This window comes from Desulfovibrio diazotrophicus (genome assembly GCF_902498985.2).
In the GTDB taxonomy this organism is placed as follows: domain Bacteria; phylum Desulfobacterota; class Desulfovibrionia; order Desulfovibrionales; family Desulfovibrionaceae; genus Desulfovibrio; species Desulfovibrio legallii.
In genome coordinates, this window is record NZ_OX346397.1 from 1,816,374 (window position 1) to 1,874,044 (window position 57,671).

Here is a 57,671-nt window from a genome sequence, read left to right on the forward strand (position 1 = left end):
CAAAGGCGGCAGACACAGCCCCGCCCCGTGCCCGCACACGCACATCCTGGCGATTCTGCCGCTGCCTACTACGCGCACTATGAGAATATCCGCCAGCACCTTGCCCTGGAGGACTTGTCACGGGTGGATGCCATGATCGCCCTGCGCTTGCGGGCCACTGGCCACAGCCAGCAGACCGTGGCTGAAGCCATGCGCCAATGCGCTCCTACCATCCGAGAGAAAAACGAGGGCCGGAACTGGCAACGCTACGCCGAACGCACGGCTGCCTATGCTTTCAGCGCGGCGGGTGACCTGGCTCTGGCGAAGAATGGGCGGTATATGGAGCATTGGCTGAAGATTGAGGGAGGTGTGGAACGCAAGGCTAAGCAGGATGCCCCAAATCTGAGGATGCGCTGAACTGGCCTAATTAGCGCACAAAAACGGATGTGGTCACGGGGGAAGCAAAGATTTCCTATGGCAATATGGGGGCAAGTATGGTAGCTAATAAGGGTAGTTGTGCTACGGCTCAGTCTTTCTGCTAAAGTGAATACCCCATGAATATCCAGCGTGTTGACGCGCTTCTTGCCTACATCCTTATAGAGGCTCAAAAATCTGATGATTTTGGAGAGCGCTCTCTAGGGCCTATCCATTTTATTAAATATATATATTTGGCAGACTTGGCCTATGCCGAAAACCATAAGGGTGAAACTTTTACTGGCATTCATTGGCGGTTTCACCATTTTGGCCCTTGGGATACGACACTGTGGCAAAGGATTGAACCCAGCTTAACGGCCTCTGGTGCGCAGGCTATCAATTTTCCTTCTGAGTTCGCTGATACCGGGTATACACGCTGGAATATTAACTCCCTTGAGCGTCTTCGAGAAGCTTCGCAGTCCTTAACTATCGATATGCAGGGGTTTATCTCATGGGCGGTAAGAAAATTTGCGAATCACACTTCTGATATTTTACACTTTGTATACAATACACCACCAATGCTGCGTGCTGCTCCGCAAGAATCACTCGATTTTACACCATCTGGTTGGATTTTTGAACCTAACGCTTTCACAAAGAACAAAAAGATTACATTGACTGCTAGACAGGAAAAAAAGATTAAAGAGTGGCAGGCAAGTGCATCAAAAACACTGCAAGCAAAAATAGCAGAGCAAATAGCGAAAAGAAAAAAATGCACTACAACACAGCCAATGGCTGTTTATGATACTGTTTATTTTGAAGGGGTTGCTACGCTTGATGCGGACATAAATGCCCCTTTACCTGAAGGTAAGGTAAGCGTTTCTATCGTAGAGGATGTTTGGAAATCAAAGGCGCGTTATGACCCCTGACTATCCACTGGATTGTGTCCAGCCGCTATGTACCGCTTGGTGGGAAAAACTGGATAAGCCTAAAAGAGCCGCGTGGTGTTTGGCTGAAGCGCATGTTCGTCATGTTGCTGAAACTCCCTATATATTGGAGCCTGTTGGACGCGGCGGTTCCCATGCAGGAGATCATTCCGTTGCTCATTTTACCCTGACAACACTTAATCGTGCTACATCCGCGCCTGAAATCACCAATCTTCCCATTGCGGCTGTTCCGCATTATCCTGGTGAAATCCTCACAGTGGGCAGGGGGAAACGCCGCCCAGTTCTTATTTTGGCTGACCCAGGAACTGCTGTGGAAGAAAGCCTCAGGCAGGGAGCGTCAAGGGCAAAGTTTGCTCCAGTATACTTGGTTGCTCCTTATTATTCTGCCGACTCTGGCGGTATCAGGGAAGGATTTAAACCTGAATTTGTTCGGAGAGTGCGCTCATTGCAGTATACTCAATTTTTTTGGGATAATTTGCCACACGAACGTGGACATCATTCCATTTTACGTCTTGACCATATTCAACCGATAGAGCCAAATGTTTCCAGCCTTAGACCTCTGCCGTGGATTCTCTCAGAAGAAGCGCAAGCTGTTTTGACAGACGCTATACGTCTGCACTTGAGTGGCCTACCCCCTGAGCCTGACAGCATCTGGAATATAGCGAGGCAAGAACTTGCAAAATTTCCTATCGTTACAGAGTAGCACATCCGCTGCAAAGAACTCTTTGTTAAAGTGCTTTGTAATGTGATTTTACATTATTTAGACGCCATCAATGCTTTTGTAAGATGCCACTGTCTGCAAAAATGAGAAATGCTATTAAGTGGCAGCCAGTCCCTTCAATCTTGCGCAGGAGTGCCATAAATATTGTTTTGGCTCTCATGAGCGTGCCAATACAGCCGCTGTGCTCATGCTTTCCTCTCTGGCTTGGGTCAGCTTTGCCACCGCGCTGTATTTTGCGTTGTGGCGTATGAACAGCGCAACCTGAGCGACAACACGAGACACCCCTCCACCGCACCACTCAAGCCTCTTCGGGGAGATTGTCAAGGGCTATGGCCCGCACAGCCCGGCGCACAATCTCCTGCATCAATTCATCCGTTGTGCAGTCGGTGGGAGGACAGCGCACCACTACCGGGGCGTTCCACTCAAGCATGGGCACGGTGCATTCTGATGGCTGCAACATCCGCGCCCCTTGGCCGGTCAGAACCCAAGTGGGATTGATCCACTTCTTGCACAACAGCGTGAGCAGCCAGTCCGCAGGAACAGAGCCGCGCTTTTTTGCATCAGAAATTGACGATTGCCGGACGCCCAAGAAATCCGCGAGTTCGGACTGAGTGCGGCAGTCAGCCGCTTCAAAAACGCGGGAAAGAGCCGAAGAATCGCGCAAAGCGGTTCTTCCATAGGGGGCAGGTACTTCGGTCATGACAAGCTCTCCGGTGTATTGCCAGACTGGCAATCACCGAAAAGCGATTGCCGGGAGCTGAATACCGTCCTAGCGGCGGCGGAGTTATTTCCCCGAAGGGTATTGTATTCCTCGCACTCCCGGCAGACCATACGACAAGAGAATGTCGCCAACCAGCGAGTGCGGGAAAGCGACCCCGTGGATGGCCACGGACCGCTAGGAGTAAAGGTGTATTCAGCACCTGTCTTTTCTATGCCCGATGGCAGCACGAAAAGCAACGGCGTAGAAACCTCATTCAACGGCTAAGCAGGGGAAGGCCCCGAAGGCAATGTTCGGAAATTTCGAAGAGTTCAAGCGGAAGGGCAGCACCAAATGAAGTTTCAGATTGGTACAAACACCATACTCAGCTTGTATGTCTTCACACCAGCTTCTCATTGACATCGTTATTAATTACTGCATATTGTGATTTAACAACTAGCAGTTGGTCTGGTGTTGCTTTTTGGAGCTTATGTACTTTCTCAGCTCAACTCACCGTGACAGCCCATTTTTCTATGATGATTTATGTGGAGGTCATTATGGTAGTAGCTATCTTTTTGATATGCCTGGCTTTTGTAAAGGCGCTTGTGGGGTGTCTGGTGAGGAATCAAGAGCTGGGAGAGGAGATATATGCTTACGGAAGCACACTGTTAAGCCAATGACAGCGCCCGGAGGAGGTTCGATTCCTCCTCCACCCCCCCCCACTATTGAAAAAGGTTGGCACCCCCCATCCTTGCGTACATAAAGATTGGCGTCATGATGTTTTTCCTTGGCAGCGGCCCAAATCTATGCACGCACAGATCAGAGGATACATGATGCATGATTTTCTTGCACAAAAATGGCAACAGCAAACGAAAAACAAGCAGATTATTGGCAACCAAGGATTGCACTTTGTATCATTTGTCCTAGCAAGAAAAGGTTTTAATGTAGCTATTACATCTCGAAATGCAAAAGGCGCCGACATTCTCATATACAATGAAGGTTGTTCTATTGTGAAAACAATACAAATCAAAAGTATTACCATCAAGCAGTATATTAATGTTGGGCAGACAAGCGAAAAGTTTGGGCCTGAGCCTAAGTTGATGTGTGATTATTGGGTATTTGTAAACTTAAGCTATGCTTACCCGCGTTGCTCTGTGTATACAAAAGAAGAACTGCAACCACTTGTCACGGTAGATAACAACCCCGGAAAAGCTGGTAAATGGAGTTGGTGGCTTCCTTCAAATGTATCAGATAACTGCCTGGATGAATGGGATAAAATTCAACTGTAAGCAGCAATATTTATTTGGATTACATTTTTAGTGTGATATGTCTCTGGACATCCTTTAGATGGGGGCTGCCCTCTACGAATCTAACGCCTTCTTGGCTTTCATTTAAAGCACTCTTCGGCTCCCACTCACTCACATAGCCCGGCTCATCCTGCATGCGCTTCAGCTCTCGCATGACGGCACTGTGGTTCTCACGCACCAAGGCCAGCTCGTCCTTTTGCGGAAACTCCTGCCCCAGAGCGGCCTTGACCGTATCCATTTCGGCCATTTCCTGGCGCACGTTGGCCTGGTAGTTCTGGAAAGCCTGCTCGATGCCCTTTTCCAGAAAGTTATCCAGCCGCTGAAACATGCCGGACAGACTGAATTTCTCGTCAAAGCCGTAGACCAGATTGTCCGGCTGGAACTCCTGATCGCCCATGCCTTTGAGAGCCAGGCGGAATCCGTCACCGCCCGGAGCTTGTGACGTGCGCAGCATGGACACCTCAAAGCCCCGGTACTTGCCCAAGGTCGGCCTTGCTTTGGATTCCCGCGTGATATCCTTCACGCCGTCTCGCAGAATGTTCTGAATCTGCTCACTGTGCTTTTCGGTCAGTAGCTTGCCGTCTTTGAACCACTCCAGTCGGATGCGCTCCTTACCCTTTTCTGTGAAGGTACGGGTGTTGCCTTCCCGTAGGCCACAGTTGGCAGCATAATCTGCTTGTGCCTTGGCAAGGCGACCTTCCGCAGCGCAAAGCCATTTCAGCCGATCCCGCAGCCGGTGTTGCGATCGCTGATGCTGTGAATGCAGGGCTTCGAGCTTGCGCAAGTCACTGGCCAGCTTCACCTGCATAAGAATGAGTGGATTGCCGGAGGCCGCAGCCTTCATATCTGCCGCATTGGCGGCTTCGGACTGCACATCGTCGATGACACGCTGAAGCAAATCCCCTTTGCGGAATTGCTCAATGGCGGCAGCCTTGTATTCTATGGTCTGCCACATGCGGGCATCGTAGGTTTGTTTTGTGGCGTAATAGTAGACGCCTACGGCAAACTTGTCCGGGTCGCGCTCATAGAGCATATTGCCCTGGCGGATGATGCGCCCGTTGCGCTGTTCCAAATCGCTCGGCCTCCAGGGCGCGTCCAGATGATGCGCGGCCACCAGCCGCTTTTGCACGTTCATGCCTGCGCCCATCTTGGCTGTGGAGCCAAGCAGGACGCGCACCCGGCCAGCCTGCATGTCGCTGAACAGCTTACCCTTGCGAATATCCGTGTTGGCATCGTGGATGAAGGCGATCTCGTCAGCGGGAATGCCACGCTCCATAAGCTTTTGCCGCATGTCATCATAGACGGAAAAACGGGAGCCAGCGGCCACACAGGCGTCCATGTCGGCTGCAACTGTGTTGTCTGCGCCGTCATCGTCACCTGCTTCCACGCTGTCTGCATCTTCTTCATCGGAGCCAGCGGCGGGGGCTGTGCCTTCTGAATCTGCACCCCGGAAGAAGTCTTCTTCCTCAAACTCCAAGCCAGGCGTGGGAGCAGGGGCTGCCGCTCCGGCCCCACCCTTGGGGGTGGACAAATCGCAAAACACGAGCTGCGTTCCCTTGTCCGCCGCTGTGTCCTGCCAAATCTGAAAAATGCGCTCCACCGCCGCGTTGCTCTTGGAGCCGTCGTAATCACCGGCTTCAGGGTCGGCAAGGCGATAGTCGAGGCCTGCCTTGCGGGCGTCATTGGTGATTTTCAGCGGGTTGTCGATGCGCGGGTCTTTGGGCAAATGCTCCATGCGCTCGATAATCTTCTCCATGTAGAACGCCTGGCCAGACGACCGCTCCACCACATGATTGAAGGGCTTGCCGCCGTCCACCGGTGGGGTCAGCGGACGCATACCGGCCTTTGCCGCTTGCTCGTCCAGATCGCCCTTCGTCACCACATCCGCAAAGGAGCGGTACATGGAGAGCAGCTCCGGCACGTTCTGAAAGCTGGCAAAGCGCGACTTCAGCTTGTAATTCACCCCCGTGGCGTCCAGCTCCCAACCGTTGGTTATCTGGCCGAAGGTGGAAGCCCAGGCGTCAAAATACTCAATGTTCTTGGCTTTCAGCTCGTCAAACTGCAAATAGCGTTGCAGCGTATAGACCTCGGCAATTGTATTGCTGATGGGCGTTCCGGTCATGAAGTACACGCCCCGGCCCTCGTGCTTTTTTTGCAGATACCGGCACTTGATGAACATATCCAGCGCCTTGGCTGACCCCGTAATATTGCCGAGGCCGGATACATTCATGGTGGTGGTATAGCTCAGGTTTTTGAACTCGTGGCTCTCGTCCACAAAGAGCGCGTCCACGCCCAGGTCGGCAAAATCCACAGCACGATCCTTGGCCCCTGTTCCGGCCATGAGCTTTTCATAGCGGGTTTCCATCTTTTCCCGTTGTTTTTCGAGTTGCTTGATGGTTGCGCGGCCCCCATCATTTTGCTTGGATTCCTCAATGGCCGTAATCACCGCGTCGATCTGCTCTTGCAGGATTTCCTCCTGCATGTCGCGGGGCATGTCGATTTTTTTGAAGCTGGAATGCGCCACCACCACAGCGTCCCAATCGCCGGTGGCCACACGGCTGAACAGGCGTTCGCGGTTCTGCTTGGTGAAATCGTTCTTGTCGGCCACAAGGATGTTGGCCCCCGGATAAAGCCTGTAAAACTCATCGCGCCATTGATACAGCAGGTGATTGGGCACCACTACCATCGGCTTATTCAGAAAGCCCATGCGCTTGGATTCCATGATGGTGGCGATGCAGGCCATCGTCTTGCCCGCACCCACCACATGATCGAACAGCACCGTGCCCTCCTGGATGGAGCGCCAGACCACATCCTTTTGGTGCGGTCGCAGCGAAACATCTGAAGACGCGCCCACAAGTTGGATGTGCGAACCGTCATAACGCGGCGGCACATGGGTGTTGAACCGCTCATTGTACAACGTGGTGAGCATGGTACGGCGCTCATCGTCCGTCCACACCCAATCCAGAAAAGCCTGCTTCACCTCGTCAGCCTTCTGCATGGCAGCGGCTGTGAGTTCTTGATCTACTACCATGATGGGGCGGTCGTTGTCGTCGTACTGGCCGCTTTCCTTCTCCACCTTGATGGGCCGATTGGTGAGCAGGGATTCCAGAATCTTGGAGGCCGGGTATTCGGGGATGCCCCACACTTCCGTATTGGCGGCATGGTCGTAGATACTGACCTTGGCTTCCCAACGTCCCAAGATGGGCACATAATTGATGGTCTGATGTCCCCGGCCACCATGAATGCGCTCTTCGATGAAGTCAGAAAGCACGTTGCCGGGCACCCAGGTGGAGCCGAACTTAACGCCGATGTCCACGGCTTCAATGTCGGGAGGAATGGCGGCGGCAAGGGCTTCCACATTGGCGTGGTACTGCGGGTCTTCCGCTGCCGCTGCCAGCGCCGCCTTGTGCTTTTCGCGGACATTGCCGGTGAGATATTTGTCGCTGATTTCCCATTCCGCACTGGCCGGATTGCGGAAAATCAGGCCCTCGTCTTGCAATTCCTTCTGAATGGTCTCCGCTGGCCGGTGCAGCAACTGATTCATGCGGGCAAAGTCCACCTTGCCCGATTCTCGCAGGGAGATGACCAGGGCATCCTTGGTGGTTTCGGCCTTTTCCGCAGCCTGGGTGGGCTTGAGCACCCGTTGCCGAAAGATTGCCGCTTTCCGCGCTGACGCGGGCCTAAACTCCCGGCCTTGACGCTTGGCCAGGTCTTTGGAAAGCCCCTTGTCGTACTCCAGCTCCAGCGATTCCAAAAGCGAATGCTCCGGGTCGTCGCGCATCAGCCCCCGGTTGGTCTGGGAATTGAGGTGGCCGTGTCGGCGTACAAAAGCGTCATACTGCACATTGAGCTGTCGCCGGGCACCTTCAATAAACTTTTCTTCAGCATCGTTCTTTTCCAGATTGAGAAGGTCACGCAGACTGTCCCGAATCTGGATCATGGAGGCCAGCCGCTGCCGCGCCCCGTCATTTTTGACCGGCAGCTCTTCATAGCTGGCCTCGCCAAAACCTCCGGCCACTTTGAAGACGATTTTGCGGCTCTGCGGCTCCACACAATACGCGCCCATTTTCAGGGACTGGAAGTAGTCGGACGCGATGAAGGCTTCATTGCGCTTTTCGCTGTCCAGTTCCTCTGATGTTTCGGTTCTGGGCACATACTGCATGGGCGGCAGGCATTGGAGGCGCTTTTCAATCTCCTGCCCAAGGTCAATGTCCGCCGACGCCACACAGTTGAGCGCATCCTGAAACATGCCGCCGGAATACACCATGTTGCCGATGATCTGGCCGGGCAGTGCGGCAAAATACTTATTGATGACAGCCGGGCGAGTGCCGCCCTCTTTCAGGTCTTCTGCTTCCACCGTGGCCGTATGCACCCAATCGGTGCTGCGAATGCGCGGGCCGTCATGCTTGCGGAAAAAAAGAATGTCCGTGGTCACGTCCGTGAGCGCATTCTGCCGAAATGCCGTTTCCGGCAGGCGCACGGCCCCCAGAAGGTCGGCTGATTCCGCAATGTGTGCCCGTGCGGTGGGGTCAGCCGCATCCATGAAGAAGCGGCTGACCACAAAGGCCCCGATGCCGCCGGGGCGTAGCAGGCTCAGGGATTTTGCCAGAAAGTAATTGTGGATGGAGAAGTTGCGCAGCTCTGGGAAGTTGGGATCGTAGAGGGTCTGCTTGCCGAAAGGCGGATTGCCGACAACCAGGTCGAAACGCGCCCCCTGAAGCTCGACATTCTGAAAGCCGTTATTGAGATGCCGGGCCTTGGGGTAGAGATAGTTGGAGATTGCCGCCGTGGTGGGATCAAGCTCCACAGCAAGAAATTGGGCGTTGTAGCCTTCCGGCATCAGTCCCATAAAATTGCCGATGCCCGCCGAAGGTTCCAAAACACGCAGAGGCCCGCCTTCGCGCAAGCCCAGAGTGTTCAGCCCCTGATAAATGCCTCGAATGACGGTTTCAGAGGTGAAGTGGGCATCCTGCGTAGAACGGCGGGCCTTGGCGTATTCGTCTGGGGCAAGTAGGCTTTGTAGTATCTGATATTCCGCAGCCCACTTTTCGTTGCGGGCGTCAAAGGCTTGAGGCAGACCGCCCCAGCCCACATAACGCACCAGAATTTTCTTTTCGTCAGGCCCGGCCACCTCAACCTTGCGCTCCTGCAAATCCTTGAGCAGGCGGATAGCGGCAATATTGTCAGCAAACTTTGTTTTTGCCCCACCGTGGCCAAGCCGGTCATCCGGGTCTATATGGTAATTTGCAGGCTCGTATCTATCCCGGCGTTCTGCAAAATCTCCCAGTCGCTCATCCCCTGCTGGCGAGCTTCCCAGGCCGAATCGCTGTTCAGCACGTTCGCTTCCCGCGTCGCTTGCTGATCCAGCGTCACCATGAACGATATTTCCCCCCGTTCCTCCAGGCGGCGCAGGTCGTCCGGCTGGTTCAACGCCCATCTGTCCAAAATCAAATAGGCTGAATTGGTGAACGCCGCGCTGCGTACCTCGCGGATGGTTTCCGCTCGCAACACTGTGCGGGCTATTTCCAACGGAGCTGTTTGTCTGTCGAGCATTATGGGCCTCCTTTGTGTCAGCGTGAGCGTTCTCACGCCGCAGTTCTTCGATTTGATCTGCCGTCACGTCAAAATTGAATGAGAGCTGCCTGGGGTCGTAGGCTTTTTTGCGTGGCCGGGCCATAGGATTTACCTTTTATCGGCCACAGCCTCCCCTCCCTGATTAAAGGTCAAAGCCGCAGCATTGAGGATACGGACGCCCCCACTTGGGTGATCGTCTTCAATAAAGACAACCTTGTCGCCCTGTTCCAGCTTGAGTTGTTTACGAACCGCCACGGGGATGGTGATTTGCCCCTTGGAGGTCATGGTGGCCACTTCCATTTTCATGCAGTGCTCCTTATTTCTTGTTCCTTACTTTCCTTGTATTCCTTACTAAAGAAAAAGCAAGTAGAAAAAGCGAGCACCACCAAGTCAGAGCATTTTTTCGTCAAGCTGCCCATTGGTGATAATGGTGACGATCTTCTCCTGAGCCGCTTGGTCACCAGCACGGGCCTGCTTGGCTATGGCAAGAGCCTCACGCAGTTGCGTGGCCGTGAAATCGCAGGACGGGAAACGAATTCCGGCAAGAATATAGGTGGGCGTTGATGGGATGCGCCCATAGCCCGCCAGAATGTCTTCATTGACGACATCAGCAGCGCCCTTGCTCAAGGCTTCACCAAAGGCTTCTGGTGTAATGGCCGCTTCCTGAAAAGCCAGCAGGAGCGAGGCCTCATAGGGCGTGGGAATACCCAGGGCGGTTTGGGGCAACACCTTGTCCCAGAAAAGGTTGGCCGCGTTGGGCGAGAATTTTTTGAGAGCCTCATAGCTCAGAGCCTTTTTCAGCGACTCGCCATACTGGTCGGTCGGAATATGGCGCACCACGATGCACATATCCGGCGCGGCCCGTTGGGCTTGCAGCGGTTCACGGATGCCGCAGTAAGAGGTAGAGTAGGGGCGCGTTATCCGGTCTGGATGCACTACCCCTCTCTCCGAACCGTGCTTGCACCTTTCGATGCACACGGCTCTCACGGATGCCTCCTTGCTTTGGCTCGCCAATAGGGAAGGTCACGGCGGTGAAGCTCATTGTGGCAATCAACACAGAGAACCATGGTCTTTCGACGCATGGCGCACATCATTTGTTGCCACAGTTGCTTCTTTCCCTGTACATCCTTCAGAGCTTTAATGTGATGAACCTCCATATATCCCCCTGTTTTCCCACAATATTCGCAGGTGTTTGCATTTAATCGCTGCACCAATTCTGAACGAGTCATTGTGAATCGTGTAGTATCCCAAGGAGTATCCACATTAGAATTGTGGATTTTTGGAGGTTCATGGTCTTTCAACCTGAAAAGCCTGTAGGATTTTGGAATTCCGTTGATATTTACCTTCAGTTCATATCCAGATTGAGCAGATAGTTTCATTTTACGAGCTACTTTTCCTATGGAACTCTTGTGCTTATGAGAGAGTGTTGCAAAGAAACTCCATTGGGCTAGACCAATAACTCTTTGCAGAGCTGTTTTGTATCCTTGAGCAAGGGAATAATAATTTGCTAATCCTCTCATTTCCGCATTATATGTCATCAATATTTCCACATCGCTACGCCGTAACAATGCAGGACGACTTTTTGGGCGGAATATTGCCATATCTCCATAGCCATTTTTACTCGCGTATTGGAACATCTTTTCAGATGGAATGTGGAGCTGCATTTTTTCTGAAATTGTCCTTCGATTACAAGTTCCCTTTCCCCATGCAATTTTTGTCGTCTTTGTGCTTGTGTATGTCTTTATATCATACCCAAGAAATCTAACTCCATCATTTGCATCTGCGATACAAGTTTTCTCTTCAGACACTTCAAGCAGAAGAACATTATTTATATATTCCTTCACTTGTAGCATTACTGATTCAGCTTCTTTGCGTGTACCAATGACTCCAATGATGAAATCATCAGCATACCTAACGTAACGAAGCCTCCTATATTTAGAGTCAACGTGTAATCTGGAATTGATAACTCGCATTTTTTTCTGTATCTCTCGGCGTTCGCGTAGTATCTCCTTGCGGGCATCATTCAAAGGTTTGCCTTCTTTGAATTTCTGCCTAAGCTCTCTAAGCTCACGATTGATTATAATCATCTGCCTACACAGCTTTTTGTAATCGGGATTATCCTTTCGTCTTTCACCTTTGTTGAATTGGCAAATCATATCTTCCATAAACGTATCAAGTTCATGAAGGTATATGTTAGCTAATATTGGTGAAATGACGCCACCTTGTGGTGTCCCACTCCATGTAGCATTGTATTTCCAATCTTGAGCGTATCCAGCTTTGAGCATTTGACGAATAATATGAATTATGCGCTTGTCATCAATCTTCTTCTCCAGAAATTCAATCATCTTATTATGATTGATATTGTCAAAGAATCCTTTGATATCAAACTCAATAATCCACTTCGTTCCGTTCCAGACGTTTTTTACCTGTCGCAAAGCAGAATGACAGGATTTTCCCGGTCTGAATCCATGAGAATTTTCAGAGAAAATAGGCTCATAGATTTGCTCAAGAAGGATTCTGACCACTTCTTGCACCAGTTTGTCGTCTCCGGTTGGAATACCGAGAGGACGCAACTTTCCATTCTTTTTGGGAATGTATGTGCGCCGTACAGGTTTCGGACAATATTCACGCCTTGCCAACAGCCCAATCAAATGGTTCACCCTTTCTTCGGAGAACCCATCAAGCGTATTTCTATCTACGCCCTTTGTTATGGCTCCCTTGTTAGAGTATATGTTGGCATAGGCTTGCTTCCACAGAACTTCAGGGTTGGTCGCCAGCCTGAACAGGCCATTGACCCTTCTTCCACTCATGGAAACCTTTGCAATGGAATTCATAGCCTTTATCGTAGTTTCTGTTCGCATTAGCGCAACCTACTTATGACTTGTAATTCCGACATCCATAGCTCCCTTCCCCCACATATTTCCGGCTTTCGTCGCATTCCTGCTTTACTTATACCGTAATTGCGGACCGATTGGATACGTTCTGCCATTGTCATTACAACATGACTTTGGGTACTACGGAGCCTCCGTTGCCATACAGGTTGTCTTTTATAACAAACCAGCTTAGGCAATCCTGTGTTTATCTGTAAGTAAAGATACGTCATGGTTAGGTGCCCTTTTCGTCTTTTCATCCCTATTGGGAAGTGCCATGAGGCAGCAAATTATGACAGATAGAATGCCAGTCCATCATATACCTCATTACAACGTCTCAATCACCTTTTCTTCGTTGTTATAGAAACCAAATATTGCTCAGACTAGGGTTCAGGCAATTCAGCTTTCACCATACATGACTTGCACTTGCATAAGACTATGACCGGTGATTGTCATTCTTTGTGCCTTTTCCAGAGATGCTATGTTCACGTTCCGCTTTCGCAGTTTCAGCTTTTACAAGCACCGCTAACTCTGGCGTGCATGGAATCTATTTGCAATTCCAGGGTATTCAACCCACTTCCCTTACAAACTTACACAGCGCACCATTCAAGGTTGACCCAGTACTCCACCAGATCGCCCTGGAAGTCTTTGGCAGGCCGCCCGTCCAGGCATTGCCGGTCGGCCAATGCCTCGCCGGGAGTATAGGGCAGAGCCAGGTCTTTGTTGACCTGAGCCCTTACGCCTACTTCCACGGCCACCCGATCCGACATAGGGGTTCCGGCATGGGCCACATGCAAAGAGAAAAGCACCAGGGCCGCCGCTATCATTGAAAGAGCACTATGCCGCTGCATCATAAGAAACCTCCTGCCCCAACTGGAGCAATTGCGGCACACGAAGCTGTGCCCTTTTGAGTGAAGGATTGGCGTAGAACATATCGCCGCGCACCACCTGCCCGGAAAAGATGAAATGGGCTTCGCCTTCAATTTGTTCCTGAAGATCGCGCAAATCCACGCGATCTTCTTTTTCTACGGTGGTGTTCATGGTGTCTGCGTAGGTGGAGCCAGACTTGTCAGTGACCGAGAAGCCAGAACTGCGCACTACTGTGACTTGTCCAGCTAGGCCGCGTATCAATTCCCATGTTTTTTCCGCGTCTTGCATCTTCATGAAAATTTTGATTGATGTGTTGGCCACCATTTGTTGGCCACCTTTTTTGTCTGCCTCGATGATACCCGCGTAATCCTGGCTGGCCACAATGGCCGCAATGCCAAGCCCCCGCCCTTGAGTGAGCACCACTTCAAAGCCTGGCGTCACAATGGCCGCGTATTCATCCACGATGCACAGATAGGGGCCAATGCCGATGGCGTCCGTGGGCAGAGATTCCAGCACGTCAGCGGCATCACCCTCTGTTCGCGATCCAAGGCCGACAGCGCAGGCGTTGCGGATTGCGCTCAGACTGATCTTGCCAAGGTTGGCAAGTTCAGTGGGAGCTTTTTCCAGGGATGGCAAGGTGACAACCAAGACACGCCGTTGAAGAATCGCATCCGCGAAATCCACTTCGCTATCTTCCACGCCGTAAATATGGGCGTAGGTGTCTGTCAGGCTGGAGAGCGTTCTGCCGAAATAGCTTTGGGCATAGCCGTATTGCTCTGCAAACGATGGCGGCTGGTCTTTCATTTCCCGTCCTGCTATCCAGCCGGTATTAGCCAGGGCATTCTGAATGGCTTCACGGCTCGACTGAGTAAGTTCTGGTCGCAAAGCCAGTGCCACACTTTTTTCAAGGTTCAGCGAATCTCTGATCACATTGGCGGACAGCTTGATCAGGCCTTTATCCCGCAAATCTACCAGGGCATACATAACGCCGGTGATCAGTGTTTCAGCCTTGCTGGCAAAAATACTGTTCCCGCTGTCCGAGGCAGGCATCAGCGCCATGAGGAGCTGCGTAAGCCCTTCGGCGTTGCCCACGGTAAACGGATTATTGGTATTTGAGCGTCGCTCCGGCGTCTTGGTCTTTGAAGGTCGAACTGGCGCATCATCTTGATCTGTCTCGGCAGTGCTGTAGTTCAGCACCCGAAAATCATCATCCCGGCCAAGAAAACGAGCCATTTGCCATATCTGGTAAGACAACTTTGGGGAGGCCTTGGGATCGATATAAAAAAGTCCGCTGCCGGTAGCCAGGGAGTTGAAGGAAAGCGACACCAATGTTTCCGTTTTGCCAGAGCCGGTAGTGCCGAAAAGCAATGTGTGGGTCAGGATGTCCTTGGCTTTTAACCACAGCTCCTTGCCGTCCTGTAAACGGTTGCCCAAAAAGAAAATTCCTTCGGGCTTGGCAAAGGCTCGCCGTCCTGGCAGGGGGTCGCCTTTGTCCGTACCGGAAAGGCCCAGAGGCATACGGAAAGGAAGACGTTCATTTCTCACACAAAGACAGCGCAACAGGAAAAAGAACAGTCCAAGTCCGAAAAGCGGCGTTGCGGCCACAGGGAAGGCAAACAGACACACCCCCGCCCCGAACACGCCGCAAGTCTGCACCGTACCATTTTTGAGGGCGTCTATCGCCTGATGCACGGGGGAGCGCACATCACGCAGCAATGTTTTACGCTCCTGCGCCTCTCTATCTTCCAGGCCACGTATTTTTCTGTCACTCACACGTCACCTCAACAAAGCTCGTTTTGCAACGCCGCATCAGTATTGGCGTCATACTCGCTATTCTCTTCTGCCACGGCAAAGACAACATCCTCATCCAAACTGAGGCCCGCTGATTCGAACAGGCGCGGCATATCGGTAAGCCAGCCTTGTGCGGTCAAAGAATCCTTGATTCGCGCCACAGCATGGGCCATATGAGCTTCCCGCAATGCCCTGCCTGCCCGTTCTTCCGCTGCATAATGTGCCCAGGCTGCAAATCCCTCTGCCCATGCCGCCCGGCCTCCGCACTGATTGAGCGCGTACCAGAGCGGACGATCCAAAGGCCGCAGCCAAAGAAACTGCGATGAAGCCAGCACACCCTTTTTTCGTGCCAGGGTGAGCATCGCCATGAAGAGGGGAAGTTCAAACGCCGTATGGCGTTTGAGAAATGATTCTGTCAGCAGTGTTTTATGGGCATTCCAAAATCCCACTACTGTTTTTTGAAAGGTGGCATCCTCCAAAACAAGACAGGCTGGGGGCTGCTTTTCTCCTTCAATATACGAGGTGGACATGGCATCCAGCAGTTCTATACAGTCTTGCTTGTTCCCGACAGCGTAAGAGAGTAAAGCACTGGCCAGGGTTTTGCGTTCAAGGCTCATGGCCCCAAAACCGCTGAACTTTCTGCCAAGCTGGTCTTGAAGCACACTGACGGCTTTTGCTTCGTCCAGATGGGCGTGTCCATATGCCGGGAGATTCACATCAGGCATTCCCCGCCGAAGAGCTTGATCCGGCGTAAAGGCTTGTCCATCGCCGTCCAGCAGCAGGCCATGTTCCAGGGCAAATTGCACAGGGGTGCGGGCAATGCGCCAGGGGCCGTTGTCGTAAGACTCCCTCGACAGAAGGTACTTGCCGCGCCCCACTACTGGACGCAGGCATGGGAAGGATTCCGCATTGTTTTTGAGCAGGCCCTCCATGTTAAAGCGCCGGGTGAGGTCTTTTGTTCTGCTCATGAAGATGGAAGCAGCGCCGAGCGCCCCCAGCATCAGGACATAGGGCCAGCGAATCCACTTTCCGCTGTAGCTGAGTACATTCATTACCTGATCCCAGGTAAGCGCTGCAGGGTCTGCCTCGGCAATGCGGCTCCAAGCTGTGTGCGCTTCGTCGGAAAAAGGCGTAAACGCCAAAAGCTGCGCGTTGGCCAGTTCAAGCAATGAGCCATTGATACTGCCCGCCCGCCTGGCGTACCAGGCAGGCACCAGCAACAGAACCGTCACCATCAGGCAAATCAGCAGAAACATCGTGTTACCGCTGTCTTCATGCTGATTTTTCATTGTGCGCCTCCTGTTCTGAGCAGAAGGCTTTCCAGACCGGTGCGCTCCAGCTTGGCCAAGTGTTTTTTGACCCGGCCAAGATAGGCATCACGCAAATGCGGGGTTCGGGAATGATACGCGCCCACGGCGTCCCAGATATTACGGGTACGGTCGTATTCCTTGCGTAAAACCCAGGCGGCAGCGTAGGCGTTGGTGCAGCCGTCACGCAACACCATGTCCGGCGAAAAGCCTGCCCGCAGTAGCTCCTTGACGTGACAGGTGTTCACCTGAAATGCGCCCAAATCCCACGTTCCGTTGGTATTGCTCAAAGCCTGACCAGTTTTGCCGCCTTCGGTGGCCAAAATGCCCACCAAGGCAGCCAGGGGCAGATTGTAGGCCTCGGCAGCGCCCACCACACATTCCCAGGAGAGCGGACGAGCTTCCGGCAGCATGGCCTTTGTCCGAGCAGCGGCATGTACCGGCGGAGCCAGAAAGCAGAGCGCCATAGCAATATATAAATATATTTTTCTATGAAACATATGTTTATATTTTGCTATCACTTGAGTTTGCGGATAAGCGCCCCAGCCACAGAACTGCCAGAACCGGAAACCTGAAAGGGGTTGTTTTGGCCAATACCATTGATGCTGGAACGCGCCTCGCTCAAAACTTCATTCATCTTGCTCTGAATCATGGAGTCCACCTGACGGCACATGCCGTTGACAATGGAATCCATGCTGGGAATGCTCACCCCCAGAGAAAAGGCATCGCCAATGCTGGCAATACTGCCCAGGCAATTGGACAGAGGCCCGCGATCCTCTTCAGGGTCGGGCATGGTGGTGTTGTGGGTTTCCTTCACACGGGTGTTGCGTTCCTTGATGGCGTTCATGGCCGCGTTTTGAGTGTCGTCGCACGAGCCAGCAAAACAAGGAGTGGCACAAAGCACGAACATAAGTGTCAGAAACAGTGACCTCATTTTTTGACCTCCTTCTTGCTGCCAAAATCGGGTTTACCGTCTTCACCCACCTGATAGAGCTGCTTGCAGCCGGGATAGCCGGAGCAGCCGAAGAACGGGCCTTTGGCACTCTCACGGCGCACCAGTGCCTTGCCACAGGCTTTACATTTGAACTTGGAGAGTTCGGCTTTTTTGCGAGCTTCACCGGGCTTGCCGTCCACATTGGCGTAGCTGGCATTGCAGGCGCGGTCGGAGCAAGAGAAGAAATCATAGGTGCCGGAACCGTCGCGGCGCTGGCCCTTCATGTGGACGAGGGCTTTGCCGCAGGCATCACAGGTGAAATTGGTGGGTTCCGGGGTCTTGCGCTCCTGCCCAGGATACTTTGAAGTGAAGGCGGTCACTTCAGATACAAGCCGGGCATGGGCTTTGTTCATTACTTCCTTATAGGCCGCCTTGCCCCCGGCTATGGCGTCCAGAGAATCTTCCATCTGGCTGGTGAACTCAAAATCAAGAAAAGAAAAAACCCCAGTGAGCAAATCCACCACCTGTTCACCAAGCGGCGTAGGCACAAGAAAACGTTTCTCCACCCGCACATATTCACGGCTCATGATGGTATCTACAATGGCCGCGAAGGTTGCCGGACGACCGATTCCTTTATTCTCCAGCTCTCGCACAAGGCTGGCTTCGGAAAAACGCGTGGGGGCTTTGGTTTTCTTATTCACCAGCTTGCCGCCAGAGGCGGTGATATTTGCCCCTTGGGGTAACATGGGCAAAGGATTAGGGGGCATATCCACTTCCCCTTCTTCATCCTGCATGGCCGCGTCGGAAGCAGTGAGCGCCCTCCAGCCCTGATCCCGCAAAACACGGCCCTTGGCTTCAAAAACCGCTTCTTTGCCGTCCAGTTCTGCTCCCATACGCACAGTACGCACAGCATACACGGCGTCAGCCAGTTGTGAAGCCAACGTTCGCAAGCGGATGAGACGATACAGGGCCTGTTCGTCCGGGGTGTCTCCGGCCTCTTCAATTTCAATGTGCGTGGGGCGAATGGCTTCATGAGCCTCTTGCGCCCCTTCTCTCGACTTCCATACGCGGGGCTTGTCCACCAGGGGCCAGCCCCGGCTTTCACAGAAGGCTCGTATTTCCGTAACAGCTTCCGCAGACAAATTGGGTGAATCCGTGCGCATATAGGTTATGTGGCCACCCTCATAAATCTTCTGCGCCAGTTGCATGGTTTGCTTGGGCGTAAACTTGAGGGCATTGGAAGCGGCCTGTTGCAGACTGGACGTGGTAAAAGGCGCGGGCGGAGCTGTGCGGCTCTCCGATTCCTTGCATTCAAGCACCGTCAGCGAGCGCACAGCAGCGGCCTTTTCAGCCAACGCCTTGTCCAACAGGTATTCCTGCCCATTCTCCAGCCAGGGTTTGCTGAGCCATGTTGCGTCCCAGCCGTCCGCAAAAGAGACTTCCGCACCAAAATGGCTTACGGCTACAAAGCTCTGAATGGCCCGCTCACGTTCCACCACCAGTCGTACAGCCGGACTTTGTACCCGTCCGGCAGACAGGCGTGTTCCAGCCGCACGGGAAAGCGGCCCGCTGACCAGATAGCCGCAGAAACGATCCAGAACGCGCCGGGCTTCCTGGGCCGACACCAGCGCCATATCCAGCGAGCGAGGATTCTTGATAGCCGCCTGAATGGCGGCAGCCGTGATTTCTCCGTAAGTGATACGCTTTGCCGCTTTTAGCCGCAGGGCGTCAGCAAGATGCCAGGCGATGGCCTCGCCTTCCCGGTCTGGGTCTGTAGCCAGATAAACGGCAGAGGCCGAGGCCGCCAGCCCCTTCAAGCGGCTGAGCACTTCCTTGCCACGTTCCGTGGGCAGGTACGCCGGGGTGAAATCCGGCAAGGCAATGCCCAGCTCTCGTTCCGGCAGATCACGCACATGGCCCACAGAGGCAACGACCTTCCAGTCATTGCCGAGGAATGATTGCACCTTCTTGATCTTACCGGGTGATTCCAAAATGAGCAGGTTCATATCACATCCTCATCCGTGATGCTGAGGTTTCGGTTCCTGTGGGAGCAAGGGCCGTCCGGTTTTTCTCGTCCAGTTCCATGCTCAGGGTCTGGGCAAAGGAATCACAGAGCGAAGCCAGAGACCGGGCAGCTTCGGCATCCTGTTTGAGAGCCATGTTCAGAAACTCTGGATTTTGCAGAATGATCCGCGCTTTGCTCACCGGGTCGTCCGCAGCTTCAAAGGCCGCTGCCGATTGAGCAAAGGTAGGAGACGCAGGCCGGACTTGCGGTTCTTCCGTGCTTCTGGCCGCAAGATGCGCAGGCTCGTGCAAATGAACGCCGGTGGTCGCATCTCGCTGTTTCTGCGTGGCCACAAGTTCCGGCCAGACTTCACTACGCGGAAACCATTGGGCCTTGGGTTGTTCGCCCATTTCAAACTGGTGCATGATGGTCAGTACCTTGGCCGCTTCCGCTGCCGCCTGAAATACGGCCTTGGCGTCGCCTCCGGAGAAAGTCTGATTCCATTTGCTGATGTAGGCCGAGGAATTGCTTTCGGGCATGGGCAAATCGAACCTGGCCCCGGCCAGCATGGAGAACATTTCGGCCCGCATTTCTTCAAAAGCGTAGTTCTTGAGGTTATGAGTCTGCTTTTCCTTACGATTTTCCCGCTTGGAGTGGCCTGTGGCATGATATGTCTCATGCAGTTTGGAGGCGTAGTATTCTTCAGTACTGATGAAGCGTTCAGGAAAAGGCATTTTCACCATATCGGCCTGCGGTTCGTAGTAGGCATCACCCGTGTGATGTTCCACCGGGATGCCCGTGCAGGCGATAAAGCGTTCAACAAAGTCATTGCGCTCCACAGCGGTCATGGCGTGGGCCTGGCTTTCCTTGGGCGGAAAACCTTCGATCTGCGCAGCGTTGAACACAGTGAACGGATAGAACAGCGTCATACGCTGCACGTCTGGAACTTCCAGTCCTTGGTCTTTTTGGGCAGTAAATTCCTTGATCTGCTTGTCGGTGAGATATTCCCATTTGCCGTCTTCCTTGACGATGAAGGCAATTTCTTCAGGACGAAGAAGTTTGGTGCCCTTGGCCCCCTTTTTGATCTTCATATCGCGAGCCGGATGGTCGGCCTGAACTTGCTGGAATTGTTTGAACGTCATCCACCTGTCGTCCTGGTAGCCGTTGACGATGCTGGTGAGCATGAGCTTGACCATGTTGGCCCCGCCGTATTCGCGCCCCGTTGTGGCGCAAAAGGGCATCCCCAGCGGGGCATCAGCCGTCCAGGGTTTTTGCCACTTGCCCGCTGTTTCGGCCAAGACAAGCATGTTTTCCGCCACACTGTTGACGAACTCTTCCTGCACTTCGCGGCTGATCTGGAAGCGGTTTTTCTTTTCCGCCGCTTGTTCCTGGCTCATATAGCCTCCTGCACGTCAACGATCACCGTGTCCGGTTCGTCATGTGGGCTGAGAAAACCAGCTGCAATGGCGTCTTCCCGGCTCATGACAAAAGCTCCGGCGTCCAACTGCCGTTCAATGTCCGCAGGGGTAAGGGGGACTCGCTCCTTTTCCGGCAGGCGCACAGGAGCGTCAAAAAGGCCGTAACTGTTGGGTTTTGATGAACTCATGATGTCTCCATAGAAATATATTTTTATATTTTGCATAGAAAAATATGCTGCATGAGATGAATTTTGTGTTCTGCCGAGGAAAACGAGCTTTGCCCGAAAGGAGTGTACTCTTCTGGTACATGAATGAAGGGCAAAGCGATGTTTGACAAAGGCAGAACGCAAAAGGCGCCCATGCACTACCAGCGGCAACGTTGCCGCCAGTGTGCTTCGTTGTGTTTGGTCTCCCTCCGCTTGCCCATAAAGGCCACGCGCAGAGCGCGGGCACAGGCCAGCGGCGTCATGCCCGTGCGCTGCACCAGATAGAGAGCGACAATGCCGATCACCGCCACACAGGCCGTCCAGTAGGCCCAATGAAAGAGCCACAGCGCCAGGGGAAAGACGGCACGAGCGTCCAGAATGAAAATCTTGGGTGTGAGAGCGGTGTCCCGCCAGAGCAATTCACGTTTCATTCGGCCTCCGTATTGATGGGTTGCGTCGCTTTGCGCTCCGCCATGATGGACAGGTAGTGTTCCTTGGCGATGCTGCCGGCAGCATTGGCTTTCATCGCCGCGTCCTGCATCCGCTGACCGTGCCTGGTGAGCAGGTCTTCACACTTGGGAATGAGTCGCTCCAGCGGCGTTTCCAGCAGCGCCTCGCGTATTTCCGGTGTGAAGGGCAGATATTCGCGCAACGCGATGCGTCCATTGCCGCTCGCCCTTGGCAGAAGGCGCTGATTGACCACCAGCCGCAGACTGGAAAGCAGCGTCACCGAAATTTGCAATCGCTCTTCCACGGGAAAAACATTGATGATGCGTGAAAGGGTTTCCGGCACCGAGCGGGTATGCACGGTGGAATAGGCGGCAACCCCAGTTTCCGCACTTTCGATCATCCCACGCAGGGTTTCTGCGTCACGGCTTTCACCGATGAGCACCACATTGGGCGCGGTGCGGGTGGAGTTGCGTACCGCACGAATGAAGGATTGCAGATGTTCAGGGATGGTGGTTTGAGAGACTGGGCCGCCTTGCTCAGGCAGGTGCAAAAAGTCAAACTCAATGGGGGACTCATAGGTGGCCACGTTACGCCCACCTTTTTCGATGATATGACGTAAAATGGCTGCCAGCAGCGTGCTCTTGCCCGATCCCATAACGCCGGTGACCAGCACAAGGCCGTTTTCCGGCATAGCATGATCCAGAATACTCTGTTCAACGCCCAGATCTTCCAGCAGAGGCGGCGTTGATGGAATAGTACGGAAAACGATTTTGACTCCGGTGGAGTATCCGTCCGCCACTGCGCCCGCATTGCCGCGATAGCGACGGCGCACCCCGCGTGTTTCCTCAATCTGATGGGCAAAGTCGTAATCGTCCTGGCTCGATTTGATAAAGGCCGCGACGGAATTGTTGCGGGTCAGGCGTTCCAGCCCGGCCAACAGCTCGTCCGTGGTGATGGGGCGCGTGGTGATGCGCCGCCATACCCCGTCTTTGCGCACCCAAACTGGCTGACCGGAGCACAACTGGATGTCCGACATCCCGCAGCCGCTTGCCCAGAGCAGCATATCGTTAATATTGTCGGTCTCCCAACGAATGCGCGGTTCACGCGGGTACATTTCAAGAGCTTCAGACACGGGTCACTTCCGGGGAGCTGTTGTAACGGCGGTAAAGGCAGACGGCGCGGTGATGCGATAGACCTTCTGCCCAATGTGCAGCTTGTTGCCGTTGTCTGTGGCCTTGGTGCCCAATTCAGCAGAAGCCGTACTGACCTTGCTCAAAAGATGCTGCGCCGTAAGCAGGTGATAGAGCATCACGCCCCGGTACTGCCGCGCCATACGGGACACGTTGTCGGCAAAAAGCTGATCCGCTTCCATGAGGCCCTGCGCCCAGGCTTCGCGTACAGCAGCCCGCCAGATGACGCGTTCCTTGTCGTTTTTGGGCATGACTGCGGGATTGGGCTTTTCCGGCTCAGGAAAAGCATCCACCATGAGAAACTCGCGCCAGTTGGGTACGGTGGAGATGTACCGGGCGGGTTCGAGCAACTCATATGAAGTCGCTGCCGCTGTGGCTGTTTCGCCGGATTCAATCCGCATGGATGCCCCGGAGCGCGTGAGCACTGGTGGCAGAATCAAGGCCTCGCCCTGAGTCATGAGGAGCGGCCCAAAGTTGAAGGCTGTGTCCATGATGGAGCTGTGGGCCTCGGTTGCGGCCACCAGTTGTTTGTAACGCCAGGCAATGGCCGTCTGAAACGTGACGAGCTGCGCCGCCTCTTTTATGGCCGTGGGCCGCATGAGGCTGACGGCGGTTTCTTTCTCAGACGCGCCCTTCATTTCCAGCAGCGCCGCCAGTTCTTCCGGCTCGCCCCGGCGTGGGCCTTGGCTCACATCAACAGGGGCAGACACCGTAAGTACTTGCCCTTCCTCGTGCGCCTGAGCAGGCGTGGACGTAGCCGCAAGCGTGGCCTGTGGTGGAAGCGGCAAAGGAGGTGATGGCTCCTGCACTCTGGAAGCGCAGCCACCGAGACAAATCAGGAACACAGTCAGCAACAGGCAGAAATGACGGTTCATGACAACCCCCCGGTACTCACGGTGCGGGCCAGAGTGATACTGCGGCCAATGGGATCAACTCGCACCACCGCCTGCGGCTGTACCTGCCAGGCAATGTCTTCCAGCAGCACATGGGCCGGACGATTCAAACCGCGCACCACCACGGTCAGCATTTGCGCCGTGGGCTTGCCCGTTTCCTGATAGCGGTAGCCAAGTTGCAGGCAGATTTCTTTAAGCGCACCTTCTGCCGGGCCAGTCCAAGAAATGGACACCGGTTGGCTGAGAACGGGATCGGCAGGCGGCAAAAGCGGCTGCAAGCCCTGGCCCCGCAGCTTGGCCAGCATGGCAAGCTCGCTGTGAGCGACCTCAGCCGCATCGCCCAAGGTCACGGCCACAAAGTCTCCAGGGCTTGCCGGGGCAACCACCTCTCCCTTTTTTGCACAGCCCGCAAGCAACAGGATGCACAAGCAAAACGCGCATTGTTTCATGATAATTCGCTCCATTACAGGGTTTTCATAGTAATATATTTTTATATATCACTATGCGTTCTATTGATAATATGTTTATATAGTGCTATGGATGCTATGAAATTTGCACCCAAGGAGCCTGTATGCGCACCATTGTCATCGCCAACAAAAAAGGGGGCGTGGGAAAAACCACCACAGCTCAAAATCTGGCTGCGGCCTTGTCCGCCCACGGCAAAAAAGTGCTGGCCGTGGACATGGACGCCCAAGCCAACCTCACCCGTGCTTGGGCGGTGACTCCTGCGGATAAGACCATTCTGGATGTTCTGCGCGGTAAGGCCACATGGCCGGAAATAGCCGTGCCCGTGGAGCAGGGGCAAAATGGCGGCTGTGTTCTGCTGGCCCCGGCCAATCGGCAGCTTGCGGCCATGCCGGAAGTGTTCGCGCAGGAACTCGGCAAAGAGCTTCTGTTGAAAGAGGCGTTGGAGCACGTCCAAGGCATGTTTGACGTGGTGCTCATCGACAGTCCGCCGTCTCTGGATTTGCTGGCCATCAATACCTATGCGGCAGCGGACGCTGTGCTCATTCCGGTGCAGACGGAGTTCCACTCGCTGGAGGGCCTCGCCCTCATGCAAGATGATTTGGAGCGGGTACGCCGCCGCCTCAACCCCCATTTGACAGTGCTTGGCATTGTTCCAACCTTTGTCGACCGCAGAAAACGCTTGTGCCGTGATGTGCTGGACGTGCTGGCCAATCAACATGCGGCAGACCTCATGCAGGCCGCTATCCGCGACAACGTGACCCTGGCCGAAGCGCCCAGTCACGGGCAGAGCATTTTTGGCTATGATCCCAAATCCTACGGGGCGCAGGATTATGCGGCTCTTGGAATTGAAACCGTCACCAGACTGGAGGCCCGTTATGGCGCGTAAGAAAGGTGGGCTTGGACAGGCCGCAGCCGTGGAAGTGAAGGAAGACTTGCTGGACAGCGTGTTTGGAGCGCCCAAAGCCGCGCCAAAACCGGAAGCAGACACCCCCCCGCCCGCCCCACAAGCAGCGGCGGGCAAAGGCAAGGAAGCCCCAAGAGGCAAAGAAAATCGCGTGGGCAAATACTTTCTCATCGACCGCGACCTGGCCAAGGCCATGAAACTCTTTGCCGTGCAGAATGACATGAAGGAAATTGCCGTCATTGAAGCCTCCCTACGCGCCTTTCTTGGAAAGCATGAGGAGTGAGCAAAGCCAGCATCCCAACCAACGACTAAAGGGCTGAAAGCAACGGCAGGTCAGCACAGATATGCGCCAGTGTGTGCTGGCGATGCCCAAAAGGCAGGGAGGCACAATCAGGGCCAAGGCCAGCCAAAGCGTTGTCTGGCCTGTGACCAGGGCCGTGAGCAGGCATACGGCCACCGGCAGGACGAATACCCAACGCCGCAGCCGCAGTTCCCGCAACACGGCGGGAATATCTTGTTCACCGATGCCCCAGGCCAGGAGCACCTGGGCAAAGTCTTCTTCCAAGGGCTTTTGCTGTTCTTGAGTGCGTTCCGCTTTGAAGTGACGCAAACGATTCTGCAAATCTCCGCGCAAGGCGGTCAGATGGGTGCTGCTGGGCCGTATCCTTGCCCGTAAGGCTTCTTTCACATTCTCAAACATGCCTTAACTCCTGAAATTGTGTTCAGAGAGATCAGTTTTCGGTGTACTGCCGAGCACCGTATTACGCAGCCCCCGCGCCCCATCCGCCCCGGACGACACCGCATTGGTAGAACCCACAAACACGCCCTTGACCCCGCTCTGATCTTCCTTTTCGCCCAGTGAATGGAATTGCTGGCCAATCCAGTTGGTCACATGCTCCGGCAGGTAGTGAATGAGGCTGAAGAACTTGTTAGCCGTCATGATCACCACGATGCCAAGGATCACCAGCATGGAAATGGTGCCGGTAAGACCGATGACCTTGGCCTGTGAAGTTCCGGCAATGAACATTTCAAAGCTGGCCCCGATGAGCCGTCCCAGCACGTTCATGAGAATGACTGCGCAGAAAAACCCGGCCACCATGAGCGGAGGACGAATGATGATGCCGAGCAGCAAGAGATAGCCGCGTCTGCCGTGCTGCCCGGCTGCCCCGTCTCCTTCGGGCAGTGCGTGGGCGCACAGCCACAGCGGCGCGGCCACAAGCGATTCCACAATGAGGATCACCCAGCCCACCAGGGCGGAAATCCAGCGGATAAAGGGAATGGCCGGAAGATAGTAGGCAAGCGCAAGGCCATAGAGCAGCAGCGGCAGAAAGACGGAAAACAGAACAAAGGCGATATACTTGTCCAGATTGGGCACGGCGTTGCCGATGAAGGGAATGGCCTTGCCCATCGCGTGGGCAACGTCGAGTGCGCCGAGGGCCGCAGCCAGGCCCCAGGCCGTGCCGATGAGGTAATCCCCCACGTTGGAAATGGCCATGATGGGGTCATTGCTGGAGAGTTTTTCCACGGCAATGGGCAGGATGTTGGCACTCACCAGATTGTTCAACGTGGCCCGCAGCCAGTTGCCTATTTCACTCAATGTCCGGTTTTCATCCGTCACTGCTGGGTGCGCCGTGGTATCGGAAATACCACGGCGTGTGGCATAGGCCGTCTTGATGTAATTGGCCACGCGCTCTTTGACGGCTTCATAGTCCTGCAAACCGTAAGTCATACCGAAGAGTTCCGAACTGGTGTATTCTCGCGGAGCATAGGAAATGCCGGAATACATGGCTTCGCGCACTTCCTGATTGATCCAGGCGATAGACCAGTAGGACGATCCAGCGATAAACCAGCCATACTGCTTGGAAATGTCTTCAAAATCTTGCAGCTTGTTTTTAAGCTGCCCCTGCTTGGCGTAGTTTTGCAGGGAGGAAAGAATGGCGGCGTTGATACTGTTGGCGGCGTTGTATAAGGCCAAAGGGTCTATGGCATCGGCAGGAGTATTGGGATTGGCGAGCTGGCTTGCCACAGCGGAAAGCGACGATACCGCCGTGCCCACGGCATTGACCTTGCCCCGGCACAGCGCGTCAGATTCATCCACGCACTCCACCATGATGGTGCCGTTGTTGCCATTGAAGCTAAAACGATACTCCCCGCCCGATCTGATCCAGTTGCCGCTGTACTTCCACTCCCCACCAGGGCTGACGCCCAGGCCCCGGCGTTCGTTCAAGTAGTATTGCAAGGTCAGAGATTCCAATGAGCCGTTGGCAATGGCCGCATAGTGAGTCACATTCTGATCAGGAGCCTGCACGGTGATCTGCCCGCCGTGCTCCACAAAATAGTTGGTGCCCAATTCCCAAACGAAGTTACCAAGATTGATGGAAAAGCCGATGCAGGCCAGAATCGCCACCTGAAAAAAGCTCAAGCCCTTGAAAATGGGAGCCAGCGCCCCCATTGCCCCCACAAAGCGCAGCGGCATCCACAACGAACTGTAGCGTTTGCCGAAGGGCGTACCCTCATGGGCCGTACCAGCCACAGCCATTGCCAGCACCCAGAGAAAGAGCGCCGAAATGGTTGCCAGCGCCACAATGTTGAAGGCGCTGAACAGTTGCAGCATGAGTTCCGCACCCTGAGAGCCGCCCAACCCCTGGCCCCAAGTGTCCCAACCTTGGCCCAGGAGGGTGTCCAGAAACTGTTTGCTGGCGTCGCTTTTGAGCAACACTTCGGAAGTTGCCGGTATGTCAGAGGATGCGGCCATAGAGGTATCCTTAAATTATATTTTTGATAGAAATATATTTTTATATATTTCTATTGCTGTGCTCCAACCATGCGCACATACAAGTCATTCAGCTCTTTGCCGGTGCTGCCGTCCATCCGGGTCAGATAATCTAGGGCAACGACCACATTCAGCCGGTCAAGCAGCGTATTGTTCTGGCGGGTGAGTTCAAGCTGGATGGCCTGCATCATCACCATTTCCCTCAACAGTCCGGCTTCCGTGGCGCTTGTCACTTGATTGAACCAGTTGGGATTGCCGAGGCGCATCTGACTGAGCAGCTTGAACAATCCGGCCTCGGACATTTTGCCGTTCACCAGGCCCGGAGGGGTGCCGCTGCCGCCTGCCTCCTGCCACTGATTCCGCGCCCAGGCGGCCACGTCATCAGGCAATGTGGGAGCATGGGCAGCCACATGGTTGTTCAGACTCTCCATGACCACGGCCAGTCGCCCTTCATGAATTTTGCGGGCAGCAGCATACGTCTGGCCGGAGGGTGTGTCTTTCTGCGCATCCGCGACCACCGGCAGAGGCCGGGGATTGGCCAATGTCTTGATTGATTCGTGAGCTTGCGAGAGCTGTTCGTCTGTGATGGTGTCTTCAAGGGGAAAGAGCGCATCCACCATTTCCTGTTCCGTGGGATGCCCTTCTTCCAAAACACGGTTCAAATATTCCACGGGGCGGGCGTCCGACCTGCTCGAATACTCCAACTGCTTGCTGCGCATGGCCCCCTGCACCTGGCGGGACGCCTGCGCCCCAAGCTGAACTCCAGCGCCCAGAGAAGTGGCCCCGCACAGCCCGGAAGGTTGAGCGGCCTTGCCGTACAAATCCTCGGTGCGCGTTGCCTGCCCAGCTGTTGCCTGCCCCTTGATCATGGCAGCATTGCTTTCTTTCAGGCTGATGATGGCCCGCACAATGGTGGCGCTTTCCGTCTTGATGGTGCCGATGATGTTCTGCGCCGCCAGCAAAATTTCCGAACGAATGGCAGCGGCCTCCGCAGAGGTGTTGGCATTGACGGATTGGATGGTCTCCATCTTGGCCCTGGTGACAATGACGTTGATGGAGCCGCAGTCGCATCCCGCCGCCAGGGCCTGGGCAGGGAAGACAAGCAGCAGAAAAGCCAGACACAATCTTTTCATGATGTCCTCACAGTCTGGGGGGTGTTGGCTATTTCATTGACGATTTCCTGAATCACGTTGACCAGCACGTCACCGACTTCGCTTTGATCCGTAACCCGGCGACGACGACGCTCCACCTCGGCCTTGGCCGATCCGCCCGGAAAGCGAGCCGCAAGCCGCCGTAAGGCCTCGGAAGGCTCCATGCGTTTGTAGAGATGGTTGCGTATGGCCACGTCTTCCGTGGTGGTGGAAAAGGCCCAGAGCGCCTGCCCGCCGATGGTCAGGCTGAGCACCAGTTGCGACATGCCCGCGCCTGTGCGAAAGAGCGCCACCAGATTGGAACCAGCCGGGCCGGGCTTGCCCAGATGCCCCAGGGCATAGCGGCAGGCTCCGTTCAAGGAGAAACGCTTTGTCAGGTTGGCAATGCTGTGCTCTGTTCCGGCTCCCAGAATGAGCATGGTACTGGCAAGCTCAATGATGATGTCGGGGATGTCGTCAATGGATTGTGTGTACAGGCCGATGGAAAGATTCCACTTGCGCGATTCTCGCGCCATAGTGGTCATATCTGCCAAGAGCTGCCCGGATACCGAACTATTTTTAGTCACGCGGTGAGCTTCATCGTAACAAAGCCGTTTGGGGTCTTCCCGAATGGCTTCAATACGTTCTGCATGATAGTCTTGATAGCGTTCCGGCATGAGTTTCACATCATCCGGCATCAGGAAGAAACGTGCCCCCAGCACATGCCGCGCCAGCATATACATGACGGCAGACTGACGATTCGCCCCAGGCCCGCCGTGTGTGGCCACTTCGTCCAGGTCAAGGCTGACAATCTGCGCATCGCCAAGATCAAAGCGCGTAGGTTCCTTCAACACCGCATAGGCGCTGATGGCGGCAATGATGGAACGCCAGGCTTCGCTCCTGGTCTTCTTTTCATAGCCATTGATGATGCCCTGATTCTGGTTGATCTGCGTGGTGATGTCGCCCAGGAGCGGCACGGCATAGCGTTGCGCCTGAATGGCCTCATGCACGAAGCCACGATCAAAAAGCGCATCCACCACTTCCCACCAAGTGGGAGATGTGTTCAGGGGAATGGCTTCACGCAATAGCAGAGCATGGAGTTCCGGCAGCACATTGGAATGGTACAGCCGGGGATTATGCTTGTCGGACAACTCTTCATACGCCAGCTCAATGGCCTGCCGCACAAGAGCTGGCACATCCTTGTCAAAGGGCGTGCTGTCCAAAGGCGTACACAAAAGGGTCAACAGGTTGGCCAGAAAAGTTTGATGCGAGGGCAAGGGATACCGACAACCCAGCGGAGTATCAAAGGGATTGACGCAATACTCTTCCGTCATGCGCAGGCGGTGGTAAGCGGCCAGGTGCTTTTTGCCTTCGGGCAGATTCTCTTTAAGCAACGTGATGAGACCGGAACTGGACGGCCCCACGTCGATGATGGACACCCACGGCAAGCGCGAAAGCCCGGCCTGCGTCACAAAGGCGAAGTTCAGCGCATTGAGGAACACCGACTTGCCGCCGCCCATCGGGGCCACACCAAGATCAATCCACGATGCCTGCTCCGATGAGTTGGGAGCGAAGGGAAAGAGTTTGCCATCCTGAGTGCGCAGAAGAAGCGAACCTTCCTTCCAGGGCGAAGCCGAACGCAAGGGCAACATACCGATAGCGTCCTGCAAGGGTGCCGCCGCCACCGGAGCCGGGCTTGAGGGCATCATGGCGGGCACCGTGGCCGCAAGGCCCAGCAGAGGATCGCCCACAGCCTCGGACACGTCCGTGGTGCCCCAGCCCTGAATGGCCTTGGCCAGCTCCGCCATGCGCCGCCGAAGCAGCATATGGGCTTCTTTTTCCGTCCGTGTTCCACGGACTTCGCCCGTCCTTGCTCCGATGACTGCCCAAGTACAGAAGCAGATACGGAACTTCACACAGCACACGCCTTCCAAGTCCAGAGCGGTCAGGGCAGAGACCGCATTATTGAAACGCTTGTTGTCTGAGCTGGCAAAGCCCAATATGGCTGACAAGAGCGGCTTTATGCCCATGTTCAGCCCACCCGGTTCCAGTAGAAAAGACACCCGGTACGGCATCCGCTCATCCCGACGTGCTAGCACCCGGAAGAACTCCTGAAAAGGTTTGGGCGTCTGGGGCATGAGGGTCATGATGAGTGGGCCATACACCCGATCCCCCACCTGTATGGCGCTGCGGGAAAGCATGTGTCCCTCACGCGGCCAAAGCTGGGTTTTGAAATCCGGGTAGATGACGTTGTGCAATATGGCCGCTGCCGAAGCGCCGCCTTCATATTGGGGATCAGGCAAGCCGAGAGCCAGCGGATCGCCAGGAATACGAGCCTGCCAGTCCCTGCCCGTGAACTCAGGGTCAATGCACATGCGGATGTCGCGCAACGCCTCATGAGGTGTGAGCGGGTACAGCAAAAGCTCTTCCTGCCGAAAGGCATCGAGCACCCCGGTCACAAAACCGTTGTGCGCGTCATGCAGCGCAGCAATGGCGGCGGACACCTGCTGACACCCCGGCTGCATGGGGGCTTTGCGCATGGAGGCAAGGCGCTCTTTGAGCGCGGTTTTACGCAAGCCCTCCGACATAACGCCGGGCCGCGTCCACAAGACCAGCCAACAGACTTCGTGGGTACAGTACCGCTCAAGGGCTTGCCCCCAGTTCTCAAGCAAGGGGCCTATGTGCAAACCCAGGTTCTGAGCAGTACGCCGCGACGGCAGCAGCATCTCCCGAACGCGAGCGCCGCTGGCCTCCGGGTCATACTCAAAGACAATCTGAATACTGTGGCCGGGCCGGGACAATGTGGATTGCAGCTTTTCCGTCAGGCCGCGCACAATGGTGGCATATTCTTCCACACCCACCTGTTGCAGCGCCCCTTCCAGCCGCAAGACGGTGATAAGGCTCCCGTCGTCAGCCACCAGGGCGTCTCTGTCCACTGTTTCCAGCTTGCAGTACGAGCCTACCGGCCCATAAAAGGTCTCGGACAGGGCGCGGATACCACGGTCAATGCCGTGTATGAGGGAATCAAGCATCATCATTCCCCCCTTTTGAGCACAACTTGCTGAATGACGACGCCACGCGGGGTGGTCAGGGTAGACGCACGAGCCACCAGCACCGTGGCCATGAGACGTTGGGTACTTTCCACCCCTTGACTGGATTCATAGGAGACCACGAGAGGAAACTCGACCTTCCAGGTGGCTCTGCCGCCCACAAGGCCGGATGCACTGATGACAGGTGCCCGCGTGACCACAGCCGACACGGAAAGTCGTTTTTCCCGGATCATGTCCAGAATGCCGGAAGACCCCAGTGACGACAGGAAGGACTTGTATGCCGCATCCTCAAAGTTCTCTCTGGTGTTGGAGAGCTTTTCCCGCCATTCCAGAAAATCGAGCGAAACGGCATTGCTGATGGTTTCCGTCACCCAGTTCAAAAGCCCTTGCTGGCTGAGAACTGGCTTATCCAGAGGAATGAGCGGAGCCAGGCGAAGGTCGGGCGTTGCCGCAAAATAGCGTGGTGTGGGCTGCCGGACGATGAGCAAAGCAATGACCGCGATGCAGACAATGAGCATGAGCACCAGGCCCACGGCCAACTTCATGACCCGCTGATACTGCAAGCGATACCAAGCAAGACCGCCGATAACCGTTTCGGCATCGTAAGCCGGAGGGGCATCCGGGGAGAGACTTTCCACAGCTTCTGTTGCTGCCGAACCTGCCAAACTTTCCGCACCCGACGCTACAATCTCCGGTAAGGGCGTTTTCTTTTTGAACCAGTTCATGCACCCTCCTGCTTACCGAAGCCCAAGTTCATCAAGCCCGCTGGTCTGGTCAGAGCCGAAGAGTGTGGCCGAGCCGGAACCGAGAAATTCCCCGATGCCAAGGGCCAGCGCACCAATGACCACCTTGGCAACGCCGGGCGCGTAGTTGCCGGATTGCCCGGACTGACTCTTGGTAGCCTTGTAGAGGTCGATGCAACCCCACACGCCCATGCCCGCGCCGGAGGCGAACCCCACCATCGTGACACCCTTGGCCACCCCCTTGGCGCTGTCCGCCACGTTCTGGCCGATGTCGCCAAAGGTCACGGCGGCCTGAGCCAGCTCCGGTGCAAAGAGCCACACGGCGGCGGCAGCCAAGGCCGTAACGGTCAAACGGACAGGGGACACCGAAGCGAAACAAAAACGGCTGTCCATAAAATCTCCTTATTATCCAATGATTTTAGCAATAGTGGTTTGCACATCACCACCCAGCGTGGCCCCGATGCCCCGCAGAAAGGTGACAAGGTTCACGGCAAGAATGCCACCGAAGAGATGCACAATGCAGCGGCTCAAGTTCATGCTTTGATTGGGGGTATCGCGCAGCAGGCACAGCCCCCGGATGATGCCGATGACACCCACGGTGGCGATGCCGTAGACAGCGAACTGGATGTAAACAGCTCCTGGCGACGCTGGAGGCGAATAGCTCAGGGTCTGTTCCGAAGTCTGGTTGAAGACGGTCATGGCGAGAGAATCCATGAGCGCGGGAATATTCAACAAGAGCACAGCTGCCCACAGCGTCCACACAGCGGTGCTGCGGTTGAAGCGGTGTTTATGGCTGACGCTCTGCGCCAGAGACACCATCGCAAAGCCGATGCCCACAAGGTAAGCCAGCACAATGATGACGGGCCACCACTGTTGCAAATGTGGAATCACATTGGCGACGTAGTTTTCCATACATCACCTCCCTGATTGGGCCTTCACGTTGAGCACGAGAATGCCAACAGGTGTGCCGCTTTCGAGGTACACAGTAGGAGGCCGGTCAAAGTTCTTTTCAAAGATTTTCCCAGCCTTTTCCCCCACTTTCCCGGCAGCTATCCACGCTTGATCCGCAGGGCTGTATGTGTTCCAGACCATCTGATCCGTGGCCTGGTTGTTCATGCCGCCCCCATATCCGCCATAGACCGTGCTCTGTGCGCCGCTGTATTTTTTGGCATTGGACAAGCCTTCCAGAAAAGCCGACGCCACAAGTCCGCCCCAGCGGCTGAAAAAATGCGTATCCACCGAAGTGGCCACAGAGGCTTCAGACGTGGCCGGGTCAACGGCATAGCCTTCAATCTGCACGTCTGACCCGTCCGACAGAATAACTCTGGTGAAGGCCAGCACCAGCCGTTCCTCAAAACGTTGAAACTTGCCGAGCATACGGGCGTTTTTATATTTGCCGGAGGCCACGGTCGCCATGACGGCGGAGGGCACGTCAGAGTTCACGCCGGTATCAATGACGGCGTAGAGCAGATCGCCTGGCTTCAAAGCCAGAGCGGTGCCAGAGGGCTGTTCCGCACCGCCCGTGATGGCCGCAGGTGTTGGCGCGGGCTTGTCTTTGGAAAAGTCATGCGTAAAGACAATCTTTCCCTGTTCGAGAGACACCGAGGCCAGTTTGGCATCCAGAGCGGCCAGGTCTTCCAGCATCCGCTTTTGCAGGGTGTTGTCCGTGCGCGGAGCCTGCGCCGGAGCCACACGCGGCGGCGTAACCGGCGGGGGCGGCGGGGGCGTGTCTGGCTTGCGCGTCACCACCGGCGACTTTGTGCCCACAGGCGTGGGGATAAAGCTCTCGCCCGCAGCAAGAGCACTGTTGGCCTTTTGCTGGTCGTGGGCCTCCAGCTTTTTGTTGTATTCCTCCGATCCTTCGCCGCCTGCCTGACCTTTGACCGCATCTGTGCGGGCCGTGCCCAAATTGGCCGAAGCCGGAGGCTTCTTGGGCGCAAACAGCATCATGGAACCCACCACAATCACAGCAGCCACAGCCAGGCCCAACAGAGCGAACATGAAGAAGCGGCGCTTCTTTTCCGTGCTGGTAAGGCTCATGGCTTCACCTCACTGTTTCCTTGAGGCTTGGCCAATGAGGACGCATCGGACAGCACGAGGGTCTGCATTCTGCCCTCAACAGACACCATCACCCGCGACGTGACCGGCACCTCGTAGCACTTCATGTTGCCCGCGCCATGCACCACCGCCGTCCAGGCTGGCCACATCAGAGTGTGGCTCGTGCGGATGTAGTGATGTGCGCCGAGTTTCCAGACGATCACCTTGTCGGCCTTGGGTTCCATGCGCACTCGCAAGGCTCCGCTGGGCGGCACATGATCCAAAAAGGCCAGCATGGTGGAATCCACCGTCTCTTTGATGTCCTGAATGAGCGGGGCCTTGGCCCGTGGCCCTTGCTGGGAAATCTGAAAGAGCACCAAGGCGTCCGCCTTGCGCTCCGGCCCGCGTACCGAGTCTGATTCCAGACGGATGACAAGGGGGATGTCCTGTTTCTCCAACGTGACCACCAAAGTTGTGGTGCCGTAGCCCTGTGTGGGCATGACGTTGAGAAGGTTGCCGTCCGGCAGCTCAGGCCGCAGTACCTGAAAGAACGACGGCCCGCCGTTGGTGACGGAGGTGATGGGCCAGGGTTGGCCCGTGGAGTCATGGATCAGCAGCGAGGTGGCGATATTGGCCGTGGTGAATACGCGCACCGGCGCACTGCCGGGTTCCAGCGACACCCGCGCCGTGCGTGAAGCCAAAGCGGGCGACACCGGCAACAAGGCCCGATCACGCTGATCCGACCATTCACGATACTGTTGAATCTGGCTGTTATCCAGGGGCATCATCTGGCGCAGACTTTCCTCAAACAGGCTCTGTACATCCGGCTTTTTGGCCTCTGCCTGGGTCGGCGCACTTGTGGGCGCGACCGTGGTAGGAGGAACCACAGGCTGCGCTGGCGGTGGAGTTACAGCAGCGGGCTGGGCTGACGCAGAGTTGCGCTGGGCATCCGGTTGCCCCAGGACAATGCCCTGTTGCCCGGTTGCGGGCGCAGGGGGAGCCACTGGTGCCGAAGCTGCCACAGGCGCGGGCGGCTGCTCCGCCGCCCAGGTCAGGCTTCCCCACAGCAGCACAGCCAACAGCGGAAGCAGACAGAAAGAAAGGGGTTGTTTCACAAAAATCTCCTCAGTTTGGAGTCATCAAATGGCTTTCGCAAAGGCCTGAGATGCAGGTTGTCGTGAAAATACGGGAAGATGCCGAAGAATATTTCCACATGTGAGCGGCTTCTCTGAGCTTGGGACGCTGAACACTCCCGGTATGGCCTGAGCGCGGCGCTCCTTTGCAGGGGAAGCTCGCCAGGCCGCTTCTTCACAGCGTTGCCTGAAGGCCTTCAAAAACTCGATAATGTCCAGGGGGTTGTTTTCCGGCACGTCAGACGGAGCGGGAGCGCGATGCACGGAGTGCAAATGCATCCACAGCCCAAAGGCCATTGGCCTGATCCAGGGCTTGGCATGAAGGTGGAATTTTTCGGCAAAGGCCTCAAAGCGTGGTCGCAGAGCCTCGCGCTCCTTGTCCATTGCCGCTCTGCGGGCTTCTTCTTTTTGCTGCATAGCCTGAAGCGCAGCGGCAGAACGCTCTCTGGCTTCTGTCTCCTTGACGGCAGTCATCACGTCATCATCCAGCCAACGCTGGCCCTTGAGCCAGTTGCTCATTTGCGGCACAAAGCGGCCTTGTTCGCGTTGCCAGGCTTCCGAAGCCATGAAATGCCGGATGGTGGATTCAATCCGAGGCAGAGGCGGCAACAAGCCTTCTCGCTGGAGACGCAGCCACGCTGAACGGGCAAGGCCCTTGGCCTCTTTTTTGGGGTAGAGTGCCCATACTTTTTCAAAATCAGAGACAGACATCTCTGCTCTCGATGCCCGTAACGCTCGAAGACTCGCTAACGGGCACGCTTCGCGCCCTTCGGGTCGGACACCCCCGCCCCCCGACACGGAACGCGAAGGCGAAGCGACAAGTTCCGGCACCGCTGACGGCACGGGGGGTAAGGGGGGATTTTGTATTTCTCTTTGTTTGTTAAGAGTATTTATGTAGCCAACTTTTGGCTCTGGGCAGGCAGAGTCTGGCTGACGGCAGCCAGGCTTTGCCTCTTGGCTGGCCGACTTCAACGCCGCCGGTGGCAACAGATAATAGACCGATGAGCGGTACTGCTCCCGCCGCACCTGGATAAGATTGATCCCCACCAGTTCGGCCAGGTACTTTTTAACGCTGCTCACGCTGCACGAAAGCCGTGCGGCCAACGTGGCCTGAGAGGGCCAGCAGCGGTCGCTGTCCGAAGCATAATTACACAGCAGGGCATACATGATCTTGGCTCCAAAACTGATAGAGGTTTCCAACACAAATTGCGGTAAAATCGGCCCGTGAATTTTTCCTCGTGGTGCAAATGTCTGCATGGTTCGTGCTCTCTTCCCCAAGCGGGGCAGGCCGGAAAAAGGCAAAAACAAGCAGACCCCATGCACTTGACAAAGAGAAACCCTTTGGGTTAGTGTTTCTTCGTTCGCTTCAAGAACAAAGAATTTCACTCTGCTGATAAGCCGGTAAGCGCCAACTTACTGGCTTTTTTGCCTTTCTAGGCCTTGGTTTTCCTCAATCCATATCCTTTGTCTGAGGTCGTTGACCGAGCGACTAGCTCGACTTCTCAAAACATGCCGTGGGAACCACCCACGACGACCCCGCACCTGCATGACGCAAGTTCCCCTGCTGCTGTGGCGTGTAGCCACAAGCACAAGAGCGCGAGGTTTCGCCCTTCTTCCGTGAACACGGGAGGGGGGCGAATTTTTTGTGAGGGAACGTGTGCCGTGAAAGGAGACTGGGAAAACAAAAAAGCTCCGCCAGGGCATTCCATGCGAATGACCCGGAGGAGCTTTAAAAAGGAAGGGAGTATAGTAAACGCTGCACGTCTCCCCCACGGGAGGTGGGGGCAGCGGTAAGTGGGTACCCCAAGAAATTTTAGCAAATTTCCAGGGGTGGGGGCATAGTGGGGGAGAATTGCGATTTGGGAAAAAGAAAAGCGGGCTAGAAGAAAGACTTTTTCTTCTAACCCGTTGATTTTCTTATGGTGCCGAAGGGGAGACTCGAACTCCCATGCCCTTGCGAGCACTAGACCCTGAACCTAGCGTGTCTACCAATTCCACCACTTCGGCGCGAAAAATCTTCTACGTTAAGCCCAGGGGTTTGGCAAGCAATTTTTCACGTTTTTCTGAAAAATCTTTTAGCTGAAGGACGTCCCGTAGAAATTGCCGCAGCACGGCGCCCGTCTTGCTGCAGGCCGGACGCGCTGCCGGGGCGCTTGCTTCCAGGTCTTGCGCAACGCGGCATCCGGCACGCGCAGGCGCGGCGCCTCGACATATCCCGCCTTGCCCCTGACCCTCAGAAAGCCTTGTGCGCCAAGGGCCGTGCAAAATCGGCAGGGCAAGCCTGCCGCAGAACCGGCCGCGAACCGGGCCACAGTAGCGGAGCGCAACGTGCACAGGAGCGGCGCGGCATCAACGGTTGCGGTGGGACAGAGGGCCCCAGCAGCGGGCCGCGGCGCGCGGAGAACGGCGGGGGCTATGTTTACGGAGGTGGACTTTTGGCGTAAACAAAGAGCTTGCCCTTGTGCGCCATTGTGCCGGGGATTTTTTGTTCTTTACCACAAGGATGCCGTCATGGATGCTACAGCGCGCAGTAAAAAGATGAAGTCCGGCCTGGAGAAGGCCCCCCACCGCTCTCTGCTTTACGCTCTGGGCCTGACCAGAGAAGAAATGGACCGCCCCCTGGTGGGCGTGGTCAACGCCGCCAACGAAGTGGTGCCGGGGCACATGCACCTCAATACTCTGGCCGACGCGGTCAAGGCCGGGGTACGCATGGCCGGGGGCACGCCCCTGCAGTTTCCGGCCATTGCCGTCTGCGACGGCCTGGCCATGAACCACGAGGGCATGCGCTTTTCTCTGCCGTCGCGCGAATTCATTGCCGATTCCATTGAGATCATGGCCCGCGCCCACGCCTTTGACGCCCTGGTCTTCATCCCCAACTGTGATAAATGCGTGCCCGGCATGCTCATGGCCATGATGCGCCTGAACATCCCCTCGGTGCTGGTTTCCGGCGGGCCCATGCTGCCCGGCAATATCGGCCCGCACCAGCGCGGCGACCTGATCACCGTGTTTGAGGCCGTGGGTAAGGTGCGCAGCGGCGCCATGACCGAAGACGACCTGGAGCGCCTTACCGAGCGCGCCTGTCCCGGCTGCGGGGCCTGCGCGGGCATGTTCACGGCCAATTCCATGAACTGCCTGGCCGAAACCATCGGCGTGGCCCTGCCCGGCAACGGCACCATCCCGGCGGTGAGCGGCGCGCGCGTCCGCCTGGCCAAGACTGCGGGCATGCGCGTTATGGACATGCTGGAGCGCAACATCCGCCCGCGCGACATCGTCACCCCCGACGCCGTGGCCAATGCCGTGGCCGTGGACATGGCCCTGGGCTGTTCCACCAACACGGTGCTGCACCTGCCCGCAGTGTTCGGCGAAGCCGGCCTCAACCTGGGCCTGGAAATTTTTGACGCCGTCAGCCGCAAAAGCCCCAACCTCTGCAAGCTCTCCCCGGCGGGCAAGTATTTTATGGTAGATCTGGACAATGCCGGCGGCATCCCGGCCGTCATGACCGAGCTGGACAAGCTGGGCCTGATCCATAAAGACTGCCTGACCGTCACCGGCAAGACCGTGGGCGAAAACCTCACGGACCTCAAAGCCCGCGTACTGGATCCAGAAGTGATCCACAGCGTGGACAACCCCTATTCCAAACAGGGCGGCATAGCCATTCTGCGCGGCAGCCTGGCTCCGGAGGGGGCCGTGGTCAAACAGTCCGCCGTGGCCCCGGAAATGATGTGCCGCGACGTGCGCGCCCGCGTGTTTGAAAATGAAGAAGACGCCATGCGCGCCATCCTGGACGGCAAAATCAAGGCCGGGGACGCGGTGGTCATTCGCTACGAAGGCCCGCGCGGCGGACCGGGCATGCGCGAGATGCTCTCGCCCACGGCGGCCATCACCGGCATGGGCCTGGGCAAGGACGTGGCCCTGCTCACGGACGGACGCTTTTCCGGCGGCACCAACGGCGCGGCCATCGGCCACATCTCGCCCGAAGCGGCGGACGGCGGCGTCATCGCCCTGGTGCGGGAAGGGGATATGATCCATATCGATATTCCCAACCGCAAGCTGGACCTGCTGGTCAGCCCTGCAGAGCTGGAGCAGCGCCGGGCCGCCTTTACGCCGCACAAAAAGGACAGCCCCTACCCCGTGCTGCGGCGCTACGCCGCCCTGGTGAGTTCCGCAGCCAACGGCGGGCGCTACAAGGAAATCTGACGTCGCTCCGGCCGGGGGCCCACAAGGCGGTTGCGCGGCCCCCGGTCACAAAGTTGCCGCTGCGGCGGCAAAAGCGACAGGTCGCGCCGCGGGGGCGGTCCGTCTCTGGGGGGGATGACCGCCGCGTTTTCCAGGAAAGGTACACTGTTGGAAGGATGGGGGTGCGGAGGAAGGGAACCTTTTGTGCACAAAAAATCCCTTCCCCTGCGAAGCGCCTTACGCCGCCACCCCGCCCCATCCGGACGACAGCCTTGGGGGCCTCATGGTTTTTCTGCACGCGCTGAGCGGCGTTTTCGGGCTCATCATCATGGGCCTGGTGGGCTATGTGCTGGCGGCCAGGGGCTGGTTCGGCGCAGAAACGCGCATCCTGCTGCCCCGCCTGGTGACCTGCGTGGCCCTGCCGCCCTTTCTCATGTACACCATCATGCATTCCTTCCAGCGGGAGGCGCTGCCGGGGCTGGCGCGGGGCGCGCTGCTGCCGCTGGCTTCCATTGCCGTCACCTTTGTGCTGGCCTGCGCTCTGGGCCGGCTGCTGCGGGTGCCGCACAAGCATTTCGGCCTGTTCTGCGCCAGCATTTCCAACCCCAATACGGTGTTTGTGGGCATTCCCGTCAATCTGGCCCTGTTTGGCGAAGAAGCCCTGCCCTACGCGCTGGTGTATTATTGCGCGGGCACGGTTTTTTTCTGGACCATTGGGCAGTACGCCGTGGTGCACGACCAGGAAAACAGCAAGGGGCCCCTTTCGGCGCGCACGTTGCTGCTGCAGATTTTTTCGCCGCCTTTGCTGGGATTTCTGCTGGGCGTGGCCCTGACCCTCTGCGGGGTAACCCTGCCCACATCCGTGCAGGACGCGGCCCGCTACCTGGGCGGCCTGACCACGCCGCTGGCCCTTATTTTTATCGGTATCAGCATTTTTGACATCGGCCTGCGGGGCCTGCGTCTGGAACGCGACCTGGTGGTGGTGCTGCTGGGACGTCTGGTGGGCGGGCCGCTGATCATGCTGGCTTTTCTGCACTTTTTCCCCGTGCCGGCCCTGATGGGCAAAGTTTTTGTGGTCCAGTCCTCTTTGCCGGTTATGATGCAGGCGGCTATTCTCAGCGCCCACTACCATACGGATTCCCGCTTCGGCGCGCTGGCTGTGACCCTTTCCACCCTCCTTTCCGTGGTCACCATCCCGCTGTACATGACCTTGCTGAGCGCGCTGCTCTAGAGCATTTAACACTTGAAATGCTCCAGAGGCGCGGCCTGCTGACGCGTGTTCACAATGCCGCCAAAGAGGCATAAAAAAGACGCCGGTTCGCGCAGGCGCGCGGCCGACAGCCCGGCCCCCCCCCGTTTGTCCGGGCGGCACTGCACGGCACGTCCGTGCGCAAAACCCAAAACCCGAGGGGCACAAAACCATGGCCAAGCATCTGATGAAGTACGGAGAGCAGGAATTTTCCGTCAACCTTGACGAAGACTGCATTGCCTGCGAACTGGAATCCAATACCGTGTCCCTACCGCAGCGCACGGCCCGCGAACATGTGGACTACGCCCTGGACCACCCCATTGGCTCCCCCCGTCTGGAGGAGATCGTCAAACCCGGCCAGACTGTCTGCATTGTGGCTCCGGACGCCACGCGCCTGTGGCAGTCGCCCCACGTCTACATCCCGGCCGTGGTGGAGCGCCTCAACGCCTGCGGCGTGCTCGACGCCCACATCCACATCCTCACGGCCACGGGCTCCCACCGGTCCATGACCCGCGAAGAGCACATGGCCATTGTTTCCGAAGATATTTACAAACGCATCCCGGTAGTGGACCACGTCTGCACAGACAGCAAAAACATGGTCAAGGCCGGCGTGACCTCCCACGGCACTGAAGTCTGGTTCAACCGCCTGGCCATGGAAAGCGACCACATCGTGCTCACGGGCGGGGTGGTCTACCATTTTCTGGCGGGCTACGGCGGCGGCCCCAAATACATGCTGCCCGGCATCGCCAGCTATGAAACCATCCAGCGCCACCACAACCTGGCCCTGAACAAGGGCTTCGGCAGCGGCAGCAACCCAGCCGTGCGCAGCGCCAATCTGACGCGGGACAACGTCTTCCACACCGATCTGGAAGAAGCCGCCCTGCTGGGCCGTCCCAGTTTTCTGCTCAATGTGGTGGTGGACGAGCAGTACAACATCATCAAGGCCGTGGCCGGCGACATGGTCAAGGCCCACCGCGAGGCCTGCGCCCTGGTGGACGCCATTGACGGCGTGCCCGTGGCCGGACGCACCCCTCTGGTCATTGCCAGCGCGGGCGGCGCGCCCAAGGACATCAATTTCTACCAGACCATCAAAACCCTGGCCAACGCCCTGGCGGTGGTGGAAGAAGGCGGCACCATCATTTTGCTTTCAGCCTGCACCGAGGGCTTCGGCAGCAAGGACACAGAGCACCAGATCCGCGACTTCGCCAGCATGGAGGCGCGTGAAAAAGACCTGCGCGCCCATTTTTCCATTGGCAGCTATGTGGGCTTTCTGTTTGCCGAATCGGCGGAGAAATATCATCTTATCCTGGTCTGCGCCATGCCGGAGGAGGCTTTCGCCAAAACCGGCATCCATGTGACCCGCACCCTGGACGAAGCCCTGGCCCTGGCCCGCAGACTGAACAACGGCAACGGCCGGCTGCGCGCCACCCTGCTGCCCCACGGGGCCAATACCCTGCCCAAGCTGGCCTGAACCTGCTGCCGGTTGCGAAAGCCGGCTGTCGGCGTGCCGCACGCTATGGTTGTTGCCACCCCCCAAAACTTATGCCCCCTTTGCCGCACACGGCAAAGGGGGCATGGAAGATTGCCCGCGACGGCACGGTTACGTCGCCGCCAGGCATGGCAACAGGGCTAAAAACCGTTATCGGGCGGCCACGGCCTCAATTTCGATTTTGGCGTTCAGGGGCAGGCTTTTCACGGCAAAACAACTGCGCGCCGGGAAGGGCGGCTTGAAAAACGTGGCGTACACTTCGTTGATGGCCGCAAAGTCATTGATATCCGTCAGGTAGACAGTGGTCTTCAGCACCTTGCCCATGGAGGAACCGGCGGCCTCCAGCACAGCCTGCACGTTTTTAAGCGAGGCCGCCGCCTGCGCCGCCACGTCCTGCGGCATGGCCTTGGTTTCGGGATTGATGGGCAACTGCCCGGAAGTAAAGACCAGGCCGCCCACGGCCAGGGCCTGCGAATACGGCCCCACGGCGCCGGGGGCTTTGTCCGTGGCAATCTGTTCCACACTGTTCATGGCATCTCCTTTTCTGCAGGCGCGGCCGTCGGCAAAGCCGAGCGGCCGCGCGTATGGTTGCGGCTTCAGCCTCTGCGGCGAAACCTATTTTTTACGCAGCACCTTACCGGCCAGGGCCGTTGTATCCAGGTTCGCGCCGTTGACCGTATGCGCGCCGTTGACAAAGACGTGCGCGATCCCGTCGGGGAACTGACGCGGCTCCGTAAAGGTGCCTTTGTCAATGATGGTCGCGGGGTCAAAAACAACGATATCGGCGTAGTTGCCGGGGCGCAGCACGCCGCGCCCCTCAATGCCGAACACGGCGGCGGGTCTGCCGGTCATTTTGCGTACGGCCTCGTGCAGCGGCAGCACCTTTTCTTCCCGCACGTATTTGCCGAGAACTCTGGGGAAGGCTCCGTACACGCGGGGATGGGGCGTGCCGCCCAGCAGGCCGTCGGTGCAGACGTTCATTTCAGGCCGGGCAATGAGCGTTTTGACGTGTTCTTCAAGCCCGTAAAAGTCCACCATGCCCACGGCGTTTTCTTCTTCGCGCAGCAGGTCAAAGGTGGCTTCAAGCGGCTCTTTGCCGCGCATTTCGCCCAACTGCACAAGGTTTTTGCCGACTACATCCGTATTGCGCGCTGTTTTTACGCTGGTGACGAAGATGCCGTCCAGCCCGGCAAAAGCCACAAAGTTATCCCAGCCGTGGATGCCGTGGGTAATATCGTGGACCATACGTTTTCTGTCTTCGGCATTGCCCAGGCGCTCTACCAGCTTGTCCGTGCCGCCGTCGTGCGCCCACGGCGGCAGAATGACGCCGAGCATGGTGCTGCCGGCCACATAGGGATACTGGTCGAACGAAACCCGGATGCCTTCTTTTTTAGCCTGCTCCAGCAGCGCAATGACCTGCGGGAAGAGGTGCGCGTTATTTTTGCCGCAGAGCTTAAAGTGCGAGAAATGCACCTTCACCCCGGAATCGCGCCCGATGTTGATGACCTCGTGCATGGAATCCACAATGGTGTCAGCTTCGCTGCGTTGGTGGATGACGAAGGGCACATCAAATTTTGCGGCAACCTTGCAGGTTTCCACCATTTCGCGCGTGTCCGCATAGGCGCAGGGCATATAAATGAGGCCAGTGGAAAAGCCGAATCCCCCCGCCTCCAGTTCCCGCGCAAGAATTTCGCACATGCGCCGCAATTCCGCAGCATCGGCCACGCCGCTGCCCAGACCGCGCGCCTCCATGCGCACATTGCCGTGGGGCACCAGGTAGCACAGGTTGGTGCCCGACCCGTTTTTTTCCAGCAGATTCAGATAGTTTTCCGTTGTGCCGTAGGTCCAGTCCAGGTCATCTTTGTCCCCGTCCAGTCCCGCAAGGTTTTTGCGCCAGGGGCTGATGAACTGCTGCGGCAGCGGGGCCATGGAAATGCCGTCCTGGCCCAGAATTTCAGTGGTAATGCCCTGCCGCAGCTTGGGGGCCAGCTCCGGCTCCTTAAAGACTTCCAGATCAGAATGACTGTGGGTATCGATAAAGCCGGGGGCCACGGCAAGCCCTGCGGCGTCCACCACCACGTCCGCGTGGGGCGATTCCAGCCGCCCCACGGCCACAATGCGCTCGCCTTCCATCAGCAGGTCGCCCGGCGTTCCCGGAGCGCCCGTGCCGTCAATCAACATGCCATTTTTGATCAATGTTTTCATGGTATCCTCCGTGATGTGCCAAAAGGCCGATCAGGATTTTGCCGCTGCGGGTTTCTCGTTTTTGATGGTCAGCGCCACCAGCAGGGCCAGGATGGTGCCGCCCATGAGGAAAAAGAAAGCCCACTCAAACGAACCGCCGTTCAGGTCGATAAGTTTGCCCACGGCCCAGCCGGCCACAATGCCGGCCATCTGCCCGCCAAAATTGACCGTGGCCGACCCCGCGCCCATGATGGCCGGGGGAATGGAATCCACCACAATGCCCCAGAAGGCTGCAAAAGCCAGGAAAAGGAAAAAGGCCGCCACACACTGGGCCGTTACGCTGCCGGTAACGGTTTCAGCCTTGAACGTGACATAGAGGGCAATGGCCGCAATGGCGCAGGTGGGAATAAAAATCCATTTTCTGTGCACGCCCTTGGCCTTGAGATTGTCGGAAAAAAATCCGCCGATAATCAGGGCCACAGTGCCCACAAAAAACGGCAGGGAGCCCAGAAGGCCCAACTCGGCCAGAGAAAAGCCGCGCCCCTTGATGAGGTAGGAGGGCAGCCAGCTCACAAAGCCCCAGTAGGTGATGTCAAAGGCAAACCAGATGATGACCATCTGCCAGAGGATGGGTTGGCGCATAAGCTGGCCGAAGGTGGGTTTTTCCTGCCCGGAGGCGCTCAGAGAAACAATGCCGGGGTCCTCCTCCAGCTCTTTGAGCTCCTCGGCGCTCATGCCGGGGTGGTCCTTGGGGTCGTTGCGCACATACAGGTACAGGGCCAGGGCGATGAGCAGGCCGGGAAGGCCCAGCACCACAAAGACGTGCCGCCAGCCGAACATGCTGATGATGCTGGCCGCCGCCATGGTGGCCAGGGCCGGGCCCAGCGCGTTTACGCAGGACTGGATGGCCGTGGCTGTGGCGCGCTGACTGGAGGGGAAGTAGGTGGCTATGGTCTTCCACGAAGCCGAGGGAAAGGCCGCCTCGCCGATGCCGAACACGCAGCGCACCACCAGCATAATGGGCAGAGAGAAAACAAGGCCCGTCATGCTGGTGAACACGGACCACCAGGTAATGGCCCCGGCCATGACCTTGCGCGGGCCGAACTTGTCGGCCAACAGCCCGCCGGGAATCTGAAACAGCGCATAGCCTACAAAAAAGGCGCTCATGATGAGCCCCAGTTGCTCGTTGGTAAGATTGAAATCCGCGCCGATATAGGGCAGCGCAATGCCCATGACCATGCGATCGAGGAAGGAAAACAGCCACGCCGTCAGCATAATGCCGAGCACCGTGTAGCGAACTCGCCAAAACCCTTTTGAAGCGGAACCAGCTTGCATAAACCCCCCAATCCATATAAGTTGGGAATATTTTTTAATAAATATTCACGGCGGCTTTGCCCGCCATAAACACGCATCCTCCGATAACCGGCTAAAAAACCGTTGCGTCAGCTGCGCCGCCACGGCTGCGACGGCGCTCCGGACGCCTGTGGGAAGCGGTCGGGCGCCGCCCCCCACAGGCATGGAATCCGTCGCAGGGCCACGGCGCGGTCAGGCCCGGGCCAAATTGCGGCCTGTCGCGCTTACGCAAGCAGCGCCTTGCTGATGGCCGCATAACCTGCCGTGGCGGCATACAGCTGGCTTTCTTCAATATATTCGTCGATGGTGTGCGCGAGATTTTCTCTGGAAGGTCCAAAGCCCAGGGTTTTTATGCCGCACTCACCGGCGTAGTGGCTGCCGTTGGTGCAGAACGAATAGTGGGAAATGGAAGGCTCAAGTCCGGCCCCGCGCAGGCCCTCCAGAGCCTTGCGCACAAAGTCCTCGTTTTCATCGAACAGCCAGCCGGGGAAAAAACGCTCGCCCTCAATGACATTGCCGGTCCAGCAGTTTTCCCGGCCGGAGGCATAGGACGCCTTGGCCTTGAAATCCTTGGACGCGCCCTGCAGCCCGGCAATGACCTCCCGGTACGGCAGCAGCACGTCTTCGGGGGTTTCGCCCACCAGCAGCCGCCTGTCGCAGGTGGCGCGGCAGTGGCTGGGCACCACGGAAGCGCCGGGGTAAGGGGTCGAAATGATGTCGGTCACCACAGAAACGCCCGCCCCCAGCACCGGCTGCACCTTGGGCTTGATCAGGCTCAACCCGTCGATAAGCCGCACCATGGAAAGCACGGCATTGACGCCCTTGTCCGGATTGGCCGAGTGCGCGGGTACGCCGAAGGTTTCCAGAACCACCTCGGCCCGGCCGCGCTGGCCGATTTTGAGATTCAGTTCCGAAGCCTCGCCGATGATCACCACATCGGGATTGACGCGACGGCTGATGGCGCGCGCCGCCACGCCCTCAAAGCACTCTTCGTGCACCACGCCGGAAACGCAGATTTCACCGGCAAAATCCTTGCCCGTGTCATGGGCAAACCTGGCCGCCGCGCACGCCATGGCGGCCACTGCGCCCTTCATGTCCGAAGTGCCCCGGCCGTAAATTTTGCCGTCCGTCACTTCACCGCCAAAGGGGTCGTGCGTCCACACGCTGGGGTCCGGCACGGGCACGGTATCGATATGCCCGTCGTACAAAAGGGTTTTTCCGGGCCGCTTGCCCTTGATGGTCCCGATGATGCTGCCGTATTCGTCCACCACCACATCGTCAAAGCCCTGAGAGGTCATAAAGGTCCGCAAAACCTCCACCACATCCTTTTCCTGGCCGGAAAGGCTGGGGGTACGCACAAGATCCACGCAAAGGTCGCGGACGCGCTTTTTATCTTCATTGTTCAGCATTGGCATTACTCCTCTTCCTGGCAGGGATGCTGTCCGTACCAGACGATATTGCGGTACATTTCGGGCGATGTGTCGCCCTCGGTACTGACAAGCAGCACCTGCGACCGGGCGTTCAGGCCAAGGGCCTCGCGCAGCCCGGCCATGGACTCGTGCTTCATGATGTATTCCAGAGCGCCGACGGTGACGGCCCCCGATTCTCCGCTGACCACGGGGGCGTCGGCGGTATGGGGCGAGGCCAGGATGCGCATGCCGTTGGCGGCAATGCAGTCGTCGCAAGCCAAAGAGGCCGTGGCGTAGTCCCTGAGGACATTCCAGCTCACCGTGCTCGGTTCGCCGCAAGCCAGCCCCGCCATAATGGTGGGCATATGGCCGGTAACGGCGTGGGGAGCGCCGTCCGCAGCCTTGAGCGAGCCGTAAATGCAGTCGGCCAGGCGCGGTTCCACAATGGTGGTGACCGGCGTCTCCTCGCCCAGTCTGGCGGCAAAGTACCCCAGCACCGCACCGGCAAAGGAACCCACGCCGGCCTGGAGAAAAAGGTGCGTCGGGCGGGCTACGCCGTACTCGCGCAGTTGTTGCGCCGCTTCATGGGCAAGGGTCATATAGCCCTGCATGATCCAGCGCGGGATGTCCTCGTAGCCTTCCCAGGCCGTGTCCTGCACCATGACGCCGTCGTGGGCCTCGGCATACTGGTTGGCCAGGCGCACGGCATCGTCATAGTTGAGGTCCGTAACGGTGCAGGTGGCGCCGGTCTTGCGGATGTTTTCCGCACGAGCGCGCGCAGAGCCTTTGGGCATGAAGACAACGGCCTTCTGCCCCAGCTGCTGCGCCGTCCAGGCCACGCCGCGCCCGTGGTTGCCGTCGGTGGCGGTTACGAAGGTGATGTCGCCGAGCTTTTGCCGCACTTCCGGAGAGCAGAGTTTTTCACGCGTAAGCGATTCAATGGGCGTCCCCAGTTTCGCGGCCAGGTAGCGTCCCATGGCGTAAGCCCCGCCCAACACCTTGAAGGCGTTGAGCCCGAAACGCTTGGATTCGTCCTTGACGAAAACGCCACCCAGACCAAGATCGGCGGCCAGCGCCCGCAGCCGGACCAGCGGGGTGGGCGCGTATTCGGCAAAACTCTCGTGAAAAGCCTGCGCCCGCGCGGCTTCCTCCAGGCTGTACGGCGCAAGCCCCGCGGCTTGCCGGGAAGGCTTTTTCCCGGCGTTGATGATATAGGATACTGACTTCATGAACTCCTCCACTTGCGTTGCTGCGGTATAAAAAGCAAAGAAGGTGCCAACCTTCAATTTTAAGATAATTTCATTTTATTTTACATTGTTATATATAATTACGAGCCATAAAAACGGCCCTTCAATTTTCTCATTATGAGAAATTTCTCAAAATGAGAAGACTGAAGGGCCCGATTTTATCATTCTGGTAAACGCAGACGGCGTGCAGCTGTCTTCCCCTGCCGGCGTCTGTTGCCCCGTAGCGGGGGCCGTTTTATCCGCCCTGCATGGCACGCAGCTTCCTGTAGAGCGTGGCAACGCCAATGCCCAGGGCTGCGGCGGCCTGTTTTTTGCCCTCCACCGTATCCCCGTATACGGCAAGGGCCTGCCGGACGGCGTTTTCCTCCAGTTCCCGCAAAGGCACTATGGGGGCTGCCTGGGCGGGCGGGGGCGATGCCGATCCTCCTCCGGATGGAAAGCGGAAAGAACGCTGGGCGTCATGGTGCGCCGCCATGGCCGCCTCGCTGATTTTCCGGGGCAGCATGGCGCAGGTCAGGTCGCCGCCAGGATTAATATTGACCATATATTCCATGCAGTTCTGAAATTCCCGCACATTGCCCGGCCAGGGATAGTGCTGGAGCTTCTCTACCATGGCCGGGCTCAAGCGCATGGGCCATTTGCCCAACGACGTGCAAAACCGGCTCAGAAAAAATTCCCCAAGCTGGGGGATGTCTTTTTTCCGCTCCCGCAACGGCGGCAAATGGATGGGGATGACATTGAGCCGGTAATACAGATCCTCCCGGAACATGCGTTCCGCCACCAGCGCCTGCAAATCCTCATTTGTCGCGGCAATGATGCGCACGTCTACAGAAATGAGCCTGTTGGAGCCAAGCCGGGTAAAACTTCTGTCCTGCAGCACCCGCAGCAGCTTGACCTGCAGGTGCAGCGACATGGAGCTCACTTCATCCAGAAAGACCACGCCGTGGTTGGCCAGCTCAAACTTGCCCATGCGGCCGGACCTGTTGGCCCCGGTAAAAGCGCCGCTTACATAGCCGAAGAGTTCGCTTTCCAGCAGGTGGCCGGGAATGGCCCCGCAGTTGATGGCGATAAAAGGCTGGTCGCGCCGGTCGCTTTCAGCATGGATAGCCCTGGCGAAAATCTCCTTGCCCGTACCGCTCTCGCCCGTGATCAGCACCGTGGAGACGGAATCGGCTATCTGCAGGACCCGTTTTTTCAGTTGCCCCACCACGGGGCTTTCACCGATGATGCTGGCCACTCCGGCTCCCACGGCGCTCGCGGCCCGGCCATCCGCACCCAGCCGCCCGGCAAAACTGGTGGTGCTTTCCGCCACCAGCACATTGGCAAAGCTGTCGTCCCCGTCTTCAAACCAGATATGGTTGCCGAACAGGGTTACTTCCTTGTGGGGCAGCCGCACCACAAACTCATCGGCGTCCAGCACGGTATTGCCTGTTTTGCTCAGCTCCAGGCCGGTCCCTTCGTAGTCTTCAGGAATGGCCAGCTCCTTGCGCGCCATTTCGTTGCAGAAGCTGATCCGCCCTCCGCGGGAAAACACGATAATGATGCGCGGGTTGGAATCCGTCACGCGCATGAGCATATCAAGTTTGCGCTCGGCCTGACGGGAAGAGCGGCGCTCCAGGGCGTTCATGGCCAGCAGATGGGAGGTCTGCTCCAGAAATTCCATGTAAAATGTCTTATTGGCGAGTACGGTCTTTTTTCGCTCTTCCGAAAAGCAAAGCAGACCAATAATGCCCACGGTCTTGCCCCCCACCACGATAGGCGAGCAGATATTGAGCATTTCCCGGCAATTGCGCAGGTTGGGGCAGGCGCGGCAAATGGGGTGCTCCCGCGGGTTGTCAAGGCAGATGGTCCGCATGGTACGCATGGCTGTAAAGTACAGCTCCCCGGCGTCCTCAATGCTTTCGCCAATGCCGGCCGCATAGCCGCCCGTGCCGCCCAGCCGGATCAGATCGGCGTCCACGATCTCTATATCCATCTGGGTGACGGTAGCCAGCATATTAGTAAAGGCTGTAATCTTTTTACCCATGTATTTCAGTGGATTATCAACTTGCATAGCCATATGCACCTGTTTTGCGGCTTGAGCGTGTAGCGCTTCGGGGCACAGTGGAGGCCGCAAGGCCGCGGTTTTCGTGCCGCCGGACGCGCTGGAACGGGAGGGCAGTGCCCACAAAAAAGCGCCTTCGTGAGACAGCAATAAAATGGCAGGGCTTCAGGCGCAACCACCCCGAAAAAGAAGCGACGGCGAAAACGCCGCCCCCTGCCGCCGCAAAGGGGCGAACCAGCGCGAAGAAAAGGTTCCCCTGCGACGGCCAACGGGCTTGCACCTTTATCCTTATTTTTTTACTATGCTTCACAGCATGACCGCAACCTGCCTCCGACAGCGGGCGCGGCCTGCGAACGGGCCCCTTGCCGTCAAAGTACGGCTCATAAAAATACGCACAGCCGCGCGGGCAGACCCCGGTTATTGCTGTACAGATATAAATATAATTTATTTGAGCTGTTATATGTCAGCCAGAGCGCTTTGTATGCTCCGGCCGGCGGCAGCCCTAAACAAAAAACATCTTCAGAGCAGGTTCCCTTTGCGCAGGTGTCGTCTCAACGCTTACGGCGCCTCTAACGGCTCAAATACATTGTGCTTGCGCCCCTACGCGGACGTTTGCCTAGGCAGCCGCCAAGGCATTGCAAGGTTGCAACAGCCTAACAAGAACAATTACCATCTTGTCAGCCACCGCAAAATGCCGTAGGGTAATGCGCGTACCCGCAGGCCGCATTCCCCTCTGCAAGCCGCGCGGCCGCGGCGCAGGAGAAGTCATGGCGTGTAAGAAAAACACCGGCATCTATGTGGCCGCCCTGCTGCTCTTTCTGGGCGGTGTGGGCTATCTGACGTACTCCGGCTTTGCCGAAAACAGCGTTTACTTCCTCAATGTTTCCGAGGCCAGGGCCGCCACACCCGAAAAGCTCACCGCGGCCCGTCTGTTCGGCACCGTGGCCGAGGCCGGACTTGCCCCGCACAGCGCCGGTCCCGGCGTGGACTTTCGCCTGGTGGACAAAGACAACGTGCACCAGACCATTGACGTCACCTACAGCGGCGTGGTGCCCGATACCTTCAAGCCTGGGGCCGAAGTCATTGTGGAAGGCGGCATGGGGCCCGAAGGCCGCTTCAAGGCCAAAACTCTCATGACCAAGTGCCCTTCCAAGTATCAGAAAGAAAACCGGCGCGGCTGACCCGCCGCCGCCCCGTGCCCCCGATACCGCGTCCGTCCGAGGCCGGGCGCGCGCTCTTTTGCGCGCCGTAAGGCCGGAACGCCCGTCAAAGGACTCTCATGTACGTATTCGCCTTCGCTCTCCTGCTTCTCGTACTGCTGGCCGCGCTGGGCGGCGGCGGCCTGGCCCTGCTGCAGCTATGGCAGGGCCGCGACGACTGCCTGCGCCTGGTGGAAAAAGCCCACCTGGTCATCAGCGCCGCCCTGACCCTGGCCTCGGCCCTGCTGCTGCACGCCCTGTACTGGAACGACTTCAGCGTACAGTATGTGGCCCACTATACGGACCGCATCCTGCCCGTATTTTACCGCCTCACGGCCTTCTGGGCCGGGCAGCCCGGCTCCATGCTGTTCTGGGCCCTGGCCGTGGGTCTGAGCGGCACGCTCTTTGCCTGTACGCGCGCCTACCACGGCCTGAGCCGCCCCACCAGACTCTGGTACTGGGGCTTTTTTTACGTCATCATGGACTTTTTTGCTCTGGTGCTCACGGCCTGGAGCAACCCTTTTGTGCTGCAAAGCCCGGTCCCGCCCGACGGCAACGGCCTCAACCCCCTGCTCCAGAACCCCGGCATGATCTTTCATCCGCCCCTGCTCTTTCTGGGCTACGGCGGCTTTACCGTGCCCGCCTGTCTGGCCCTGGCCCAGAGTCTTTCCGGCCAGGCCCGCACGGAAGGGGCCTGGTTTCGCGTGGCCCGCCCCTGCATCCTCCTGGCCTGGATCTTCCTCACCGCCGGCATCGTGCTGGGCGCCTGGTGGGCCTATATGGAACTGGGCTGGGGCGGCTACTGGGCCTGGGATCCGGTGGAAAACGCCTCTCTCATCCCCTGGCTCATTGCCACAGCCTCACTGCACACCCTTATTGTGGAGGACCGCCGCCGCAAATTCACACGCGTCAATGTGGCCATGATGGCGTTGACCACCGTGTCCGCCTTTTTCGCCACCTACCTGGTGCGCAGCGGCGTCATCGACTCCGTACACGCCTTTGGCGACGGCGGCGTGGGCACGCCCCTGCTCTGCTTTATCCTGGCCGGACTGGCCGTGGCCCTCTGGGTGCCCCTGACCGCCCCGGCCGAAGGCGAACCCCTGGCCGGCCTGTACAGCCGCGAGGGCTTTCTTACCCTGGTGGCCTGGGTGCTGCTGGCCCTGGCCGCGATCATCCTCACGGCCACCATGTGGCCCGTGATCAGCAAGCTCTGGTCCGCCGCGCCGCAAGGGCTGGACGCCCGCTTTTACAACCGCGTCTGCCTGCCCCTGGGCGCAGCGCTGCTGGTGCTCATGGCCCTCTGCCCCTGGCTGGGCTGGGGCGGCGGCATGCGCAACAAAAAGAGCTTCTGGATTGTGCTGGCGGCCGCCCATCTGAGCGGCGCGGGCATCTGGCTGCTGGGCTACCGGCAGTCCGTGGCGCTGCTGGCCGCGGCTGCGGTGGTGGGCATACTGGTGGGCGTGGGCGTGCTGCTCGCCCGCCGGGACGTATGGCGGCACCCTCCCAGCCTGGGAGCTCTGGGCGCGCACCTGGGCATGGCCCTGGCGGCTCTGGGCATAGCCTTTTCCGGCCCCTACACCCAGGACAGTGAAATGGCCCTGCGCCAGGGCGAATCCGGCACGGTGGGCGCGTACACCGCCACCCTGCTGGAGTTGCAGGAAGGCAGCCGCCCCGGTTATGATTTCATCGCCGCGCGGCTGCAGGTCAGCAAAAACGGCAAGACCGTGGGCGAGGTAGCGCCGGAACGCCGCCTCTACGACAAATTCGGCAACATGCAGTTCTCTGAAGTGGACGTCATCCCCGGCCTGGGCAACGAGGTCTACGCCTCCCTGCTGGGCCTGGACGGCCAGTCCAGGGTGGTGGTCAAGGTCAGTGTGGAGCCCCTGGTCAACTGGCTGTGGATCGGCGGCACGCTCATGTGCTTCCTGCCGCTCCTGGGCCTGCGCCGGGGCAAGGGCCGCGCCGACGGTCAAGGCTCCGGCAACGCGGCCCCCGACGGCGACGCCCCGAAGGACACGGACGCGCCGGAGGACGGCCAGACCGCCTGAACCCCAGGCGTTCCCGCCCGCAACCGCGCGAATTCGCGCTGTCGTTGCGCGGGCGCGCCGCGTGGAGCCCGCTCCGGGGACGGCGCAGACCGGCCCGGTGCGGCGACAGAGACACAAACAGAGAGGCTGACGGAGCGCAGGGGCGCAGGGCGGACCGCATGCCGCCGCCCCCGCAGATCCGTCCGGGGTGGTCCGGTGCTGGAACTTGCGCGCGTCGCCAAAATCTACGGCGTCAAGGTTGTTTTCAAAAACGTGAGCTGCGCTTTTGCGGCGGGCAGCGTTTCTCTGCTGGTGGGCGGCAACGGCGCGGGCAAGAGCACGCTCATGCGCGTCATGGCCGGGCTGGCGCAGCCCAGCGCGGGCGCGGTGCGTCAGGACGACGACCTGCGCGTGGGCTATCTGGGACACAGCACTTTTCTCTATGCCGGGCTCAGCGCACTGGAGAACCTGAACTTCTGGCGTGAAGCCTACGGCCTGCGCCTTTCCCGCCAGGATCTGCTGGCCTGCCTGGAGCGGGTGGGCCTGGCGGCCCACGCTCAGGAGCGGGCCGGGATTTTTTCACGCGGCATGGCCCAGCGCCTGAACCTGGCCCGTGTGCTTATGCAGGAGCCGGATCTGCTGCTGCTGGACGAACCGGGCACGGGCCTGGACGCGGCCTCCCTGGCCCTTTTGCGGCGGGAGATCAGTACCGCGCGGGCGCGCGGCGCCTGCGTGGTGCTCATCAGCCATGACCTGGCCGGCGACGCGCCCCTGGCCGACCGCCTGCTGGCCCTGGGAGAAGGCAGACTGCTCTTTGACGGCCCGCCTGCAGGATTCGACGGCTTTGCCGCGTCAAACTCCCTTGCGCCAGACGCCCTTACGCCGGGTGCGTTCACGGCAGGCCCCTGCGCGTCGGGGGCCCCCACCGCCGACCGCCCTGCCGGAGGCCCCCCATGCTGCGCCTGACCCTGGCCGTCTGCCGCAAGGATCTGACCCTGGTGCTGGCCAGGGGCAGCGGCCTGGTGCAGGCGCTGCTGCTGGGGCTTTTGCTGCTCTTCGTGTTCAGCCTCTCGCAGGGCGTGGGCGAACGCATGACGCCCCAGGGCGCGGCCGCCGTGTTCTGGCTCAGTTCGGCCTTCTGTCAGGTACTGGTCTTCAACCAGCTTTACGCCCTGGAGGAGGCCAGCAACGCCCGCCTGGGCCTGCTGCTCTGCCCCGCGCCCGTGCAGGCCGTATGGCTGGGCAAGGGCTGCGCGGGCCTGGTGCTGCTGGTCCTGGCGCAACTGGTCTTTCTGCCCGCCGCAGTGGTTTTTCTGGGGCAGGAAGTGAGCGGCGCGCTGCTCCCCGCTCTGGCCGCCCTGGTCCTGACAGATCTGGGCATGTGCGCTCTGGGCTCCTTGCTGGGGGCCCTGGCCCAGGGCCAGGCCGCACGCGAATCGCTGCTCAGCATTGTGCTTTTCCCGCTGCTGACGCCGCTTCTGCTGGCAGGCATCAGCGTGGGGGCGCAGACCCTGGGCGCGCCCGCCCCGGACGGTCCCGGCCTCTGGTTGGGCTTGGCCGCCGCTTTTGACGCCGTTTTTCTGGGGGCGGGACTTTTGCTGTTCGGCTTTATCTACGCGGGGGAGGACTGATGCCAAAATTTTCGTCATGGCCCCAGGCGCTGGCCCTGCTGGGGGGCGTGGCCTTTGCGGTCTGCCAGTGGCTCATCTTTGCCTACGCCCCGGTGGAAGCCACCCTGGGCCTGGTGCAGAAAATTTTTTACGTCCACCTGCCCTTGGCCTGGTGGGCGCTGATCAGTTTTTTTGTGGTTTTTCTCGCCTCTGTGGCGCACCTCTGGCGGCGGCGTCCCGGCGCGGACCGGCTGGCCGCCGCCGCGGCCGAGGTGGGCGTACTGCTGAGCGGGCTGGCCCTGGTCACGGGCATGCTCTGGGCGCGACGCTCCTGGGGAGTGTGGTGGACCTGGGATCCGCGCCTGACCACCACCCTGATCATGTGGTTTGTCTACGCCGGGTATCTGGTCCTGCGCGGGCTGGATCTGCCGCCCCAGCGCCGGGCCACGGTCTGCGCCGTGGTGGGCGTGGCGGCCTTTCTGGACGTGCCTCTGGTCTTTATTTCCGCGCGCATCTGGCGCTCCATCCACCCTGCCGTCTTTGCCAGCGAAGGGGGCGGACTGGACCCGGCAATGCGCCTCACGGCCATGACCTGCGTGGCCGCTTTCGGCCTGCTCTGGGCCGGGCTGGTCTGGACCCGCAAACGCCAGCTGGACCTCTCGGCCCGCCTGGAGGCTCTCACCGTCAACCGTCTGCACGGCTGACGCCCGATTTGGAGAACACCCCTATGGACACCCTGACCTGGATCATCCTGGCCAACGCCGCCGTGTGGGCGGGGCTTGGCGCGTATCTGGCCTTTCTGGCGGCGCGCCAGCGTCGTCTGGCTCTCCGCCTGACCCAACTGGAGCTGTGCGACCATGACTGACACCCCTTACAGCGCGCGCCGCGCCCGCGGCCTGGCCCTGTTTCTGGGCCTGGGCCTGCTGGTCATGCTGGGCATCTCGCTCAAGGACCGCTTTGAGCACCCCCACCTGACCGTGGAAAACCGTCAACCCGCCCCCGCAGCCCGCGACAGCGGCCAGGCCGCCATTGGCGACCTTATGCGCCAGGTGGCTGAAAATCCGCGCGACAGCAAGGCCATGATCCACCTGGTGGAACATCTGGTCACCGTCCAAAACTGGGAAGCCGCCGAAACCTTTGCCCAGCGCGCCATCACCCTGGATGTGAACAATCCCCGCCCCCTTTACCTGCTGGGCGTGGTGCAGCACAACCAGGGCCGCCACAAGGAAGCCGCCGCCACGTTGGAAAAGGTGCTCACCCTCAAGGACGATGCCGCCGTGCGCTACAGCCTGGGTGTGCTCTATCTGTACTATCTGGACGAGCCGGAGCGCGGCATAGCCCAGCTCAGCGCCGGGCTGCACAGCCCCGAAGCCGGCGAAGACCTCAAGGCCGCCATCCGGGCCGAACTGGAAAAAGCGCCCCTGCCGCAGCAGGGCGCGGACAAAAAATAGCGGGATTGTCGTTACAGGGGCAGCACCCAGGGGCCCGCCCCCAAGGGACGTTCCGTCCTTGGGGCGGGCTGTTTACGCACGCCGGGCAGCGGAACAAACGTTATTTGTCCAAAGTAAGCAGCTGCACGGCCGCAAGGTGCTCCAGTTCTTCGGCCAGGGCCAGGGCCCCGGTCAGGTCTTCCCCGGCGCAGCACAGGCCGTGCCCGGCCATCCACACGGCCGGACGCTCGGCGGCGGCCCTGCCCACGGCCTGGGCCAGTTCCGCGCCGCCCGGCGGCAAGGCCGGGGCAAAGCCCAGCCTGGCGCGCCAGACATCGGCCTCAAACAGGGGCAACCGCAACATGGCCTCTGGCGGGCAACGCAGGCTCAGGGCCAACAGATGGCGCGGGTGGACGTGCACAATAGCTCTGCAGCGCGGCCTGGCC

General features: G+C 58.0%; 51 protein-coding genes and 1 tRNA gene (2 of these 52 cut by a window edge). 16 read left to right on the forward strand and 36 right to left on the reverse strand.

All coding sequences use genetic code 11. The features are described 5' to 3' along the window. The 3 genes from J7I12_RS07895 to J7I12_RS07905 all read left to right on the forward strand — a co-directional run. A protein-coding gene (locus tag J7I12_RS07895; RefSeq protein ID WP_208360804.1) for a DNA-primase RepB domain-containing protein crosses the window boundary here: on the forward strand, positions 1–396 show its end. 1,872 nt of this gene lie to the left of the window's left edge; 396 of the gene's 2,268 nt are visible here — the last part of the coding sequence; the start codon falls outside the window, past its left edge; the stop codon is at positions 394–396. Positions 397–533: 137 nt separating this feature from the next. Beyond that, positions 534–1,319: a hypothetical protein gene (locus J7I12_RS07900; RefSeq protein ID WP_208360802.1), complete on the forward strand. Its 786-nt coding sequence runs from the start codon at positions 534–536 to the stop codon at positions 1,317–1,319. Beyond that, positions 1,309–2,040: a hypothetical protein gene (locus tag J7I12_RS07905; RefSeq protein WP_208360800.1), complete on the forward strand. Its 732-nt coding sequence runs from the start codon at positions 1,309–1,311 to the stop codon at positions 2,038–2,040. Before J7I12_RS07900 ends, J7I12_RS07905 begins: the two co-directional genes overlap by 11 nt. A 316-nt stretch (positions 2,041–2,356) precedes the next feature. Here the strand turns inward: J7I12_RS07905 and J7I12_RS07910 are convergent, their stop codons facing one another. Further along, on the reverse strand, positions 2,357–2,758 hold the full coding sequence (locus tag J7I12_RS07910; RefSeq protein ID WP_208360799.1) for a helix-turn-helix domain-containing protein: 402 nt from the start codon (positions 2,756–2,758) through the stop codon (positions 2,357–2,359). A gap of 827 nt (positions 2,759–3,585) precedes the next feature. On the opposite strand from J7I12_RS07910, the gene J7I12_RS07915 reads away from it, so the two are divergent. Next, on the forward strand, positions 3,586–4,044 hold the full coding sequence (locus J7I12_RS07915) for a hypothetical protein (protein WP_498793516.1): 459 nt from the start codon (positions 3,586–3,588) through the stop codon (positions 4,042–4,044). Between the two features lie 19 nt (positions 4,045–4,063). Here the strand turns inward: J7I12_RS07915 and J7I12_RS07920 are convergent, their stop codons facing one another. The 17 genes from J7I12_RS07920 to J7I12_RS08000 all read right to left on the reverse strand — a co-directional run bounded on the left by J7I12_RS07920 (position 4,064) and on the right by J7I12_RS08000 (position 24,034). Then, positions 4,064–9,193 (reverse strand): helicase-like domain-containing protein, encoded by a 5,130-nt coding sequence (locus J7I12_RS07920; RefSeq protein WP_498793518.1) that lies wholly within the window; start codon positions 9,191–9,193, stop codon positions 4,064–4,066. 101 nt (positions 9,194–9,294) lie between these two features. After that, positions 9,295–9,615, reverse strand: coding sequence for a hypothetical protein (locus J7I12_RS07925; RefSeq protein ID WP_208360797.1), 321 nt, complete (start codon positions 9,613–9,615; stop codon positions 9,295–9,297). A gap of 129 nt (positions 9,616–9,744) precedes the next feature. Then, positions 9,745–9,942: an AbrB/MazE/SpoVT family DNA-binding domain-containing protein gene (locus tag J7I12_RS07930; RefSeq protein ID WP_208360795.1), complete on the reverse strand. Its 198-nt coding sequence runs from the start codon at positions 9,940–9,942 to the stop codon at positions 9,745–9,747. A gap of 84 nt (positions 9,943–10,026) precedes the next feature. Further along, positions 10,027–10,485 carry a hypothetical protein gene (locus J7I12_RS07935; RefSeq protein WP_498793520.1) on the reverse strand — a complete coding sequence of 153 codons (459 nt, stop codon included), beginning with the start codon at positions 10,483–10,485 and terminating at the stop codon, positions 10,027–10,029. Between the two features lie 134 nt (positions 10,486–10,619). Beyond that, a complete protein-coding gene (gene ltrA, locus J7I12_RS07940) occupies positions 10,620–12,470 on the reverse strand; it encodes a group II intron reverse transcriptase/maturase (RefSeq protein WP_208360791.1) in 1,851 nt (616 codons plus the stop codon). 626 nt (positions 12,471–13,096) lie between these two features. Continuing rightward, the gene (locus tag J7I12_RS07945) at positions 13,097–13,276 is read right to left on the reverse strand and encodes a hypothetical protein (RefSeq protein ID WP_498793522.1); all 180 of its coding nucleotides are present in this window, start codon (positions 13,274–13,276) and stop codon (positions 13,097–13,099) included. A gap of 67 nt (positions 13,277–13,343) precedes the next feature. Then, entirely contained in the window at positions 13,344–15,149 is a 1,806-nt protein-coding gene (locus J7I12_RS07950) for a type IV secretory system conjugative DNA transfer family protein (RefSeq protein WP_498793524.1), read from the reverse strand. A gap of 8 nt (positions 15,150–15,157) precedes the next feature. After that, a complete protein-coding gene (locus J7I12_RS07955) occupies positions 15,158–16,456 on the reverse strand; it encodes a secretion/conjugation apparatus DotM-related subunit (RefSeq protein ID WP_208360785.1) in 1,299 nt (432 codons plus the stop codon). Next, the gene (locus J7I12_RS07960) at positions 16,453–16,887 is read right to left on the reverse strand and encodes a lytic transglycosylase domain-containing protein (protein WP_498793525.1); all 435 of its coding nucleotides are present in this window, start codon (positions 16,885–16,887) and stop codon (positions 16,453–16,455) included. Before J7I12_RS07960 ends, J7I12_RS07955 begins: the two co-directional genes overlap by 4 nt. 104 nt (positions 16,888–16,991) lie before the next feature. Beyond that, positions 16,992–17,321: a hypothetical protein gene (locus tag J7I12_RS07965; protein ID WP_208360781.1), complete on the reverse strand. Its 330-nt coding sequence runs from the start codon at positions 17,319–17,321 to the stop codon at positions 16,992–16,994. A gap of 83 nt (positions 17,322–17,404) precedes the next feature. Next, on the reverse strand, positions 17,405–19,414 hold the full coding sequence (gene topA, locus J7I12_RS07970) for a type I DNA topoisomerase (protein ID WP_208360779.1): 2,010 nt from the start codon (positions 19,412–19,414) through the stop codon (positions 17,405–17,407). 1 nt (position 19,415) lies between these two features. After that, entirely contained in the window at positions 19,416–20,810 is a 1,395-nt protein-coding gene (locus J7I12_RS07975; protein ID WP_208360777.1) for a zincin-like metallopeptidase domain-containing protein, read from the reverse strand. Continuing rightward, positions 20,807–21,019, reverse strand: a complete 213-nt coding sequence (locus J7I12_RS07980) for a hypothetical protein (protein ID WP_208360775.1) — start codon at positions 21,017–21,019, stop codon at positions 20,807–20,809. The genes J7I12_RS07975 and J7I12_RS07980 overlap by 4 nt, the downstream gene beginning before the upstream one ends. A 176-nt stretch (positions 21,020–21,195) precedes the next feature. Further along, positions 21,196–21,468 carry an IcmT/TraK family protein gene (gene icmT / locus J7I12_RS07985; RefSeq protein WP_208360773.1) on the reverse strand — a complete coding sequence of 91 codons (273 nt, stop codon included), beginning with the start codon at positions 21,466–21,468 and terminating at the stop codon, positions 21,196–21,198. Then, on the reverse strand, positions 21,465–22,619 hold the full coding sequence (locus J7I12_RS07990; protein ID WP_208360771.1) for a type IV pilus twitching motility protein PilT: 1,155 nt from the start codon (positions 22,617–22,619) through the stop codon (positions 21,465–21,467). Before J7I12_RS07990 ends, icmT begins: the two co-directional genes overlap by 4 nt. Positions 22,620–22,622: 3 nt before the next feature. Continuing rightward, positions 22,623–23,387 (reverse strand): type IV secretory system conjugative DNA transfer family protein, encoded by a 765-nt coding sequence (locus tag J7I12_RS07995; RefSeq protein WP_498793527.1) that lies wholly within the window; start codon positions 23,385–23,387, stop codon positions 22,623–22,625. Between the two features lie 161 nt (positions 23,388–23,548). Beyond that, on the reverse strand, positions 23,549–24,034 hold the full coding sequence (locus tag J7I12_RS08000; RefSeq protein WP_498793529.1) for a DotD/TraH family lipoprotein: 486 nt from the start codon (positions 24,032–24,034) through the stop codon (positions 23,549–23,551). Between the two features lie 107 nt (positions 24,035–24,141). On the opposite strand from J7I12_RS08000, the gene J7I12_RS08005 reads away from it, so the two are divergent. Together J7I12_RS08005 and J7I12_RS08010 are read left to right on the forward strand one after the other, a co-directional pair. After that, positions 24,142–24,924 (forward strand): ParA family protein, encoded by a 783-nt coding sequence (locus J7I12_RS08005; RefSeq protein ID WP_208360766.1) that lies wholly within the window; start codon positions 24,142–24,144, stop codon positions 24,922–24,924. Then, positions 24,914–25,225, forward strand: coding sequence for a hypothetical protein (locus J7I12_RS08010; RefSeq protein WP_208360765.1), 312 nt, complete (start codon positions 24,914–24,916; stop codon positions 25,223–25,225). The genes J7I12_RS08005 and J7I12_RS08010 overlap by 11 nt, the downstream gene beginning before the upstream one ends. On the opposite strand, the gene J7I12_RS08015 is transcribed toward J7I12_RS08010, so the two are convergent. From J7I12_RS08015 to J7I12_RS08065, 11 genes are all read right to left on the reverse strand, one after another. Next, positions 25,193–25,642: a hypothetical protein gene (locus J7I12_RS08015; protein ID WP_208360764.1), complete on the reverse strand. Its 450-nt coding sequence runs from the start codon at positions 25,640–25,642 to the stop codon at positions 25,193–25,195. The two genes, J7I12_RS08010 and J7I12_RS08015, sit on opposite strands and share 33 nt — an antisense overlap. A gap of 3 nt (positions 25,643–25,645) precedes the next feature. Continuing rightward, on the reverse strand, positions 25,646–27,697 hold the full coding sequence (locus J7I12_RS08020; RefSeq protein WP_208360762.1) for a DotA/TraY family protein: 2,052 nt from the start codon (positions 27,695–27,697) through the stop codon (positions 25,646–25,648). 50 nt (positions 27,698–27,747) lie between these two features. Continuing rightward, on the reverse strand, positions 27,748–28,848 hold the full coding sequence (locus J7I12_RS08025) for a conjugal transfer protein TraW family protein (protein WP_208360760.1): 1,101 nt from the start codon (positions 28,846–28,848) through the stop codon (positions 27,748–27,750). Further along, positions 28,845–31,880, reverse strand: a complete 3,036-nt coding sequence (locus tag J7I12_RS08030; protein WP_498793533.1) for a putative type IV secretion/conjugal transfer ATPase — start codon at positions 31,878–31,880, stop codon at positions 28,845–28,847. Before J7I12_RS08030 ends, J7I12_RS08025 begins: the two co-directional genes overlap by 4 nt. Further along, on the reverse strand, positions 31,880–32,620 hold the full coding sequence (locus J7I12_RS08035) for a DotI/IcmL/TraM family protein (protein WP_208360757.1): 741 nt from the start codon (positions 32,618–32,620) through the stop codon (positions 31,880–31,882). The genes J7I12_RS08030 and J7I12_RS08035 overlap by 1 nt, the downstream gene beginning before the upstream one ends. Positions 32,621–32,632: 12 nt before the next feature. Further along, a complete protein-coding gene (locus J7I12_RS08040; RefSeq protein ID WP_208360756.1) occupies positions 32,633–33,031 on the reverse strand; it encodes a hypothetical protein in 399 nt (132 codons plus the stop codon). A gap of 12 nt (positions 33,032–33,043) precedes the next feature. Continuing rightward, positions 33,044–33,550, reverse strand: coding sequence for a hypothetical protein (locus J7I12_RS08045; protein ID WP_208360754.1), 507 nt, complete (start codon positions 33,548–33,550; stop codon positions 33,044–33,046). 3 nt (positions 33,551–33,553) lie between these two features. After that, positions 33,554–34,678 (reverse strand): DotG/IcmE/VirB10 family type IV secretion system protein, encoded by a 1,125-nt coding sequence (locus J7I12_RS08050; protein ID WP_208360753.1) that lies wholly within the window; start codon positions 34,676–34,678, stop codon positions 33,554–33,556. After that, positions 34,675–35,790, reverse strand: coding sequence for a DotH/IcmK family type IV secretion protein (locus tag J7I12_RS08055; protein WP_208360752.1), 1,116 nt, complete (start codon positions 35,788–35,790; stop codon positions 34,675–34,677). Before J7I12_RS08055 ends, J7I12_RS08050 begins: the two co-directional genes overlap by 4 nt. A gap of 24 nt (positions 35,791–35,814) precedes the next feature. Beyond that, positions 35,815–37,065, reverse strand: a complete 1,251-nt coding sequence (locus tag J7I12_RS08060) for a helix-turn-helix domain-containing protein (RefSeq protein WP_208360751.1) — start codon at positions 37,063–37,065, stop codon at positions 35,815–35,817. Positions 37,066–37,728: 663 nt separating this feature from the next. Then, a tRNA-Leu gene (locus J7I12_RS08065) sits at positions 37,729–37,815 on the reverse strand. A 504-nt stretch (positions 37,816–38,319) separates the two neighbouring features. On the opposite strand from J7I12_RS08065, the gene ilvD reads away from it, so the two are divergent. The 3 genes from ilvD (at position 38,320) to J7I12_RS08080 (ending at position 42,704) form a co-directional block, all read left to right on the forward strand. Beyond that, a complete protein-coding gene (gene ilvD, locus J7I12_RS08070) occupies positions 38,320–40,005 on the forward strand; it encodes a dihydroxy-acid dehydratase (RefSeq protein WP_118230140.1) in 1,686 nt (561 codons plus the stop codon). Between the two features lie 181 nt (positions 40,006–40,186). After that, positions 40,187–41,215 (forward strand): AEC family transporter, encoded by a 1,029-nt coding sequence (locus J7I12_RS08075; protein ID WP_236031413.1) that lies wholly within the window; start codon positions 40,187–40,189, stop codon positions 41,213–41,215. 190 nt (positions 41,216–41,405) lie between these two features. Next, positions 41,406–42,704 carry a lactate racemase domain-containing protein gene (locus J7I12_RS08080; RefSeq protein WP_208360749.1) on the forward strand — a complete coding sequence of 433 codons (1,299 nt, stop codon included), beginning with the start codon at positions 41,406–41,408 and terminating at the stop codon, positions 42,702–42,704. Between the two features lie 168 nt (positions 42,705–42,872). Here J7I12_RS08080 and J7I12_RS08085 read toward each other — a convergent pair whose 3' ends face one another. From J7I12_RS08085 to J7I12_RS08110, 6 genes are all read right to left on the reverse strand, one after another. Beyond that, positions 42,873–43,253 carry a RidA family protein gene (locus tag J7I12_RS08085; RefSeq protein WP_118230137.1) on the reverse strand — a complete coding sequence of 127 codons (381 nt, stop codon included), beginning with the start codon at positions 43,251–43,253 and terminating at the stop codon, positions 42,873–42,875. An 84-nt stretch (positions 43,254–43,337) separates the two neighbouring features. Next, a complete protein-coding gene (locus J7I12_RS08090) occupies positions 43,338–44,927 on the reverse strand; it encodes an N-acyl-D-amino-acid deacylase family protein (protein WP_118230136.1) in 1,590 nt (529 codons plus the stop codon). Positions 44,928–44,957: 30 nt separating this feature from the next. Further along, the gene (locus J7I12_RS08095; RefSeq protein WP_207287351.1) at positions 44,958–46,181 is read right to left on the reverse strand and encodes an MFS transporter; all 1,224 of its coding nucleotides are present in this window, start codon (positions 46,179–46,181) and stop codon (positions 44,958–44,960) included. Positions 46,182–46,483: 302 nt separating this feature from the next. Then, the gene (locus J7I12_RS08100) at positions 46,484–47,668 is read right to left on the reverse strand and encodes a YgeY family selenium metabolism-linked hydrolase (RefSeq protein WP_208360747.1); all 1,185 of its coding nucleotides are present in this window, start codon (positions 47,666–47,668) and stop codon (positions 46,484–46,486) included. A 5-nt stretch (positions 47,669–47,673) separates the two neighbouring features. After that, the gene (gene dpaL, locus J7I12_RS08105; RefSeq protein WP_208360745.1) at positions 47,674–48,897 is read right to left on the reverse strand and encodes a diaminopropionate ammonia-lyase; all 1,224 of its coding nucleotides are present in this window, start codon (positions 48,895–48,897) and stop codon (positions 47,674–47,676) included. A gap of 253 nt (positions 48,898–49,150) precedes the next feature. After that, positions 49,151–50,974: a sigma-54 interaction domain-containing protein gene (locus J7I12_RS08110; RefSeq protein WP_236031410.1), complete on the reverse strand. Its 1,824-nt coding sequence runs from the start codon at positions 50,972–50,974 to the stop codon at positions 49,151–49,153. Positions 50,975–51,726: 752 nt separating this feature from the next. Here J7I12_RS08110 and J7I12_RS08115 point away from each other — a divergent pair. From J7I12_RS08115 to J7I12_RS08145, 7 genes are all read left to right on the forward strand, one after another. Further along, the gene (locus J7I12_RS08115) at positions 51,727–52,140 is read left to right on the forward strand and encodes a cytochrome c maturation protein CcmE (protein ID WP_118230132.1); all 414 of its coding nucleotides are present in this window, start codon (positions 51,727–51,729) and stop codon (positions 52,138–52,140) included. 98 nt (positions 52,141–52,238) lie between these two features. Beyond that, on the forward strand, positions 52,239–54,206 hold the full coding sequence (locus J7I12_RS08120; RefSeq protein ID WP_118230131.1) for a heme lyase CcmF/NrfE family subunit: 1,968 nt from the start codon (positions 52,239–52,241) through the stop codon (positions 54,204–54,206). Between the two features lie 195 nt (positions 54,207–54,401). After that, positions 54,402–55,151: an ABC transporter ATP-binding protein gene (locus tag J7I12_RS08125; protein ID WP_118230130.1), complete on the forward strand. Its 750-nt coding sequence runs from the start codon at positions 54,402–54,404 to the stop codon at positions 55,149–55,151. Continuing rightward, positions 55,139–55,816 (forward strand): heme exporter protein CcmB, encoded by a 678-nt coding sequence (locus J7I12_RS08130; RefSeq protein WP_118230129.1) that lies wholly within the window; start codon positions 55,139–55,141, stop codon positions 55,814–55,816. The genes J7I12_RS08125 and J7I12_RS08130 overlap by 13 nt, the downstream gene beginning before the upstream one ends. Beyond that, positions 55,816–56,499: a cytochrome c biogenesis protein gene (locus J7I12_RS08135; RefSeq protein WP_118230128.1), complete on the forward strand. Its 684-nt coding sequence runs from the start codon at positions 55,816–55,818 to the stop codon at positions 56,497–56,499. The genes J7I12_RS08130 and J7I12_RS08135 overlap by 1 nt, the downstream gene beginning before the upstream one ends. Positions 56,500–56,522: 23 nt before the next feature. Continuing rightward, positions 56,523–56,660 carry a CcmD family protein gene (locus J7I12_RS08140; protein ID WP_118230127.1) on the forward strand — a complete coding sequence of 46 codons (138 nt, stop codon included), beginning with the start codon at positions 56,523–56,525 and terminating at the stop codon, positions 56,658–56,660. Next, complete coding sequence (locus J7I12_RS08145; protein WP_118230126.1) at positions 56,653–57,246, forward strand: hypothetical protein; 594 nt, start codon at positions 56,653–56,655, stop codon at positions 57,244–57,246. Before J7I12_RS08140 ends, J7I12_RS08145 begins: the two co-directional genes overlap by 8 nt. Before the next feature lie 100 nt (positions 57,247–57,346). Here J7I12_RS08145 and J7I12_RS08150 read toward each other — a convergent pair whose 3' ends face one another. Then, a protein-coding gene (locus J7I12_RS08150; RefSeq protein ID WP_118230125.1) for a class II aldolase/adducin family protein crosses the window boundary here: on the reverse strand, positions 57,347–57,671 show its 3' portion. Its footprint extends 422 nt past the window's final position; the window shows 325 of its 747 coding nt (coding positions 423–747); the start codon falls outside the window, past its right edge; the stop codon is at positions 57,347–57,349.

Excerpts from the sequence above, each read along its gene's own strand:
- J7I12_RS08110 (WP_236031410.1), bottom strand. The coding sequence starts at position 50,974 with ATGGCTATGCAAGTTGATAATCCACTGAAATACATGGGTAAAAAGATT.
- J7I12_RS07910 (WP_208360799.1), bottom strand. The coding sequence starts at position 2,758 with ATGACCGAAGTACCTGCCCCCTATGGAAGAACCGCTTTGCGCGATTCT.
- J7I12_RS08025 (WP_208360760.1), bottom strand. The coding sequence starts at position 28,848 with ATGAAAAGATTGTGTCTGGCTTTTCTGCTGCTTGTCTTCCCTGCCCAG.
- ilvD (WP_118230140.1), top strand. The coding sequence starts at position 38,320 with ATGGATGCTACAGCGCGCAGTAAAAAGATGAAGTCCGGCCTGGAGAAG.
- dpaL (WP_208360745.1), bottom strand. The coding sequence starts at position 48,897 with ATGAAGTCAGTATCCTATATCATCAACGCCGGGAAAAAGCCTTCCCGG.
- J7I12_RS07945 (WP_498793522.1), bottom strand. The coding sequence starts at position 13,276 with ATGTCGGATCGGGTGGCCGTGGAAGTAGGCGTAAGGGCTCAGGTCAAC.
- J7I12_RS08030 (WP_498793533.1), bottom strand. The coding sequence starts at position 31,880 with ATGATGCTTGATTCCCTCATACACGGCATTGACCGTGGTATCCGCGCC.
- J7I12_RS08085 (WP_118230137.1), bottom strand. The coding sequence starts at position 43,253 with ATGAACAGTGTGGAACAGATTGCCACGGACAAAGCCCCCGGCGCCGTG.
- J7I12_RS07930 (WP_208360795.1), bottom strand. The coding sequence starts at position 9,942 with ATGAAAATGGAAGTGGCCACCATGACCTCCAAGGGGCAAATCACCATC.
- J7I12_RS07915 (WP_498793516.1), top strand. The coding sequence starts at position 3,586 with ATGATGCATGATTTTCTTGCACAAAAATGGCAACAGCAAACGAAAAAC.
- J7I12_RS07960 (WP_498793525.1), bottom strand. The coding sequence starts at position 16,887 with ATGCTGCCGGAAGCTCGTCCGCTCTCCTGGGAATGTGTGGTGGGCGCT.
- J7I12_RS08050 (WP_208360753.1), bottom strand. The coding sequence starts at position 34,678 with ATGAGCCTTACCAGCACGGAAAAGAAGCGCCGCTTCTTCATGTTCGCT.
- J7I12_RS08010 (WP_208360765.1), top strand. The coding sequence starts at position 24,914 with ATGGCGCGTAAGAAAGGTGGGCTTGGACAGGCCGCAGCCGTGGAAGTG.
- J7I12_RS08060 (WP_208360751.1), bottom strand. The coding sequence starts at position 37,065 with ATGCAGACATTTGCACCACGAGGAAAAATTCACGGGCCGATTTTACCG.
- J7I12_RS08015 (WP_208360764.1), bottom strand. The coding sequence starts at position 25,642 with ATGTTTGAGAATGTGAAAGAAGCCTTACGGGCAAGGATACGGCCCAGC.
- J7I12_RS07955 (WP_208360785.1), bottom strand. The coding sequence starts at position 16,456 with ATGAAAAATCAGCATGAAGACAGCGGTAACACGATGTTTCTGCTGATT.
- J7I12_RS07905 (WP_208360800.1), top strand. The coding sequence starts at position 1,309 with ATGACCCCTGACTATCCACTGGATTGTGTCCAGCCGCTATGTACCGCT.
- J7I12_RS08020 (WP_208360762.1), bottom strand. The coding sequence starts at position 27,697 with ATGGCCGCATCCTCTGACATACCGGCAACTTCCGAAGTGTTGCTCAAA.
- J7I12_RS08100 (WP_208360747.1), bottom strand. The coding sequence starts at position 47,668 with ATGCTGAACAATGAAGATAAAAAGCGCGTCCGCGACCTTTGCGTGGAT.
- J7I12_RS08040 (WP_208360756.1), bottom strand. The coding sequence starts at position 33,031 with ATGGACAGCCGTTTTTGTTTCGCTTCGGTGTCCCCTGTCCGTTTGACC.
- J7I12_RS08035 (WP_208360757.1), bottom strand. The coding sequence starts at position 32,620 with ATGAACTGGTTCAAAAAGAAAACGCCCTTACCGGAGATTGTAGCGTCG.
- J7I12_RS07925 (WP_208360797.1), bottom strand. The coding sequence starts at position 9,615 with ATGCTCGACAGACAAACAGCTCCGTTGGAAATAGCCCGCACAGTGTTG.
- J7I12_RS08140 (WP_118230127.1), top strand. The coding sequence starts at position 56,523 with ATGGACACCCTGACCTGGATCATCCTGGCCAACGCCGCCGTGTGGGCG.
- J7I12_RS08090 (WP_118230136.1), bottom strand. The coding sequence starts at position 44,927 with ATGAAAACATTGATCAAAAATGGCATGTTGATTGACGGCACGGGCGCT.
- J7I12_RS07935 (WP_498793520.1), bottom strand. The coding sequence starts at position 10,485 with ATGTGCATCGTGGTGCGCCATATTCCGACCGACCAGTATGGCGAGTCG.
- J7I12_RS07965 (WP_208360781.1), bottom strand. The coding sequence starts at position 17,321 with ATGAACGCCATCAAGGAACGCAACACCCGTGTGAAGGAAACCCACAAC.
- J7I12_RS08005 (WP_208360766.1), top strand. The coding sequence starts at position 24,142 with ATGCGCACCATTGTCATCGCCAACAAAAAAGGGGGCGTGGGAAAAACC.
- J7I12_RS08000 (WP_498793529.1), bottom strand. The coding sequence starts at position 24,034 with ATGGAGCGAATTATCATGAAACAATGCGCGTTTTGCTTGTGCATCCTG.
- J7I12_RS08145 (WP_118230126.1), top strand. The coding sequence starts at position 56,653 with ATGACTGACACCCCTTACAGCGCGCGCCGCGCCCGCGGCCTGGCCCTG.
- icmT (WP_208360773.1), bottom strand. The coding sequence starts at position 21,468 with ATGAAACGTGAATTGCTCTGGCGGGACACCGCTCTCACACCCAAGATT.
- ltrA (WP_208360791.1), bottom strand. The coding sequence starts at position 12,470 with ATGAATTCCATTGCAAAGGTTTCCATGAGTGGAAGAAGGGTCAATGGC.
- J7I12_RS08095 (WP_207287351.1), bottom strand. The coding sequence starts at position 46,181 with ATGCTGACGGCGTGGCTGTTTTCCTTCCTCGATCGCATGGTCATGGGC.
- J7I12_RS08080 (WP_208360749.1), top strand. The coding sequence starts at position 41,406 with ATGGCCAAGCATCTGATGAAGTACGGAGAGCAGGAATTTTCCGTCAAC.
- J7I12_RS07975 (WP_208360777.1), bottom strand. The coding sequence starts at position 20,810 with ATGAGCCAGGAACAAGCGGCGGAAAAGAAAAACCGCTTCCAGATCAGC.
- J7I12_RS08115 (WP_118230132.1), top strand. The coding sequence starts at position 51,727 with ATGGCGTGTAAGAAAAACACCGGCATCTATGTGGCCGCCCTGCTGCTC.
- topA (WP_208360779.1), bottom strand. The coding sequence starts at position 19,414 with ATGAACCTGCTCATTTTGGAATCACCCGGTAAGATCAAGAAGGTGCAA.
- J7I12_RS08045 (WP_208360754.1), bottom strand. The coding sequence starts at position 33,550 with ATGGAAAACTACGTCGCCAATGTGATTCCACATTTGCAACAGTGGTGG.
- J7I12_RS08120 (WP_118230131.1), top strand. The coding sequence starts at position 52,239 with ATGTACGTATTCGCCTTCGCTCTCCTGCTTCTCGTACTGCTGGCCGCG.
- J7I12_RS07980 (WP_208360775.1), bottom strand. The coding sequence starts at position 21,019 with ATGAGTTCATCAAAACCCAACAGTTACGGCCTTTTTGACGCTCCTGTG.
- J7I12_RS08130 (WP_118230129.1), top strand. The coding sequence starts at position 55,139 with ATGCTGCGCCTGACCCTGGCCGTCTGCCGCAAGGATCTGACCCTGGTG.
- J7I12_RS07900 (WP_208360802.1), top strand. The coding sequence starts at position 534 with ATGAATATCCAGCGTGTTGACGCGCTTCTTGCCTACATCCTTATAGAG.
- J7I12_RS08135 (WP_118230128.1), top strand. The coding sequence starts at position 55,816 with ATGCCAAAATTTTCGTCATGGCCCCAGGCGCTGGCCCTGCTGGGGGGC.